Below are 56571 nucleotides of genomic sequence, written 5' to 3'. Positions count from 1 at the left end.
GAGCGTCGGCCGGGTCCTGGGAACCGGTGAGGCCGTCCACCTGGCGCACCGCGGCGGCGGTCAGCAGCTCGGCCACGGCGACCGTCCGCGCCGCACGGTCCGCGTCCGTGTCGAGACCGGCGACATGACCGGCCCGCAGCCGGTCCAGCAGGGCCAGCCCGCTGAGGAGTTCGGGCAGGGTGCCGGCGCCCGGGAGAACGGCGGCGGTGTCGCCGAGCCGCTCGTCCACCAGGCCGGGCAGACCGCAGTGGGCCGCCTGCTGCAGGCCGTCGAGCACCTGCGCCGCCGTGGGGCCGCCTGCCTCGCGTTCCTTGCGGCTCCGCTCGCGCAGCAGGCCCTCGGCCGCCTGGACGAGGGTGACCCCGCGGACCCCGGCCGCCGTCAACATCGCGGCGGTGGCCGGAGTCCAGCGCACCTCCCAGCGTGAGGCGAGGGCGTCGGCACCGCCGGTACCGGCCACCGGCCTGTGCTCGGCGTACGGCACCGAGCACAACGCCAGGCGGCGCAGCTGCAGTTCGCGGCGCCGGTCGAGGTCCGAGCGCAGGGGGTCGAGCCGCAGATCCCGGGCGGGGCCGCGGTCCGCCGCGCCGGGCAGGCCGAGGGCGGCCAACTCGGCCTCCACGGCGGGGACGAGGCCGCACCGGGGCGCCTTCGGCGCGGGACGGCCAACGCGGGTGCCGACCAGTACGGCCTCCATAGCCCGGGCGACGGCCCGGCCCCGGCCGTAGGGCTCGCCCTGTGCCAGCACGGTCTGGGTCGCCTCGACCAGTTCGCCGCGGCCCGCTGCGGGCAGACCGCGCAGGCGGGCGAGGTCTCCAGCCAGGCGGGTGATCTCCCTGGCGTCGGCAGGGCCCGAGGGGTGGCCCTGTTGCCGGAGTGCGGCGCAGATACCGACGGCCGCGCTGGTCAACGCGTGTTCCAGGGCAAGGGGATTGCCCGCTGCCTCCAGAACCATGTGCTGCCATTCGGGGTCGCGGATGCCGGCGGGGTAGCCGGAGCGCTCGTCCAGGAGGGCATAGGTGTAGGGGATGAGGGAGGTTGTCCATTCGGGCGCGGCTGGGCGGGGGCTGGTCGCGCCCACGCGGTGGTAGCCGCACATCGACTGCAGCCCCGCGCCCCTTGGGCCGGCTACCAAAGCCGGTGTGTGAAAGGCACCCACCACCATGGCGGCCCGTTCACCGTCTGCCGTCGCCTCTGCCAGCCTGGAACGCATCCACTCCTCCCGCCGCAGATCCACCTCCGACACGGCTGACTCCTCCCGCAGTGCCCACCCCGTCAGCAGCGCCGCCCGGCGCAGTGCCTCCGGTGTCGAACCGGGCGCGGCGGCCTCGACCAGCCGGTCCCAGAGGTCGTCGCCCGGGCGCCCGGTGAGCCGGGAACGCAGTGCGCCCGACAGCCGGCCCGGCCCCTGCGCCGCACGTTCCTCCTCCCGCCACCCCCGATCAGCCAGCGGCAGATCGCAGGCGACCACCGGCACCGCTCTCCGCGCCGCCCACCGCACCGCCGCCAGCTCCGGGGAGAAGTCCGCGAACGGATAGAACGCCGGGCCGGCGCTGCCGTCGGCCGGTGCCGCCGCGAGGGCCACCGGGGCGCGGGTGTCCTCGTGGGCCAGCCACGGCAGCCAGTCCTGCAGTTCGGCCGGCAGCTCGACGAGCAGCGCGTCCGGCTTCGCCGCGTCCAGCAGCGCGGGCACCGCCGCCGCCAGGGACGGCGCGTGGTGCCGTACACCGATGAGGTACGGCCCGGCGGGGTCGGTGAGGGCCGCCAGGGCCGCCTCGGGGGAGTCGGTCACGAGGTCACGCCTCCAGGACCGTGCGCAGGTCCCACAGGGTGCGCCAGGTCGCCGAGCCCTGTTCCGCGCGCCGTCGTACCGGACCGTCCCAGTAGCTGCGCAGCCGGGCCGCGTCGGCGGGATCGTCCTTGCGCACGACGCCCAGGAGATGCCCCGGGAGCAGGCCGAGGACGTCGCGGTCCCCGGGGAAGTAGGCGGCGGCCAGGGCCAGCGCGCCCGCCACCGACACCGCCTCCGCCGTGCTCATCACCGTGGACGGACGTTCCACCTCCCAGCCCTCCGCCGACCGTCCCTCACGCAGATCCCGGAACGCGGTGACCAGTGCCTCGAGCACCGCGTCGTCGACCTGGAAGGGCGCTCCGGCCCGCTCCACGGACGCCCGCGCCTGACCGCGTACCAGCGCGGTCTCGGCGTCCAGGTCCGGAATCGGGCCCACGGTCTCGAAGTTGAATCGGCGCTTGAGTGCGGCGGACATCTCCGAGACGCCCTTGTCCCGCAGGTTGGCCGTGGCGATGAGGGTGAAGCCGGGCGCGGCATGCGCCAACGCGTCGTCCGTGCCCGCCAGTTCGGGCACCGCGATGCGCCGTTCGGACAGCAGCGACACCAGGGAGTCCTGGACCTCGGGCAGACAGCGGGTCACCTCCTCCACCCGGGCGACGGCGCCCCGGGACATCGCGGTGAGCACCGGGGAGGGGACGAGTGCCTGTCGGCTGGGACCCTGGGCGAGCAACAGGGCGTAGTTCCAGCCGTACTTGAGCTGGTCCTCGGTCGTGCCCGCCGTGCCCTGCACGACCAGCCCGCTGGTGCCGCACACGGCGGCCGACAGCAGTTCGGACAGCATCGACTTGGCGGTACCGGGCTCGCCGACCAGCAGCAGACCCCGCTCACCCGCGAGCGTCACCACACAGCGCTCGACCAGGGCCCGGTCGCCGACGAACTTGTCCTCCACGACCAGCCGGCGCGGCACCCCCGCCGGCACCTCGGCGTCGTCGGGCAGCCGCAGTGCCTGGCCGCCGCTGCCCATGACGAAGGTGACGACGGCGCGGGGCGTGAGCCGCCAGGCGGGCGGCCGCGGCCCGGCGTCGTACGCGGAGAGGAAGGCCAGTTCGGTGACGTACCGGTCCTCGGGCGGCACGATCTGGCGGAGCGGAGCGGCACTGGCGGTCATCGGTGGTCGTCCTTCGCGGTGGTACGGGTGGTGGTGCCGGCGGCGGTACGGGTGCGGGTGGCGGCGCGGCGCTCGGTCATCGGCGGCGGCCGCCGCGGGTCGCTCGCGTGGTCAGCTGCTCGTACGCGGGCGCGTCCCCGGCCCGCACGCGCTCCCAGGCGTGGGCGAACAGCTCCGGCACCGGGACCAGCGGCAGGGTGCGGTCGCCGTCGGAGACCGGGTAGAGCGCTTCCTTCCAGGTCTCCACCGGCAGGGCCGGGGCCTTGAGGTCGCGCCAGCCGCCGGGCAGGAAGAGGGTGCGGCCGGCGCGCGGGCGCTTGGCCTCGACGACCAGACCGCTCGCCGTCAGTTCGGCGCGCGCCTTCTTCGTCCGGGCGGGCTTCCAGCCGGTCCAGCGCGCGCAGTTGCGGTCGGTCGGGTCGGGCAGGGCCAGCACCTGGAGGTAGAGTGCCGCCGCGTCCTCGCCGAGACCGTGGGCCGAAGCGACCTCGGTGACCAGGGCGGGCACACTGACCGTGGGGTCCTGGGCGTACCCCGCGGGTCCCTCGGCCGCGAGGGCGCGGTCCAGGTCGCCGCCGAGGATCGTCCGGACGGCGCGCAGCCAGGTCGTGCGCCCCTCGCCGAGCAGGCCCTCCAGGAGCCCGAAGACGGAGTCGTCCGGTCCGCTCAGCGTGGCCGGCCGGACCAGTACGTGCTCCGTGTCCGAGTACCAGGGACGCAGCACCAGCGTGTCACCGGCCCGGGTCACTCCGTCGGCGTCGGCGCCGCCGGACTCGGGCAGGCCGAAGGCCTTGCGCAGCTGGACAGAGGTCGGGCCGCCCTTCTCCGTCCAGTCCAGGCCCAGTTCGAGCAGCAGTTCGGGGTCGGCCAGGCGACGGCGCAGCGCGGTGAGTCCGTCCGTCAGCCCGGCCCGCAGCGGATGCCCGTACGGCAGCAGGTACGCGAGCGCCGCCAGGCTCTCCACGGCACCGGCCAGCGCATACGAACCGGGTACCGCCGACGGGTCGGCGGGCGTCAGGTCGCCGTCCTTGTCGGGCCGGAACACCGTGGTACGGGTGAGCCAGGGGGTGCGCGCGGGGTTGAGCACGGCCTCGGCATGACCGACGCCCATGCCGGCCAGATCGGTGCTGAGGTCCTCCGGCAGACGCACCAGGGTGCCGAGGCGCTCGGTCCAGAGCCGCGCCGCGGACGCTGTGTCGGGGCCGGTCGTCCACAGCTCGGCCGGGTCGTCCGGCAGCAGCGCGCCGAGGAGCGCCCGCTGCTCGTCCAGACCCAGCGACTTCAACAGCTCGGCACCGAAGCCGCGCTGACGAGGCTTGAGACCGATGGTGGCAAGGCCCTCGGCACCGGGTGCCTGCGGATGGCCGGCCAGCAGCACGGTGGCCTGGAGCGGACCGAGCCCGCCGTTCGTCGCGGCCGCCAGCGCCTCGGGAGCCCCGGGCCGCCAGGGCGCGGCGCCCTTCTCCCGGACCAGTCGGGTCAGGGCCGTGAGCCGGTCCGCCGGAATCCCGGTGGCATGCCGGGTCTCCCGGACCAGCGTGAAATGCCCGACGGCACCGAACGCCCCGGACGGATCGTGGTCCAGGGCCAGCCACTCGACCTGGCCCAGCCGGGCGTCCACGCTCTGGCAGCCGAGTATCACCACCGTACGGCCGTCCCGGCGCAGCACCTGGCCCGTCCGCTGCTGCTTGTCGTGCGGTTCGCTGAGCACGACCTCGCGCAGCGCGGTCCCGAGCCCGGGGAGCGGTCCCTCGGCCAGCGCCTCGAACAGCAGGAGCAGCGGCTCGCGCTGGGCGTCGGTGAGGGCCGGGGAAGCAGCGCGGTAGGCGAGCGGCCGCAGCACGCCCAGGACGGCCGGCCAGACCGCGCCGATGCCGGGGACGGTGTGCTCCTCGCTCAGCCAGCCGTCGCCGACGGCGGCGAGCCGCTCGGGTCCCGGCAGCGGCTTGCCGTCGGCGGGCCTGCCGGACAGCACGTGGTTCACCGAGCGGATCTGGCGCAGCGCGGCCCAGCCGCTCTGCCATGCGTTCTGCAGGGGCACGACTCCGGCGACGGCGTCGTGCAGCGTCCGGTCCCCGCCGTGCTCCGGGGAGTAGTCAGCGAACATGCCCTCGGTCCGCTGCCGGGGCTGTCGCGGCCGCTCCTTCGGCGGCGTGGCCAGGGACCCGGCCGACTCGGCGACCCGCAGCGCCGCCCGGACGAGGGAGGCGACACCGGTCAGCAGCCGTCGGTCGGCGAGTCCGGGCAGCGACCGTGCCACCGCCGCCAGTGCGACCTCGTCGGCGGCCGGCACCGCGGCCCTCGCCCTGTCGTCCTGCCCGGCCCGGGCCAGCGCCTGCCGGCGCTCGTCCAGCGCCGTCGCCGTCGCCCGCATCAGCGTCCCGGCCGCCTCGTCGGTCAGGGCGCGCAGCACGCCCGACCCGTGCTCGTCGCGGGGGCGCAGCGCGTGCCAGAACGCGACCGGCGGCACCAGCCGGGTACCGGCCGCGTACGCCCCGCCGGACTCGCCGAAGGACATCCGCCCGAGCTCGGTGCCGTCGCCCGCGTGCAGGGCGACGCTCTGGTACATCTGCGTGGCGATCGGCTCGGCCCCGCCCGGCAGCCGCAGCGCGCCCAGCGGCACCCCCGGAACCCGGCCGTTGCGGGCCGCCCGCAGGGTCGCCGTCCGTCCGTCCGGTGTGCCGGCGACGGTCCGGGCCTCGGCGCCCTCGCCCTCCGTGCGCACCCAGCGCCCCAGGACCGTGCCGTCGGTACCGAACGGGCTGTGCTCAAGACCGGGTTGCAACGGCAGCACCTCGCAGGAGCCGTGCAACAGCGAGGCGTCCTCGCGGACCGCCGACGCCAGCAGCGCCGGCAGCGAGGCACGTCCGTGCTCGCCGGTCGCCGGGTCGTACTCCAGCCACACCGACTGCCGTCCCTGCCTGCCCTGACGCCAGTACGTGGTGCCGTCGCCCAGCACCGGGCGGCTCGGCGGCAGGACCGTGTCCCCGGCGTGCAGGGTGCGGCCGCCCGTGGCCCGGCCGCCACCGGGCAGCGGGACCGAGGCGTTGGCCGCGTCCATGCCGGACCACCAGCCGGGTACCTGCTCACCGCCGAGCGGGAACACCTCGGACGGGCGGTTCGACCAGTAGCCGTGCTGCTTCGAGCCGTCCCGCCACACCACCAGCAACTCGCCGTCCACGTAACGGAACCGGGGCCGCTGCCAGCGGTCCAGGTCCGTCGGCAGCCGCAGGTCGTGCTTGAGCAGCACCCCCTCGGGGCCGACCACGATCGCCTTGTGACCGCGCGCCAGGATCAGCGCGGGCCATGCCTCGGTCACCGACAGCGCGTTGTCCCGGTCCTTGCGCACCTCGGAGTCGAGTAGCTGCAGCGCCTCCTCCAGCGCGGGCCAGCCCAGTTCGTCGAGGATTCCGGCGCGGAGCGTGCGGCCGAGGACCGGGACAACGTCGTACCCGGCGAGCCGGCCGACGGCGAGCGGGCTCTCCTGCACCACCGCCCGGAAGGGACGCAGCCGCTCCAGCTTGGAGGCGGCGCCGGGCAGTCCGGTCGCGGCGGCGAACTCCGAGGTCGCCTCCTGCAGCCACTCGCGCAGCACGTCGCCGAGGACCGGATGCGCGGCCACCCTGGGAAGATCCGCGGGACCCTGACCCCTCCCGAGCTCTTCGACGGCCTCGAACAGCATGGTTCGGTAACGGGGTTCGGCTGCCAGCGCCTTCAGATCCCGCTGCCCGGGCCGCTCGTCGCGCAGCCAGCTGCTCAGCGGCAGATGGACCTGCGCGTCCGCGTCCGGAACGGCCAGCGCGACGCCCTCCGCGACGCACAGGTCCAGCAGATCGAGGTCGGCCCCGGCCTGCCAGCGACCGGTGAAGAGGTCCACGGGCCGTCCGGATGCCCGCAGCCGGGACGCCATCCGCTCGACCAGCGCCAGCGTCGCGGGGGAGCGGTGCGAGTACGCAGCCCCGTGCTTGCGGTGCTGGGCCCAGCGGCTCAGCCAGTCCGCCGCGTCCATGTCCCCGTCGGCCCCGCCGTCGTCGGTGAGCAGCAGATCCGCTCCGCACTCGGCCAGCAGCGCCAGCCAGAACTCGTCGTCCGCCACCTCCCGGCCCAGCCCGGCCGGCATGATCTCCAGCAGCCGCACCCGGATCTCGGGCCGCTCCTCGGCGAGGACCGGCAGCACGCTGCGGTAGGCGTTCCAGAAGGAGGCCGGCGCCCGTACGGCGGCCGGGGAGGCGAGCAGGTCGGCGACCAGGGCACACTCCTCGGTGACCCGGCCAAGACCCGCTGCCTTGATCAGCCCGCGCGCGTCCTGCGGCAGCGAGGCGTACGGCGGCATCCCGGCCGCGCATCGCTCCACCGTCAGCTGCCGGAACTGCGCCCAGGCGGTGGCCGGTTCGAGCCGCCGGGCGAGGTCCTTCACGTACTCCTTGAGCGCCTTGACCGTGAGCGCCCCGGCGAAGGCGAACTCCAGGAACACCGCGCGCTGCCGCTCCTCGTCCACGGCCAGGGCGTGCACCCGCTCCGCCTCGCGGGCCTTGCCGAAGAAGGCCGCCGCGTAAGTGGTGTTCTCGTGCTGGAGGAAGACCCGTGCGGCCTGCTCGTAGAAGGTCGGCAGGAAGTGCGGGACCGCCCGGCCCAGCCGCTCACCGAGCGCCTCGAAGCCCTCCTTCGCGTTGCCCGGCTTGGACTTGGCCTGCCGGGCCAGCCGCTCGACGTCCTTGACCAGGGCGAGGGCGTGATGGCCGTTGGCCGGGTCGTGGACCAGCGCCCAGGCGGGGAAGCCCAGGGTCTCCCGGCGCACCTGGCCGACCTCGGGCGCCTCGGGGTCCCGGGCGAGGCCGAGGAACTCAAGGGCCAGGTCCTCGGCCTCGCCGAGGGTGCCCGGCACCAGGCGCACCACCGGGCGGTCGTCCAGGGCGGGGTGGGTGTAGGTGCGGGCCGTCAGGACATCGGCGTCCTCGCGCCGGGTGGTGCCCGACGGCAGGATCGCGCCGGCGTCGAGCAGCGTGGCCGTGGTGGTGTCGTCGTACGCGGTCATGCCGCCCGCTCCTCGTCCTCGATGTCCCGCCCGGCGTACAGCGCCGCCGCCATGCGCATGCCCTCCGACCAGGCGACCGGGCCGACCTGACCCAGCTTCAGCGCCCGGCCCGCCGGATCGGTCCACACCAGCGGGCCGGTCTCGGTCTCGTAGTAGGCGTCGAAGTCGCCGACCCAGACCCGGGCCTCGATCCCACGGCCCTCCTCCAGTACGGAGCACACCGCGTGGCCGCCGCGCACCCGGTACCCCAACTGCGTGGCCCTGCCGTGCAGGAAGCGCAGCTCCTTGAACACCCCGCCCGCGTACTCCTCGACCTGGGCGGCGTCCGCGTCCAGGGTGGCCGGGCGGTGCCAGACCTCGCGGAAGAGCTGCTGGGCCTTCTGCTCGACGCCCAGCTCGACAGCGAACTCCCGCAGCTCCTCGAGGTCTTCGAGGAGTACCGGGTGCGGCAGCCGGACCAGGTCGGGGGCGATGCGCACGGTGTCGCCGTCGAGATCCACCAGGCCGAGCCCGCGCTCGGCGTCGGCGTCCCGCAGGAAACCGGCGACCTGGCCGTCGGCGCCGGTGACCACGAGGTCGCGCAACGCAGCCTGCCAGGCCGGGTCCGGCCAGACGCGGGTGAGGACCTCCAACGGCACCGGCAGTGAACGGGTCAACCACCGCTCCACATCGGCCAGGCACTGCCGTTCGTGCCGCTCCAGCCACTCGGCGAGCTGCCGAAGTCCCACCACCGCCGGATCGTCCGCGAGCTTCGCGGGCACGGACTTCAGCCGCCGCCCCGCCGCGTTGCGGCAGACCACCTTCCCGTCGTCCAGGGCCACTTCGTAGTCCCCGGCCGTCACCCACCCCATGCGTGCCTCCCCGCACCGCAGTGATCAAGTGATGGCGACTGTAGGGGAGACCACTGACAACGCCCTCCACGGTCCCCGGCGCCGGAGGGAAACCGCCGCTCATCAGGGGCGACAAGGGCCGCCGAGAGGCGTGAGGCGGGATACGGGAACGGCCCCGGTCCGCAGGCGGAGACGCCTGGACCGGGGCCGTGCGGAAGTCAGTCGGGCGAGGACGTCAGCCCTGCCCCGCTTCCTTCTCGCGCTTCAGGTTCTTCAGCCGTGCGCCCTCCTTGCGGACCTCCGCCTGGGTGGCGCGCTCCTTCGCCAGCCACTCGGGCAGCTCGCGCTTGAGCTCCTCGATCTGCTCGGTGGTGAGCGGCTCGGTCACCCCGCCGCGCGCCAGCCCCGCGATGGACACGCCCAGCCGCTCCGCGACCACCGGACGCGGGTGCGGCCCGTTGGCCCGCAGTTCGCGCAGCCACTCGGGCGGGTCAGCCTGGAGTTCGGTCAGCTCGGCGCGCGAGACGACGCCCTCCTGGAAAGCGGCGGGCGTGGCGGGCAGGTACACACCCAGCTTCTTCGCCGCGGTCGCGGGCTTCATCGTCTGGGTGGTCTGGTGCGAACTCATGAGGTCAAGGGTATCCGCAGGGTAGGAAAGCGCCGACCACGGCCGACGCGGGGCCGCCGACCACGGCCGACGCGGGGCGCCACCACCGTCGATGGGGGCCGCCGTCTCCGGCCGATGCGGGGCCGCCGCCCCCGGCCGGTTAACCTGGCCAGGTGACAGGCTCGGAGGAAACACCGTCGTTCCGGCTCGCGTACGTCCCCGGCGTGACGCCCGCCAAGTGGGTACGGATCTGGCATGAGCGCCTGCCCGACGTCCCCCTCAGCCTCCACCAGGTCACGGCCGCCGAGGCGTCCGACATGCTGCGCGCGGGGGACGCGGACGCGGGTTTCGTACGGCTCCCGGTGGACCGTACGTTCTTCAGCGCGATCCCCCTCTACACCGAGGCCTCGGTGGTCGTCGTACCCAAGGACCATGTGATCACGGCGGCCGAGGAGGTCACCGTCGCCGACCTGGCCGACGAGGTCCTCTTCCACCCCCTGGACGACGTCTTCGACTGGGACGCACCGCCCGGCGAGGCCGCCTTCGAGCGCCCGGCCACCACCGAGGACGCCGTCGAACTGGTCGCCGCCGGCGTCGGCCTGCTGGTCGTCCCGCAGTCGCTGGCCAGGCTGTACCACCGCCGGGACCTCACCTACCGGACGCTCACCGACGCCCCCCAGTCGACCGTCGCCCTGTCCTGGCCCGAGGAGGCCACCACGGACCTGGTCGAGGACTTCATCGGCATCGTCCGCGGCCGCACGGTCAACAGCACGCGCGGCCGTCAGGCCGAACAGGCGCCGCAGGGATCCCAGGGCGGCCGGACGCAGCCGAAACGGCCACAGAAGGCGACCGCGGCGGGTCGTGGCGCACAGGGCAGGGCCGGGGTCGGGGGAGCCAAGCGCACCCAGTCCGCCAAGCCCGCGAAACGCGGAAAGCCCCGCCGCCGGTCGTGAGCCACGAGCCGGCCGGTGATGAGCAGCGCGCCGGCCGGTCATAGGCCTCGAGTCGGCCGGTCCGTAAGCCACCCGCCAGGAGCCGCTCACGAGCCGCATTCCGGCCGGTCACGAGTCACACGTCAGCCGGTCATAAGTCACGGGTCAGCCGGTCCACGCCACACGCGAGTCGGTCATAAGCCGCGTCAGCCGGTCACATGCGGCCGGTCGGCCGGTCACAAGCCGCGGGTCCCGGTCATGGGCCTCAGGCGATACGCCGTACGGGATCCGTCGGGGCGGGGCTTCGTGACCGCTCCCGGTCTGCTCCCGCGCGCCCCGATCACCCTCCCCGATCCAGGGCCCACGCGATGTCACGATGCCTCCGGACATCCCGGAGATCAGCGCTGGAGGCGCCCGTGAGCCCCGAAGTAGCCCCGGACGAACCCGTCGACCCCCGTACCTCGTCCGCGTTCCTCGTCAACGAATCGCTCGGCTACCTGTTCCCGGCCGCCCTGCGCGCCGCCGCGGTCGTCGGGGTGGCCGATCATCTGGCCGACGGCCCCCGTACCCCGGCCGAACTGGCCGCGGCCACCCGCACGGACGCGCGGAGCCTCTACCGGGTGCTCCGGCTGCTCGCCACGCGCGGCGTCTTCGAGGAGGACGCCGCCAGCCGCTTCCGGCTCACCTCCGCCGGTGACGCCCTGCGCAGCGACGCACCCTGCTCGGCACGCTCGGCCGTCCTGATGAACACCGACCGCAGCATGTGGCTGCCGACCGCCGACCTGAGCCGCTGTGTCAGTGAGGGCACATCCGCGTTCGAGCATCTCTTCGGACTGCCGTTCTGGGACTACTTCGCGCAGGACGAGGACACCGCGGACGTCTTCCACCGCGGTATGGCCGCGATGTCCGACGCCGAGAACGAGCCCATCGCCACCGCCTGTGACTTCCCGCCCGGCGGAACGGTCGTGGACGTGGGCGGCGGCCACGGTGGCTTCCTGCTGACGGTCCTCGACCGCCACCCCGGTCTGCACGGCGTCCTGTACGACCGGCCGCACGTCCTGGCCGGGCACCGCCTGGACACACCCGGGACCGTGGGGCGCTGGAGCACCGAGTCCGGCGACTTCTTCACCGCCGTACCCAAGGGCGACGTCCTCGTGCTCAAGCGATCCTGCACGACTGGGAGGACGAACAGTGCGTGGTCCTCCTCGACCGCTGCCGCGCCGCGCTGGCGCCGGGCGGGCGGGTCCTGGCGGTGGACGCGGTGGTCCCGCCGGGCAACGCATCCCATCAGGCCAAGGCGCTCGACCTGCTGCTGATGGCGGCCCTGGTCGGTCGGGAACGCACGGCACCGGAGTTCGCCAAACTGTTCGAGTCCGCCGGTCTGAAGCTGTCGAGGATCGTGCCGACCTCGACCGTGCTCTCGGTGATGGAGGCGGTGGCCGCCTAGTACTCCAGTGAGATAGGAGATCCCGGCCCGGGGCATCCTGGGCTCAGTCGTCCTCCGGCGCCCTCGACCGCTCGCGCATGTCGGCGACCGCCAGGCACAGCGCCACCAGGATCAACCCGACGGATGTGAGCAGGCCCAACTGGAGCGCCTCGGTGGCGGGGCCGCCGTTCGCGAGGTGGGCGAAGTAGACGGAGCCCACCACGGCGATCCCGGCCGCCGAGCCGACGCGCTGGCCGGTCTGCAGCACCCCGCCGGCCGCGCCGGCCCGTTTCACCGGGACGCGGGTGAGGGTGAGCGTCGTGTTGGGGGAGACCGCGAGACCGGAGCCGATCCCGCCGATGATCATCGGCACCGCCGCGGCCCACCCCAGGTCCTCCAACGGCACCAGCCACGCCACCGCGGCGATCCCGAGCAGCCCCACCGCCACCCCGCCGAGGCCGATGACGACCAGCTTGCGCCCGTGCCGCACCACCAGCCGGCCCCCGAGGGCGGCACCGACCGCCGAGGCGATCGCGAACGGCAGCACCGTGAGCCCGGAGGCCAGCGCGCTGTATCCGGCGGCGTTCTGCAGGAACAGGGCGAGGACGAAGAAGACCGTGGTGAAGCCCGCGAAGTAGCTCAGGCTGATCAGCGCGCCGAGGGTGAAGGACCGCAGTGAGAACAGGTCCAGATCCACCAGGGGCGCCCGTCCGAGCCGTCCCTGCCGCCGTTCCCACACCCAGAACAGGCCCAGCAGCACTCCGCCCACCGGCAGCAGCGCCCACTTCAGCCGCCCGGTCCACTGCTGCTCCTGCACCAGCGGCAGCATCAGCGCGAGCACCCCGGCACCGAGGAGCACCACCCCGACGGGGTCGAACTCCTCCCGTCGGCCGGGCGAGGCGGGGAACCGGGGCAGCAGCCGCAGTCCGGCGGCGAACGCGGCCACCCCGATGGGCAGATTGACGAAGAACACCCAGCGCCAGCCGTCGCCGGTACCGACCGCGCCGATGATCAGACCGCCCGCCAGCGGACCGACCGCCGTCGAGACGCCGATGACACTGCCGAGCAGCCCGAAGGCCTTGGCCCGCTCGGCGCCCTGGAACATCTGCTGGATCAGTCCCGAGGTCTGCGGGGCCACCATGCCCGCCGCCGCGCCCTGGATCAGCCGGAACACCACGAGCCGGTCGGGGCTCGCGGCGAGCCCGCAGGCCGCCGACGCCACCGTGAACGCGGCCAGCCCGAAGAGGAAGGCCTGGCGCCGCCCGCGCATGTCGCCGAGCCGGCCGGCCGGCACGAGCGCCAGCCCGAAGGTCAGGGCGTAACCGGAGACCACCCAGGACTGGGCGGCCTCGGTCGCGCCGAGCCCGTGCTCGATCGAGGGCAGTGCCACGTTCACGATGGAGGTGTCGAGCAGCGAGATGAATCCGGCCGCCAGACACACCCCGAGCGCCCGCCACCGCCGGTCCTCGGTGGCCGGTCGCTGCGGCTTTGCCCAGGTCGTGGTCATGCCGCCACGCTATGCAGTCATCACAGATGTCGCACGACCGGCGGAGCGAACGGCTGGCGGTACGGGTCCGTCCGGGTGGGTTTCAGTGGGCGCCCGCCGACGGTGAGCGTGCTGCCCTGCGGGGGGGGGGCGACAACGGTACGGACAGACGGACAGACGGACAGGCAGAAGGAGTTCAGGTCACGGATGCCGCTACGCGCGTGCCGTCCGGCCGATCGACTCCACCAGTGGCAACAGGCGGTACGGGACGCGTTCACGCAGGGCCACTTCCGTGCGGGTGCGTACCACGCCCGGCAGGCTGATCAGTTTCTGGATCACGTCCTCCAGGTGCGCGTTGTCCCGCGCCACCACCCGGGTCAGCAGGTCCCCGCCGCCCGTGATCGAGAACGCCTCCACGATCTCCGGCACGGCGGCCAGCGCGTCCCCCACGTCGTCGAGGTGGCCCTGGGTGACCTCGATGTGCACGAAGGCCAGCACCGGGTGGCCGAGAGCGGCGGGGGAGAGGGAGGGACCGCCGCCGGTGATCACACCGTTTCGCTCCAGCCGGTCCAGGCGGGCCTGGAGGGTGCCCCGGGCGACACCGAGGATCCGGGCGTACTCGCGCACGCTGGTGCGCGGCTGCTCCAGCAGCAGGCGCAGGATGCGGGTGTCGAGCTCGTCCACGGTCATGGTGTGCGACTGTACCAATGGCTCACAGCCGGTTCGGGCTGAGCTGGGCCATTGGTGCTCAGGCTGGCCGGCTTCGTGCGGTGAGAGTGGGCCGATGGCTCAGTGAAATCGGGAACACTTGAGCCGGTCGCCCCGACGATGCTCTCATGGGGGTGTCGATGGCGCTGCGGATCCCCGCGGCGCCATTTCTGTGTCGTCCACGCGGCGCCGTTTCTGTGCGGTCCATGGGAGGGAAAGCAGTGCTGAAGAGGGTGTTCACGGCTCCGGACCCGGGGCGGGTGCGGCTGCGCTTCGCCGCCCGGGCCGTGCTGGGCATCGGCCTCGCCGTCGTGCTCTGCGGGGCGGCCGGGCACTCCCTCACGGGCGCCGTCACCGGCGGGCTCGCCGCGCTGCTCACCCTGTTCACGGTCGCCGACGCCACCGTGCGCGGGCAGGCCGTCACCACCGCGCTGCTGCCCGTCGTGGGCCTCCCCGTGCTGGCCGCCGCGGCCGAACTGCACGACGTGCCCGTCGCACGGGACCTGGTCTTCCTCGCCGTGGTCGGCGCGGGCGTGTACGCGCGCCGCTGGGGGCCGCGGGGCCACAGCCTCGGCGTGTTCGCCTTCATGACCTACTTCGTGGCCCAGTTCCTGCACGCCACGCCCGGACAGCTGCCCGAGCTGTACGCCGCAGTGCTGCTCTCCGTGCTCGCCACGGCCGCCGTCCGCTTCGGCCTGTGGTGCTACGAGCGCCGCCTGCCCCCGCCGCCGGTACCCGCCCCGCCCGCCGGCAGCGGCCTGGCCCGGGTGACCACCCGGCAGGCGGTCCAGGCCACCGCGGGCGCGGGTTTCGCGCTGGTCGTCGGTCAGGCGGTGTCGGGCCAGCGCTGGTACTGGGCGGTCGGCGCCACCTGGTGGATCTTCGTCAACACCGCCTCGCGCGGCGAGACCCTGGTCCGGGGCTTCCGCCGGGTGCTCGGCACGGTCCTCGGCATCGCGCTCGGCCTGCTCGTCGCCGTCCCCGTGCACGGCGCCCCCGTCCCCACCGCCGTGCTGGTCGCGGTCGCCGTCTTCGGCATCTTCTACTCGGCCGCCGTCTCCTACACCTGGATGATGCTCTGGGTGACCTTGCTCGCCGAGCTCCTCTACGGCCTCCTCGGCGTCCTCACCCCCGGCCTGCTGGCGCTCCGGCTCACCGAGACCGCGGTGGGCGCCGTCGGCGCCGGGCTCGCCGTGCTGTTCGTGCTGCCGGTCACCACCCACGTCATCACCGACGCCTGGATCCAGCGCGCCCTGCGCTGCGTCCACGCCTGCACGGCCGAGGCCGCCGCCCGGCTCGCCGGATCCGCCACCGCCGATCCGGCACTCCGGGTGGCCGAACTGGAGCAGCTGCTCGGCCGGGTACGGCTCTCGGTCGCGCCCCTCGTCCATCCGCTCACCCCGATGCCCGGCCGCAGGCGCCGCGCCCGTCGGGTCCTCGCCCTGCTGGACGACTGCGCCCGGGAGATCCGCGGTCTGGTCGCCGTCGCCGCCGACCCCGAGGCCTCCCACGACGCCCGGCTGGCCGCCGCCTGCTGGCGCGTCGAGGCGGCCGTGGAGGCGCTCACCCGGGGCTCCGCACACAGCACCGGCCCCGCCGAACCGCCCACCGAGGCCGCCCTCGTCCATCTGCACGGCCTGGAGCGCGCACTGGCCGAACTCGCCGAGCCGTTGCGCGCCCCCTCGGGCTCACCCCTGGTCGGCGCCTGAGACGCGCCGCCCCGGACGTCTTGGTCTAGACCGCAAACTGCTACCGTCGGCCCGGGACTGGCTCGTACTGGCTCGTACCGGCTCGTATCGAGAACCGAGAGGGGACACCGGTGGCAGACGGCGGCAGGCGGCGGAGGGCGTTCATCGGGTCGTTCACGGCGGCCGGCGGGCCGGGGGTCGTCACGGCGGCGGTCCATCCGCACAGCGGTGCCCTGGCCCTCCTGGAAGGCGTCGACGGCGTCCCCGACCCGTCGTTTCTCGCGCTCGCACCCGGCGGGCACACCCTGTACGCGGTCAGCGAGACCGCCGACGGCGCGGTGGCCGCGTACCACGTCCACGACGACAAGCCACGGCTCGCCGGACCCCCGGTCCCGGTCGACGCCAGCGGCCCCACCCACCTCAGCGTCTTCGACGGTCACGTCCTGACCGCCAACTACGGCTCCGGCAGTGTCAGCGCCGTCCCCGTCCGCCCCGACGGCACCCTCGCCGGCGCCGCCTCCGGGGTGCTCCGGCACACCGGCTCGGGCCCGCACGAGCGCCGCCAGCGCGGCCCGCACGCCCACCAGGTGCAGCCGGACCCCAGCGGCCGCTGGGCGGTCAGCGTCGACCTCGGAACCGACTCGGTCCGGGTCTGCACCCTGAACGACGGCACCCTCGCCGTCCACCGCGAGTTCGCCCTGCGCCCCGGCTCCGGCCCGCGCCACCTGGCCTTCCACCCCGGCGGCCGGTACGCCTACGTGGTCAACGAACTCACCCCGACCGTCACGGTCTGCCGCTGGGACGCCGGTACCGGCGCCCTGAAGCCCCTGGCCGAGACCCCGGTACTGCCCGGCGCCCCGGCCGGCGACGCCTACCCGTCCGGCATCGTCGTATCACCCGACGGCCGCTTCGTCTGGACGGCGACCCGGGGCGAGGACGTCCTGACGACGTTCACGGTCGACGGGGACAGTCTGCACCTGACGGGGACGGTTCCCTGCGGCGGTCACTGGCCCCGGGCCCTCACCGAATCCGGGGGTTTCCTGTACTCGGCCAACGAACGTTCCGGGGACATCACCTGGTTCACCGTCGACCAGGAGACAGGCGTGCCGCGCTACGACGGCTCGGTGGAGATTCCGGCAGCGTCCTGCGTGATCTTCGACTAGGCCCGACCAGGCAGCGCACCGTAAAGGGCGCGGGGTGTGCCAAGGCGCGGCTCCGCCGCGTGCGCGGGCTCAGCCCCCACCCGGCGGCCGGTCGAAGAACCTCCGCACTACCCCGAAAAAGACCGACGGGCCCCTTCCAGGAAAGGACCCGTCAAGGCACACACGCCAACCTCAGCGCACCGGCGCACCCTGCGGCTGCTGCGGAGCGATCCCCAGCGCCGTCGTGTACTTGGCCAGCGCCAGCTTGCCGATCGCCGGGTACGGACCCAGCGGCTCGGCCGTGGCGCACCCCGCCTCCTCGGCGGCCGCCGTCAGCAGGCCCCCGTCGATCTCGGGGCCGATCAGATACGGCGCCAGCGCCAGCTGCTGCGAACCCGACGCCCGCAGCTGCTCGGCGATGGAGGAGATCGAACCCTCCTGGTCCAGCGCAGCTGCCATCACCGGCACGGCCAGGCGCGCGGCGAGCAGCATGCCGGTGATCCCGGCGGCCTGCACGGCCTCCTCGCCGCCCACGGAGGCGAGGATGATGCCGTCGGCGGCCGTGGCCACGGTGAACAGGCGGGCGCGGTCGGCGCGGGCCAGACCGGCCTCCGACAGACGCACGTGCAGCGCCTCCGCGAGCAGCGGGTGCGGGCCGAGGACGTCGGTCAGGTCGGCGGCGACCCGGCTCTCCATCACGGCCTGGCGGACCTGGCGCAGCAGCGCGCTGTCCGGGCCGGCCAGCAGCGGCACGACGACCGCGACCGGGCCGTCGGGCATCTTGACGCCCTCGACGCCGGCGGCGACGGCCTGCTCGTAGCGGGCGGCGCGCTCCTCGGCGCCGCGGGCGAGCACGGACTGGAGGGTGGGGAACTCCGCGTCGTCCCCGTCCAGGTACCCGATCCGGGCGTCCAGGCCGGGCAGCTCGGAGCGGGCGATGCTCACGACCTCCTCGGCGAGGGAGCGTGTGACCGCGCTGGGCGTACCCGGCACCGCGAGGACGAGCGCGGGCGCGTCCTCGGGAGCCACCAGCGGCTCGGGTCGGCGGTGCCGCCCGGGCTGGCGAGGTCGCGGCATTCGTACTGGCAGGCCGGACGCGGGCCCAGTGGGGGAGCTCATGGCGACGCATGTTACTGGCTTATTGGGCTCCCCTGTTCGGGGAGGGTGCAGGTGAGCGGTATCCGTCCGGTTTTGTCTGATGAGTTGCGCATGATTCGGAGGTGATCCCGTCAACTGTCGGACACTTCATGTCCCAGTGGGATCAATCCCTTTTTGTATGTACTACGGAGAGCAGCTTTTCATCACCCGGCAGAGTGAGCCGCCCGGTGATCAGGTCACTCGCGACGCGTACCGCTCCGTGCAGCGGACCGCCCTGCGCCGGAACCTGCCGGGCCCGCGGCAGCAGCCTCGTCAACTCCTCGGCCAGCGGTACCAGAAGCGGGTCGCCCAGCTTGGACAGGCCGCCGGTGAGCGCGACTCGGGGCGCACCGGCCGTGGGGCAGACGGCGGCGGCCGACTCCGCCATGTGCCGGGCCGCCGCGCGCAGGATCCCGGCGGCGACCGGGTCGTGGGCGGCGCAGTCGGCGACCAGCGGGGCGAAGGAGGCCAGTACGGCGGGCCGGTCGGCGCGCGGATAGAGCTGCCCGGGCAGCCCGGCCGGCGGCCCGAACCGCTCCTCGGCGCACGCCAGCAGCGCGGCCGAGCCGCCGTCCCGCCCGTCGAAGGCGCGCAGCGCCGCCTCCAGGCCCGCCCGGCCGATCCAGGCGCCACCGCCGCAGTCGCCCAGCAGATGCCCCCAGCCGTCCGCCCGGCGCCACCCGGTCAGATCCGTGCCGATCGCGATCAGCCCCGTACCGGCGGCGATCACCGCGCCCGGGTGCGGGCCCAGGGCGCCGACGTACGCCGTCACCGCGTCGGCGGCCAGGGCGACCGTCCGCACGCCGAGCTCTCGGGTCAGCGCGTCCGGCAGGTCGGCCCGCAGGGCGTCCCCGAGACTGGCCAGTCCGGCGGCGCCGACGACCACCGTCGTCACCCCGTCCAGGCCGTACTCGCCGATCAACGCCCTTGCCATGGGCAGGAGTTGCTCCAGCAGATGCCCGGGGTCGAGGCCTCGCGCGCCCGTCCGCACCGGTTCCCGGGACTCCCGCGGCGCCGACGGCTCCCGCCCCGGCACGCCTACGACGGCTCGCAGCCCGGAACCGCCGGAGTCGACGGCGAGAAAGCCGGGCCCGAGGCCCTCGGCGCCCCCGGAACCGACGGCGCGGCCCTCGACGCCGGGGACCCTGCCGCCGCCTGCGCTCACGGCAGACGCCAGTCCACCGGCTGTCCCCCCTGCTGGATCAGCAGGTCGTTGGCCCGGCTGAACGGGCGGGAGCCGAAGAAACCGCGGTCCGCCGACATGGGCGAGGGGTGCGCGGACTCCACCGCCGGCAACTGGCCGAGCAGCGGACGGAGGTTGCGGGCGTCGCGGCCCCACAGGACGGACACCAGCGGCTTGCCGCGTCCGGCCAGTGCCCGGATCGCCTGCTCGGTGACCTCCTCCCAGCCCTTGCCCCGGTGCGCGGCCGGGCTGCGCGGAGCCGTCGTGAGCGCCCTGTTGAGCAGCAGGACGCCCTGCCGGGTCCAGGGGGTGAGGTCGCCGTTGGACGGCTGGGGCAGGCCCAGGTCGGTGTTCAGCTCCCGGAAGATGTTGATCAGGCTGCCCGGCAGCGGGCGTACCTCGGGCGCGACCGAGAACGACAGGCCCACCGCGTGCCCCGGGGTGGGGTACGGATCCTGGCCGACGATCAGGACGCGAACGTCGTCGAAGGGCTGCTGGAAGGCCCGTAGGACGTTCGGCCCGGCCGGGAGGTAGGTGCGTCCCGCGGCGATCTCGGTGCGCAGGAAGTCGCCCATCGCCGCGATCTTCCCGGCCACGGGTTCCAGGGCCTTCGCCCAGCCCGGTTCGACGATTTCATGCAAGGGTCGTGGTGCCACGGCGTCACCCTACTGCCGTACACAGGTCGGTGATCAAGCCGCGGTCGCGGGACGACCGAGGATGACCGGACCGTCGGCTCGTATGACAGAAACCGCGGCCTCCGGACCCTTCGTCGGCACAGGTCGGAGCCGCGGTGCCGGTCCGCCCGAACAAGGTGCCGGGACTCGTTCCAGGAGACGCCTGCGCGAGCGGGCTCAGTCGTGCGACCGTCGACTCGGAGGTTCGCCGTGAGCAACGGGGCGGCCTCTCCCGTATGGGAGGGCGGTCCGGGCTGTCCGTGCGCGCGTGAGGAGGATGCCTTTGAAGGCGTTCCGTGGTCCGAAGGTCTGGTTGTGGCGCTGGCGGCGCAACCCGCTGAAGCGCCGCGCAGACACACTGGAGGCCTGGGTGCTGCTCGGCGCCTGGCTGTTCACCCTGCTGGCCGGGGTGCTCGGCGGGCTCGCGGCGGCCCGGTCGGTCGAGGACGGTCTGGCCCGTGAGCGCGCCGAATGGCACCCGGTCGTGGCCCATGTCATGGACAAGGCTCCAGGAGGTTCCGGGCCGAAGTCCGAGTCCTCCGGCGGCGAACGGGTCTGGGCAAGGGTGGGCTGGACCGTCGACGACGGCTCCGCGCACACCGGCCAGGCCCGGGTCCCGGCCGGCAGTAAGGTCGGCACCCCGGTCACCGTCTGGACGGACCCCCAGGGGCACTTGGTCACGCGGCCCGCCACCGCGTCCGAGGCGCACTTCCGGTCCGCGCTGATCGGCGGTCTGGTCGGGCTGAGCGCGGCCGCCGTCCCCTTCGTCGCCGGGCTCGTGGTGCGCGGCCGGCTGGAGCGGCGGCGGATGGACCGCTGGGACGCGGAGTGGTCGCGGCTCGGGCCGCAATGGGGCCGGACGATCGGCTGAACCGGCGCCCGCTCCGGGAGCTTCGGGGTCACTGACTCGCCAGCGCCGTGAGGCAGTTGGCGAGCAGTCGCTCGTCCCGGGCGATGTCGTGGCTGCCGTACCCGCCCGGCCGGGCCGTGTGCCGTCGGGCGGTGGCGAGTTCGGCCGTCAGCAGGTCGCGCAGCGGTGCGCCCGTCGGGCCCATCTCCGCCAGGCACGCGGCGATCGCACCGCGGGCGTACGGATTCTCCGCCCAGGCGGCGCGCAGCACCGGCAGTACCGGGTCCGGATCCCCGTCGATCCGCCACCAGGCCTGCGCCGCCGCGGTCCGTTCCCACACCCGGCCCGATCCGGCCAGCCCGCGCAGGGCCGGCAGCGCGTCCCGGGCTGCGGCCCCGAGCCGCCCCAGCTGCTCGGCCGCTGTCCGGGTGCTGCGGCTGCGACCGTGCGTCAACTCCCTGAGCAGTGTGGGGAGTACGGCGCCCGCGTCGCCCTCCGCCGCCCACAGGGCCCCCGCCGCCAGGGCCGCGTGCCGGGTGTCGAGGAGCCCGCGCAGGACCGGCGCCGCCGCCCGGGCCGCCGTACCCAGGGCGTCGAGTGCCCGCACCGCCTGCCCGACCAGGGCCTCCCGTGCCCCGAGTCCGTCCGGTGCGCCGCGCAGCAGCCGCAGTACCTCCGGCACCGCTGCCGGATCCCTGAGTGCGGTGATTGCCGCCAGCAGGGGAGCGGCCAGCTCGGCGGCCTCGGGCGAGTCCAGCGGTAGCCGGCCCAGCCGGTGCCGCAGCGCGGGGGCGAGCGGAGCCGCGGCCGGGCCCAGCCGGACCACCTCGAAGCCCAGCCCGACGGGAGCCGCCGGGCCCGCCAGCAACTGCGCCAGGACCGGGACCGCGCGCGGATCGCCGCTTCTGGCCAGTGCCTTGAGCGGTCCGCCCAGCGAGGGCCTGCCGCGCTCCCAGGTGCGCACCCACAGGTCGGGCCGCGCGATCACCAGCGCGTGCAACTCGTCGGCGGCGGGCGCGGCCAGCCCGAACAGCTCCGCGAGCACCGAGACGGCCGCATCACGCAACTGATCCTCCTGGCAGCCCAGTTGGGTACCGATCAACGAGACGGGCGCGCTGAAGTCCGCCCGCCACTCCCGGAACAGCCCGGCCGACATCCGCACCGCGTTGCACCGGTCCATCGCGTCCGGACTGCCCAACTGGCCCACGAGCAGGGCGATCCGGTCGGCCACCCGGTCGTCCAGCGCCCGGTGGAGGGTGCGCAGCAGATACGAACCCTCCTCGTCCGACGGTCGCAGCCGCCGTATCCGGCCGACCAGCGTGTCCGGCTCCATCCGGTCCGGATCCGTGGCGCGCCGCTCGGACCGCTCCCGCAGCAGCCGGACCGCCGTCGGTACCAGATCGGCGGGCAGCCGCTCCGGCGCGCCGAGGGCCAGCTGGCCGAGCGCGGCGAGCCGCATCCCCGCGGAGTGCGGCGGCCGGCTCTGCGCGGCCAGCAGCTCCACCGCCCCGGCCGCGTCGGCGGGATGGCGCCGTACGAACAGGCCGAGGGCCGCGGTCAGGGCGGGCAGCACCTGTTCGTCGCGCTCCACCGTGATCCGCCGGCGCAGCAGCTCCAGCACCCGCGCGGGTTCGTCCAGGAACCGGACCAGCGCAGCCGTGGCCGCCCGCCGTACCCCGGGGCACGGGTCGTCGGCCAGCGGCACGAAGGCCGCGGCGCCGGCGCGCACCGCGGCCTGGGCCGGCGGGCCGGCGCTCTCCGAGCCGATGCTGACCAGCAGTTCGACTATGGCACCCCGGTCCCGCACCTCCGCGCGGGAAGCGAGCGCGAAGAGGAACGGGACGCAGGCGAGCGTCGAGTCGTACACGTTCCCCTGGTGGTGCACCGAGCCGTACATCCCGTCGAGCGCGACCTCCCGTTCGGCCGCGTCCGGCGAGGCCAGTGCGCGCAGCAGACCGGGCACGTCCTCCGCGCTGCCGTACGCGTGCCGCAGCGCGGCCCAGTCGACCTCGTCGATCCCCGTGAACACGTTGTCCTCCCCGGGCGAGTACCACCTGATCAGGAGTCTGCACCACGGCACTGACAACAATGCGGGATCGGACGACGACTGTGTGCGATCCGTCGACGGTCACCGGCCAACGACACCCCGTGGAGGGATCAGTTCCCGCCAGGCAGTGCCCGCTCCAGGATCGCGTCGACCCCGGCCCCGGCGGGCAGCGTGCCGAACGCGTACCCCCAGTCGCCGCCGAGCCGGGTCGCGCAGAAGGCGTCCGCGACGGCGGTCGGGGCGTACCGGACCAGCAGGGAGGCCTGGAGGGCGAGCGCCATCCGCTCGACCAGCCGGCGGGCGCCCGCCTGATCGGTTTCCGCCAATTCCGTCTTCAGCCGGGTCACGGTGACATCCAGCCGGGCGTCCGCCCCGCGCGCGTGGGCGAGTTCCCCGAACAGGGCGTCGGCGGCGCCGGGTTCACGGGCGAGCGCCCGCAGCACGTCGAGCGCGTTGACGTTGCCGGAGCCCTCCCAGATCGACAGCAGGGGTGCCTCGCGGTAGTGGCGGGGCATCCCGGAGTCCTCGACGTAGCCGTTGCCGCCCAGGCACTCCAGGGCCTCCGCGGTGAAGGCCGGGCCGCGCTTGGTGACCCAGTACTTGCCGACGGCCGTCGCGATCCGCCGGAAGGCACGCTCCTGCTCGTCGCCGCGCACCGCGCGGTCGGCGGCGCCGGCCAGCCGCAGCGTGAGCGTGGTCGCGGCCTCCGACTCCAGCGCCAGGTCGGCCAGAACGTTGCGCATCAGCGGCTGGTCGACGAGCCGCGCGCCGAACGCGCTGCGGTGGCGCACATGATGACCGGCCTCCACGAGCGTCTTGCGCATCAGGGTCGCCGAGTTCATCACACAGTCCAGCCGGGTGCAGTTGACCATCTCGATGATGGTCTTCACGCCCCGCCCCTCGGGCCCGACGAGCCAGGCCACGGTTCCGTCGAACTCCGGCTCGGAGGACGCGTTCGACCGGTTGCCGAGCTTGTCCTTGAGCCGCTGGATGCGGAAGGTGTTACGGCTGCCGTCGGGCAGCACCCGCGGCACGAGGAAGCACGACAGCCCGCCCGGTGCCTGCGCCAGCACCAGGAAGACGTCGCACATCGGCGCCGAGGTGAACCACTTGTGCCCGCGCAGGGTGTAGACGCCCGGCTCGGCGGTAGGCGTGGCGGCCGTGGTGTTGGTCCGTACGTCCGAACCGCCCTGCTTCTCGGTCATCCCCATGCCGGCGAGCAGGCCCGGCTTCTCGGTCGGCACCCGTAGTTCCGGGTCGTACTCCCGGCTGGTCAGCAGCGGTTCGTACACCTTGGCCAGCTCGGGTGTGGCGCGCAGCGCGGGGACCGCCGCATAGGTCATCGAGGTGGGGCAACCGTGGCCGGATTCGGTGTGGCCCCACACCAGCCCGCCGGCCGTCCGCGCGACATGGGCGCCCGGCCGGTCGTCCGCCCAGGCCGCCCCCGCCAGTCCCTCGGCCACGGCCGTCCGCATGAGGTGGTGCCAGCTGGGGTGGAAGTCCACCTCGTCGATCCGGTTGCCGTACCGGTCGTGGCTGCGCAGCTCCGGCTCGTGCCGGTTGGCCAGCTCGCCCCACTCCTGAGCCTCCGCGCTCCCGGCCCGCACCCCGAGCCGCCGGATCCCCTGCTCGGCCCACTCGGCGCCCTCCCGGCGCAGCCCCTCGATGAGGGCCGGGTCGTCGGAGGCGTCGTACGGGGCGAGCGGCGGTGGCTGGTTGGTGACGTCGTGAGTGGCGTACTGCGGCTGCGGAAGCGCGGCGGTCGAGTCCATGGCTCCATGTTGCACTCTCGCTACGACTGTAGCAATGATGCAACAACAAGCCGGACGTACAGTACGTGACCATGCGCATGAACGTGTCCGCCGAGCCCGCCGGCGCCGACCTGCGGCCGCTGTCCGCCCGGTCGGTCGTGCTGAGCCTGCTGCTGGGCACGCATCCGCCGCGGCTGCCGGTGAAGGACCTGCTCCGCCTCGTGGAGCCGTTCGGGGTCGGCGGCTCCGCGCTCCGGGCAGCGCTCAGCCGGATGACGGCGGCCGGCGACCTGCGCCGCACCGACGACGCCGTCTACGGCCTCAGTGACCGGCTCCTTGCCCGCCAGCGGCGCCAGGACGAGGCGGTACGGCCCCGTACGCGCGCGTGGGACGGCGACTGGGAGATGCTGATCATCACGACCACGGGCCGCGGCCCCGCCGAACGCGCGGACCTGCGCACCCGCCTGACCGCCCTGCGCCTGGCCGAACTCCGAGAGGGCGTCTGGCTCCGCCCGGCGAACCTCACCAGACCCCTCCCCGACGAGGTGCTGGCGATCGCCGAGCCCTGCACGGCCCGCCCCTCCCGTGCCGCCCCCGAACTGGCCGCCCACCTCTGGCCGTTGACCACCTGGGCCGACACCGCCCGCGCCCTGCTGACCCGCGCGGCCGAATCCCCCCGTCCCCCCGACCGCCTGACGCTCTTCGCGGCGGCCGTACGCCACCTGCTGACGGACCCCGTCCTGCCGCCGGAACTCCTGCCCGCCGACTGGCCCGGCGACCGACTGCGCACCGCCTACGCGGCCTACCGTGCGGAACTGGGCGAGCCGACGGGGGATCTGGCCGACTGACGCCACCGGACGTCGGATCGGCCGCTGAAGAGCCTCGGGTTCCAGGGCTCCGAGGAGCTCCGGCCTGGGCGACCCTTGAAGATCATGGAAGAGTGGGCCCGTGACTGCATCACAGGCCACGACACTGGCGGTTGACGAAGTCGAGGGACTCGCGCTGGACGGGCTGCGCTGGCTGACCGAGTCCGCACGGGAGACCCCAGGAGGGGGACTCGCCTGGCCGAACCGCCGCTCCGACGACGAACTCAACCCCATGTTCTACAGCGGTACGGCCGCGCATGTCCCGGTGCTCCTGGAGGCGTGGCGGCACTTCGGCGACGACTCCTACGCCGACACCGCCCTGCGCACCGGCCGCAGCATCGCGGACGCCGTCGACGGCATCGACGACGACTCCCTGTACTTCGGCCGTACCGGAATGGCGCTCGTCCTGCGGGCACTTCAAGAAGAACTCGGCGACAAGGCGGCCGGTGCCGCAGCCGACCGCGCGTTGACGGTCGTGCGGTCACGATTCGACGGCACCCGCTGGGGCGCCCTGTTCGAGCTGATGGGCGGAAACGCGGGGATCGGCCTCGGGGCTCTCGTGGCCGGCGACCCCGAACTGGCCGTCCTGGCCGTGGAGCCGTATCTGCGCACGGCGGAGCCGACTCCGGCGGGCGTCCAGTGGCCGCATCGCACGGGTGTCGACTCCCGTCTGCACCACGTTTCCCACGGTGCGCTCGGTATCGTCCTGGCGCTGGCCCGGGTCGGCGGGGCCACCGGCCGTACGGACCTGGTCGAACTGGCGCTGGCCGGTGCCGCGGACGTCGTGGCGCGTGACCAGGCGGGGCCGGAGGGTTTCCTGGTCCCGCACTCCACCCCTCAGTACCGCCCCGACGCGGTCGATCGCGTCAGTTACGGCTGGTGCCACGGCCCGGCCGGCGACGCCCAGGCCTTCCGGCTGCTGCGGGACGTCACGGCCGACCCCGGCTGGACCGCTCTCGCCGACCGCTGCTGGCACACGGTCACGCACTCCGGCCTCCCCCAGCGGCTGCGCCCCGGCTTCTGGGACAACAACGGCCGCTGCTGCGGCACCGCGGGCGTCCTCGCCCTGGCCTGCGACCGGATCGCCGAACAGCAGGACCCGTACGACTTCGCCCGCGTCCTCGTCGCGGACCTCGCCGCCCGCGCGATCCGGGACGAGGACGGCGCTCGCTGGTCCAACGTCGAACACCGGGCCACCCCGAGCGACCTCGAACCGCGCACCGGCTGGGCGATGGGCAACGCGGGCATCGTCCGCGAACTCCTGCGCTTCGTACGGCTGAGCCGCGGCGGCGATCCCCGGTACGCGCTCGCCTGGCCGGACCAGCCTCCGGTACCCGCCCGGGCGACGACCAGCCACCACGCCACCGACACCGTGACGTGACGTGCCCGCCCGGGTGTGCGGGACCGGCCTGTCCGCGTACCCGCCGGGGCTCAACCCGTCTTCGGCCGGACGGGGGTCTGCTCCATGACGCTGTCCAGATGCGTGATGACGGCCGGGACGTCTGCGCTCTCGGTGCGCCGGATCAGCTCCAGGGCCGGCCGGACGAGGTCGCCCGGCCGTGCGGTCAACCGCGCGAGCACGGCGGCCCGGACGTCGAGCCGCTCGATGGTCGCCGCGCGCTCCGTCTCGCTCTGGCCGGCCAGCAGGACGGCGTTGTACCAGGCCTCCTCGCGGGACTGACGGATGCTGAAATCGAGGATTTGCTCGTCCGTGCGGCCGCCGACCCGGTCAAGCAGCGACAGGAACGGCGACAGCGCGTCGACCGAGTCCTGCACCGCCAGCACCACCCGCGCGAGGATGTCGTTGATCAGCAGGAAGTCGTGCCGCAGCTCCTGGATGGCCTCGCCCGGGCCGGTCCGCGCGGCGGCGACGGCCAGGTCCAGGTTGATGTGCGCGTTCACGCCGAGCACCAGGTGCTGGACGATGACGGTGTCGGCGTCGTCGAGCAGCCCGAACGCCTCGCGCCAGCAGCGCGGTCCGCTCCGGTCGCGACGCCAGGCGTCGTACGCCTCGAAGTAGCGGTTGCCGAAGTGGGTGTCGAAACGGTCCATCCGCGGGCCGTCGTCGAACAGCCCGTCGTGGACGGCCGTCCGGACCTCGACGGTCACCTGCCGGTACAGCGCCGCGAAGTATCCGACCCGGTCACCGGCGCGGGTGGCCTCCCGGACGATCCCGGCAAGTCCGTCCACGACATCGTCGATGTTCTCTGCCGTCATCCCCGACTCCCTCTCCGGGTCCCCTCGTTCGGCCCGCACACCGGTGAGGGTCCCCGCCCCGGAGCAGACACGAACCCGCTGCGGTGGAGCCGCCGCCCGGTAATGGGCGACGACCCCACCGCCCGGGCTCACTTGTAGGTGATGTCCGAGCTCGCGTACTTGCAGTACGTCCCGTCCGGCCCGCTTCCGTTCGTCGGAGGCTCCGCGCCCGTGTTGTTGCCGATGTACTTCTGGCACGGCACGATCTTCTTGCTGCTGTCCCCGACGATCGTGATGTTCTTCAGCGTCGCGCTGTCGCCGTAGTTGGTGTTGATCCCTACGAGCGCGCTGCCCTTGTAGGTCGCCTCGATGGTGTTGAGGTTGATCGTGCGCTTGTACTGCGTGGAGCAGTTGCCGCACGAGCGGACCAGCTTGCCGAAGTTCTGCACGGCGAAGCCCGACACGTTGAGCGTCCCGGCGCCGTTGAACTGGAACACCTTGTCGCTGGCCTCCTTCGCGCCGCCGCCGGAGACGGTGTAGACGTTGGACGAGGAGGAGCCGCGGAAGGTCGCCGCGTCCTCGCCGACGTCCTCCCACCACACGTTCTGCAGGGTGCAACTGCCCTCGCAGTGGATGCCGTCCGCGGCGGGCGCGCCGATGATGACGTTCTTCAGGACCGTGCCGGCCGCCAGGTCGAGGATCGGGTCCTGGTCCTCGCTCTGGCCACCGCTGCCCAGGTCGCCGCTGCCGTACAGGCGCAGCATCCCGTAGTCCTTCGTGCCAGACAGCTTGATGGTCGCGGTGACGGCCTGGCTGCCGCTCGCGGTCGGCCAGGTGGCCGCGTTCGCCCGGGCGCCGTTAGCCATGATCATGCCAAGCGAGAGTCCGAAAGCGGCCAGCCCGCCCGCCAGCGCCCGCGCACTGGTTCGTGCTCGTGAAGTCATGTCCCGTATGCCTTCTGTCGAGTGGGGGGTCCTTCTGGGGGTTCGACGGATGGATGTGTATGTGAACGTCGTCCATCTCGCGGAACCGGAAGTGCAGACACCTGCCCGTTGAGGACCATCGCTGGGCTCGGTGGTCACAGTGCTGAACGGAACGTAGGATGCAAGCGCTTTCTAGTCAACGCCTCGCGCAGCATCAGTTCCTGTCCGGGACCCCGCCTCGCCAAGTCGCGTGGGAGCGCTTCCATGGAGGCCATGTCCATGCCACGATGCCCGGGGATCCCCGCACGACGCCGCACCGAGCCGCGATCAGAAAGGGACAACGACGTGCCCCGCCCCCGGCGCCACCCACCGCGCACCGCGCCCCCGGCGGCGTCCGGCCGCCCTCCGCACCCTGTTGCGTCCCTGCTGTTGCTGGCGCTGCTCGCGCTGACCGCCGTTCTCGGGGCCGCCGCCTCGGCCCGCACCGCCGCCGTCCCCGCGGCGGTCCTCACCGAGGCCGCCGGCTTCGGCGAGAACCCCGGCAATCTGCGGATGGTCACACCGGCAACAGCGCGGCCCCCACCGCGTACACCCTCGGCGGCATCACCTGCACGGTCAGTTGACGACGGCGCCGTCGCCGTCCCTCGTCAGGAAGGCTCCCGTGAAGCCGCAGCCCAGCAGAACACCGCTCGTCACGCTCCTCAGCGCCTGCGTCCTGGCTCTCGCCCTGGTCGTGACCGCGACGGCCGTCACCGCACTGGTCCGCGGACCCCGGCCGGCCGGCGCACAGCAGGACCGGGGCAGCCACTGGGTGAACACCTGGACCGGCATGCCGCAGCTCACCGAGGCCGGCAATCTGCCGCCCGCGCCCTTCACGGGGGAGAGGACGGTGCTGGTCGACACCACCCTGCGCCAGACCGTCCGCGTCACCACCGGCGGCCATCGGCTGCGGCTGCGCTTCTCCAACGCCTACGGCGACACCTCGCTCCCGCTCACCTCGGTGACGGTGGCGCTCCCGCAGGACGGGCGGGCGGGGGCCGGCGCGATCGTGCCGGGCAGCCTCCACCCGGTCACGTTCTCGGGCCGCACCGCGACCGTGGTCCCGGTCGGCGCCCAGGTCGTCTCCGATCCCGTCGCCTTCGAGTTGGCGCCCGGATCCAACCTCTCCGTCACCGCCTACACCGCGCAGGGCCAGCCCGATCTGGCGCTCACTTCGCATCCGGGGTCACGCACCACGTCGTACCTCGTCAACGGCGACCACACCCGGTCCTGGCGGGGGCGGTGCCGACGGAACTGTTCCTCCGTGGCTGACGATTCACGGGCGTCCGGCACCGCTGCCGAGCGGCGCCACCAGGGTCCGCCGAGGCCCGACGGCCGGTGCCTCCTGGCCGCGGCGGCCGGTGGTCAGGCCGCGTCTTCACCCCGTGCCGAAGCCGCGGTCCGCGCGCTGATCACGGCCCGTCCTCGCGCCGATTCCGAGAAGTGGTCGAGCATCGCGCGCAGTTCTGAGGCGCCGACGTCGGCGCCGAAGGGCTCGGTGCCCGGTTCGAGTCGTACCCCTCCGGCGAGCGGGCCTGCGATGACAGGAGTGAATCCGAACGCGTCGACGAGACCGGCCACGGTGGCGAGGTCGTCCGGATCGTCGCCGGCGATCGCGATCGCCTTGCGATCCGGGGTTCCCTCGGGCCGGGCCCCGTCCTCCAGGTCGTGGTAGCCCATGTGGTTGAACGCCTTGACCACACGTGCTTCGGCCAGGTAGGCCTGCACGGTCTCGCTCGAAGAGGTGAGCGGGTCGGTGAGGTCCTCGCGGCCGCCGTCGACCTCCCACCAGTAGTTCATCGCGTCGATGACGAGTTTGCCGCGCAGGGCGTCGGCGGGCACGCTGCGGTACTTGCCGAGCGGAAGGGCCAGGATGACGGCATCCGCCCCCGCCGCGGCCTCGGCCGCGGTCACCGGGACCGCGCCGGGGGTGAGGACTTCGACGGTGAGGGCGATTTTGCCGGGGTCGCCCGATCCCGCGATGAACACGCGGTAGCCGGCGGCCAGGGCCAGGCGGGCCAGCACGGTGCCGACCTTTCCGGCACCCAGGATGCCGACGGTGCGGACGGTGGTGGCGGGCATCTCTTCTCCGTTCCTGGTGTCAGCGTGTCAGCCCGCGAGGAGGTCGCGGACCATGGGGATGACCTTGGTGCCGTACAACTCGACGGCGCGCAGGCGAGCGCTGATCGACTGCGCGCCGTTGGTGTAAATGAGGTCGAAACGGCCGACACCGAGGGCTTTGATCGCGCGGGCCATCTTGCGGGCGACCGTCTCCGGCGACCCGATGTAGAGGGAGCCGCGCTCGATCTCGGCCTCGTACTCCTCCTTGCGGACCGGCGGCCAGCCCCGCAGTGCGCCGATGCGGTCCCGGATGACCTTGTAGTGCCGCCAGTGCGCTTCCTTGGCCTCCTCGTCCGTGTCGGCGATGAAGCCGGGCGAGTGCATGCCGACCGGGTGAGCGGTCGTGCCGAACTGCTCGGTGGCGCGCTGGTAGAGGTCGATGTACGGCGTGAAGCGCTCCGGGGCGCCGCCGATGATGGCGATCATCAGCGGGAAACCGTAGCGGGCGGTGCGGACGACCGACTGGGGCGAACCTCCGACACCGACCCAGGTGCTCAGGTGCCCGGACTCGGTCTTGGGGAAGACGTCGGCGTCCTTGAGCGGTGCGCGCTTGGTGCCGCTCCAGGTGACCGGCTTCTCCTCCAGCAGCTTGGCGAAGAGCGCGATCTTCTCCTCGAACAGCACGTCGTAGTCGGCGAGGTCGTAGCCGAAGAGCGGGAACGACTCGGTGAAGGAGCCGCGGCCCAGGATGACCTCGGCCCGGCCGTTCGAGAGGGCGTCCACGGTTGCGAACCGCTGGAACACCCGGACCGGGTCGTCGGAACTCAGCACGGTCACGCCGGAGGACAGACGGATGCGGCTGGTGCGGGTCGCGATGCCGGCGAGGACGGTCTCCGGGGTCGAGATCGCGAACTCCGGGCGGTGGTGTTCACCGAGGGCGATGACGTCGACGCCGGTCTCCTCTGCGAGTACGGCCTCGTCGAGGACCTGCCGGATGGCGCGGGCGTCGGAGACCGGGTTGCCGGAGTCGTCTTCCGGCACGTCGCCGAACGTGTCCAGGCCGAAGACGAGATCAGACATGGGTGGACTCCTTCGTGAGTGGTCGGTTCACCCGCGGGGTGTTTTCCATCCCCGGGGAACGTACGTGATATGTCAACCAAGTGGCGGGTGTCGTGCCTGCGGCACGGTGCACGGCATGTCCCGCCGGCCGATGCTCGCGACCGAGTCCGGCCTCGGCCGCGGTCCTGTGTGCCGTCGGGCTGTCTTCATGGCATGATAGTTGATACGACAACCAAAGTGTGCGGGAGGTGCTCCCCATGAGCAACGTGGAAATCCGGCCTGCGGAAGTGCGGTGTGGTGCCCCGGTCGACGGGAACCGGCCGGCCGGAGCGCCCCGGGTCGATGTGCTGTCGGCGCGAGAAGTGCCCCTGGGCGGCCCGCGTGCGCTGCTCGTGCGTCGGACGCTGCCTCAGCGGGCCCGGACGCTGATCGGGGCCTGGTGCTTCGCCGACCATTACGGTCCCGTCGACGTGACCGCCACGGGCGGCATGGACGTCGCCCCGCATCCGCACACCGGACTGCAGACGGTGAGCTGGCTGTTCAGCGGCGAGATCGAGCACCGAGACAGCCTCGGCACCCATGCCCTGATCCGTCCCGGAGAGATGAACCTCATGACCGGCGGTCACGGCATCGCCCACTCGGAGGTCTCCACCCCGGGCACCACCGTCCTCCACGGCGTGCAACTGTGGGTGGCGCTGCCTGGGCGGCACCGTGCCGCCGACCGGGACTTCCAGCACTACGTGCCGGAACCCGCGCGTGTCGACGGGGCGGAGATCAGGGTCTTCCTGGGCTCGCTCGCCGGCAGCGCCTCTCCGGTACGAAGCTTCACCCCACTCCTCGGAGCAGAGGTCGTTCTCGAACCGCGTGCGACGGTCACCCTCGCCGTGGCGCCCGACTTCGAGCACGGCCTCCTCGTGGACAGCGGGGACGTCCGCTTGGTCGACACCGTGATGAAGCCGGCCGAACTGGGGTACGTCCCCTGCGGCGCGGACACCCTGACGCTGGTGAACGAGTCGGACGGCCCGGCGCGGACGATCCTGCTCGGAGGGCCTCCTTTCGAGGAGGAGATCGTCATGTGGTGGAACTTCATCGGCCGGAGCCATGACGACATCGTCCGGGCCCGAGCGGACTGGGAGGCGTCCTCCGACCGCTTCGGAACCGTCGAGGGCTACCCCGGGCGCCGTCTTCCCGCCCCCGCCCTGCCGAACGCCGTCATCACTCCGCGCGGGAATCCGCCACGCCGCTGAAATCCCGGCGCGGACGGTAACCGGCTGTCTGACTGGCCCGATGCGCCCGCCCGCACGCCCCTGCGCACAGGGCGCGCGGCAGCACCCGCAGTAAGGGGAACGGCTTCTACGGCAAGGGGGACCGAGGAGCGGTGATCGACACCATCGGGTTGAGCACTGCGCCCACCGGCTGCTGGGCGCCTCCTCAAGGCGGCACAAGGGGTCCTTGGGGCATGATGACACATCAACCATACGTGGATGTCAACCACGGGACGAGCTCGAGGCGACAGGGGATCGGTGAAATGTCAACCACGCCTACACTCGAATCATGGGCGAGAGGGTGCGTTGGTTGACGGCGGACGAGCAGCACGCGTGGCGGAGCTTCCTCCGGCTGAACGACAGGCTGCGGGGCCGGTTGTCGCGCCTGATGGTGGCGGAGTCGAATGTGTCGGCCGCGGACTTCGGGGTGCTGGTCGAGCTGACGGACGCACCGGACGGGCGGCGGAGGATCCTGGATCTCGCCCGGGCGCTGGAATGGGAGAAGAGCCGGATGTCCCATCACATCGCCCGCATGGTGAAGCGCGGGCTGGTGGTTCGGGACGAGTGTGCCGAGGACGGCCGCGGCGCCTTCGTGGTGATCACGGAGGAAGGGCGCGCGGCGATCGAGGCGGCCGCGCCGCGACATGTGGAGGCGGTGCGCGAACTGTTCCTCGACCATGTCACGCCGGCGGAGCTGCGGATGCTGGCTCGGCTCTCCGACCGCGTGGTGGAGAAGCTGGACGAGGAGCCGACCTGATCGGGCGCCCCGGGGTGGGCGGCGAGGCGCGAAGGCGTACCCGGGCCTGAGGGGCATGGGTGCGCGGTCGGGTGCGTTCCTCCGGCGAGCGTCCCGCCGCCGGGTGAACGTGGCCGAATCCCCATCGATGAAGTTGATGCATCAACTCGTACCTAGACTAGAATCCGATCGTTGACGCATCAACCAGATGCTTTCCTCTCGGAGAGGAACTGCTGACATGAGTGCAAAGAAGATCATCGCCGTGACCGGTGCGACGGGCTCGCAGGGCGGCGGTGCCGCACGGTCGATCCTCGCCGACCAGGATTCGGCGTTCGCGGTGCGCGCGATCACCCGGGACCCTGCCTCGCCCGCCGCCCGGGAACTCGCCGCGCTCGGTGCCGAGGTGGTCCGCGCGGACTTCCATGACGAGCCGACTGTGCACAAGGCGTTCGGGGCGCCTACGGCGCCTTCCTCGTCACGAACTTCTGGGCGCACGGCTCGGCGGCGAAGGAGACGGAGGAGATCGGTGTCCTGGTCCGGGCGGCCGACGCGGCGGGCCTGCGGCATGTGATCTGGTCGACCCTGGAGGACACCCGCGAGCTGCTGCCGCTGGACGACGACCGGATGCCGGTCCTCCAGGGCGAGTACAACGTGCCGCACTTCGACGCCAAGGGTGAAGGCAACCGGCTGTTCACGGAGGCCGGTGTTCCGGTGACCTTCCTGAACACCACCTTCTTCTTCCAGGGCTTCCTGGACGTCTTCCTCCCCAAGCGCGCCGAGGACGGCGTACTCACGGTGACCATGCCGTTCGAGGACGGCAAGCTCCTGTCCGGGGTGGACGTGGCGGACATCGGCCGCACGGCACACGCTCTCCTCAAGGGCGGCGAGCAGTTCATCGGCAAGACCGTCAGCCTGGCCGGGGACCACCTGACCGGTGCGCAGTACGCGGAGAAACTCGGGGCCGTGATCGGCGAGCCGGTGCGCTTCCGGTCCGTGCCGTACGACGTCTTCCGCGCCCTCGACGTTCCGGCCGCCGACGAGATCGCCGACATGTTCCAGTACTACGGGGACTTCGACAGGGAGTTCACCGGAGCCAGGGACCTGAAGCGGCTGCGCGAGATCAACCCGGAGCTCAGGAGCTTCGACGACTGGCTGGCCGAGAACGCCTCCAAGATCGAGCTGGGCTGACCGAGCCCGGCAGGTACGGCGGCCCGCGAGGGAGCGACGGGCGCGGGCCGCGCGGCGCTACCGACCGACGCCGCGGACGGGGAGGCCGTCCGCGGCGTCGGTGAGCGGTCGGTCCGGACCGGACCCAGGCGATCTCTTACGCAGCCTTCACCGCCTGCGAGCCCGAACCCGCCTTCGCCGGCAGGTGGTTGAAGAGCAGGTTCAGGACGATCGCCGTCAGACAGCCCGCGCTGATACCGCTGTTCATCACCGTCTGGAACCAGTCGGGGAACTTCTCGTAGACCGTCGGCACCCCCACCGGCAGCACCCCGACCGCCACCGAGACGGCCACCACGGTCAGGTTGTTGTTGCCCTTGAAGTCGACGGTCGCGAGCGTGCGCAGGCCGCTCGCCGCGACCGTCCCGAACATCACCAGTCCCGCACCGCCGAGCACCGGAGCCGGTACGGCCGCGACCACCGCGCCCAGCTTGGGCAGCAGACCGAGCAGCACCAGGATGCCGCCGGCCGCCGCGACCACCCAGCGGCTGCGCACCCGGGTCATGCCGACCAGGCCCACGTTCTGCGCGAACGCCGTGTACGGGAACGTGTTGAAGACACCGCCCAGGACGGTCGAGAGACCGTCGGCGCGCAGACCGTCGGAGAGGGAGCGCGGCTCGACCTTCCGGCCGGTCATCTCGCCGACCGCGATCAGGTCACCGGTGGTCTCCGTCATGGTGACCAGGGCCACCACCAGCATGGAGACGATCGCGGACGCCTTGAAGGTCGGCGTGCCGAAGTGGAACGGCGTGCTGATGCCCAGCCAGTCCGCGTCGCCGACCCCGCTGAAGTCCGTGAACCCGAAGGGCACCGCCGCCGCCAGGCCGACCGCTATGCCGATCAGGACCGCGATCCGGGCGAGGTAGGCCGGGGCGAACCGCTGGACGCCTATCACCACCGCGAGCACGAAGGCCGCCAGCGCCAGGTTCTTCGGCTCCCCGAAGTCCTTGGCACCGGCGCCGCCGGCTGCCCAGTTGCCCGCGACCGGCAGCAGCGAGACCCCGATGATCAGGATCACCGTGCCGGTGACCAGTGGCGGGAAGAAGCGCAGCAGCTTTCCGAAGACCGGGGCCAGGAGCATGATCGCCAGACCCGCGACGATCACCGAGCCGTAGATCGCGGGCAGTCCGCCGCCCGTCGTGCCGATGAGGACCATCGGCGACACCGCGGCGAAGGTGCAGCCCTGCATGATCGGCAGCCGGACGCCGAAGCGCCAGAAGCCGACGCACTGGATGAGCGTCGCGACCCCGCACACCAGCAGGTCGGCGGTGATCAGGTACGCCAGGTCGGCGGGCGACAGCTTCATCGCACCGCCCACGATCAGCGGGACGGCGACGGCACCCGCGTACATCGCGAGCACGTGCTGCAGGCCGAAGGCGGCCAGTTGCCGTACGGGTGGGACCTCGTCGACGGGATGGACGGAGGAGGGGGCGGGGGCGGCGGTGGTGGACACGGGGGACTCCAGAGCGGCGGCGGGGACGACATCCGGTCAGGACCAGACCGTAAGCGGATTGAACAGTTTGTTGATTTCCGCGGTGTTGCCGATACGTGTCCTGCCCACCTGGTCGCGGTCGACTCCGCTAAGCCCCCGACCGCGCCGCCGTCAGCAGGGCGTCCCAGTCCGCCAGCTTGACCACGCTGCGGCCGAGCCGGGCGCCGAGCGCCGCCTCGGCCCGCTCGATCGCCTGCCAGCCCGACCACGCGACCGGCTCGATACCGAGCGCGCGCAGCGCCGTGACCGGATCCTCCGGCACCGCCTTCCCGAGCAGCACGGGCGCGTCCGCCAGGAGTGACGTCACCGTCTCCTTGGCGTCCGGCCGGTTGGTGCCGATGACGCCGGTCGGACCGCGTTTGATCCAGCCGGCCACGTAGTCGCCGCCCGGTACTCCGGCAGGGCCGTGCAGGACACGGCCCGCCGTGTGCGGCACGGTGCCGGTCGCCGGGTCGAACGGGAGCCCGTCCAGCGGTACCCCGCGATAGCCCACCGAACGCAGCACCAGCTGCGCGTCGACGGTCTCGTACCGCCCGGTGCCCCGCACCCCGCCGTGCTCGTCCGGCTCCGTCCGCTCGAAGCGCACCGCGCTCACCCGCCCGCCGTCCGCGAGCAGTTCGACCGGGCGCAGGAAGAACCGCAGCCAGATACGGCGCTCCGCACCACGAGTGCCGGCCGCGCCCCAGCCGCGCAGCACCTCCACGTTGCGGCGCTGCGCGGCGGGCAGCGCGGACGGGTCGTCGTAGGCCGGGTCGAGGGCCAACTCGTCCGGATCCACGCGGACTTCGGTGTCCGGCAGGGTGCCGAGCTCGCGCAGTTCCTTGGTGGTGAAGCGGGCCTGGGACGGGCCGCGCCGGCCCATCACGTGGACCTCTCTTATCCGGCTCGCCGCCAGCGCGGTCAGCGCCGCCTGCGGCATGTCGGTCGGGCTCAGTTCCGCCACGCCACGGGCCAGCATCCGGGCCACGTCCACCGCGACATTGCCGACGCCGATGACCACCGCCGAGCGGGCGGCGCGCACGAAACCGGCGTCGATCGCGTCCGGGTGCGCGCTGTACCAGGACACGAACTCGGTCGCCGACCAGCTGCCGGGCAGCTCCTCGCCCGGGATGCCGAGCCGCCGGTCGCCGGCGGCGCCCACGCAGTACACCACCGCGTGGTACAGCTCGCGGAGCCGATCCACCGGGAGTTCGCCGGGACCGCCGCCGATCCGGACCCCGCCGAGGAACCGGACCCGCTCGTGTTCGAGGACCGTGCGCAGATTGCCCTGCAGAGACTTGATCTTCTCGTGGTCCGGGGCGACTCCGTACCGCACCAGTCCGTACGGGCACGGCAGCCGGTCCAGGACGTCCACGACCACCGTGGGGTCGAGCTGGACGAGGTTCTGGGCGGTGTAGCACCCGCTCGGCCCGGAGCCGACGACGGCGACACGCAACACGGGGGGACTCCTTGCCCGAGGGGCTGGTTATTCCAGCATCCCACCGGCGTGGCCGCCTCGACAGGGGCCGCTGGGGTGAAGCGGGCGCGTGTCCGGTCGTATGGAGTGTGATCATGCGGTTACGTTTCGTGTGTGCTAGAAGCATCCTTTCTTAATCTTTCTGATCGGCGTGCGGAGGACGGCACGGTGTCCGTGTCGCCGGCCTGGGAGGTGCAGGAGGACACGGGGGCCACGTCCTGGTTCCAGGTCAGGCTGGCCTTCGGCGACGGCGCACAGGTCGACGCGCTCGCCGTGGTGGCCGGGGGGCGGGTGTCGATCGAGGACGTCAAGGCGCGGCCCGCGCTGTCCCTGGCCGATCTGACGGTGCTCGCCGACTGGATCGAGGAGCCGCTGTTCAGGGCGTGCGGGATGGAGTCGTACGCGGACGAGGAGCCTGTCGAGGAGGACCTCGAAGACGGCGCGGACGGCGCGGCGGGCGTGGAGGGCGCGGAAGGTGTGGAGGGCACGGAGGGCACGGTCGGTCCGCGGCGCGCCCGGCCTGCCTGGCCGCGGGGTATCGAGGGGCGGTGGCTGGTCGCCCAGAAGTACCGGGCCGCTCAGGAGGAGGGCGTCGACCCCGTCCTCGCCGTGATGTCGGCGACCGGGCACAGCCGTCGACGCTCGCTCCGGCTCATCGCGCAGGCGCGCGACGCGGGCTTTCTGACACCGCGTCACGCACGCCGCTGACGAGGCTGTTCACTCGGACCCGGTCCGGTCCTCCGTGGCGAAGAACCGGGACAGGTCCTGCGGCTCCGTCGCGCGCGCGGACTCCGGGGGAACGCCCAGCTCCCAGTCGAGCCCGTAGCGCTCGAACAACTCCGCCCGCAGCACCGGGATCGGCATCGGCACCCCCGGCACCAGCGCCGCGTACACCGCCCCCATCAGCAGGGCGCGCAGCATCGGGTAGTCGGCCGTGACGTCCTGCGAGCCGTACCGGGCGACGGTGTCGCCGAGCAGCTCCGACAGGCGGCGCTGCTCCGGGCACTGCACGAAGCCCTCCGCCTGGAGCAGGCCCGCCATGTGCTGGCGCATCAGCACCGGCCGGTCGCGGGTGAGACCCAGAATGGCGTCGATGGCCCGGGCCAGCCGCTCCCGGCCGTCCTCCGTGTGCGGCTCGCACTCCAGTCCCTCCTCCAGCGTGCGGTGCATCAGCCGGTGCACGGCGGACTGGACCAGCTGGCGCTTGCCGGGGAAGTAGTACGACACCAGTCCGCGCGCCGACCCGGCCCGATCGGCGATGGCGCCCAGGGTGGTGGCCTCGAAACCGTGCTCGTCGACCAGCTCGACCGCGGCCTGCAGAAGCCGCTCCCGGGAACGCCTCCGCAACTCTTCATTGACCGAGGCGCTGCGAGGGGACATGCTGGAACTCCTGCGTTGACTGGCTGCCAGCCAACTATAATCGACGCAGCGGGCACCGCTCTGCGCGGGGCCTGTTCAGGGCTGCCGTCCGTCCGGGGCGACACGGGGGAGCGTCTCGGGCGGACGGCGCCAACAGGTCAGGCCTGCGTGGGCGTGGCCGGTCGGCGGGCCACGCCCACCAGGCCGAGCACCGGCAGCAGCGCGTCCGGCCGTTCGGCCACCGGCAGATGGTCCACGAAGTGCACCCGGCAGCCCAGCGCCGCCGCCCCGCCGTCGGCCGGCCTGCTGTCCCCGACCATCAGCGTCTCGGCGGGCGTGGCCCCGAGCGCCTCCAGGGCGACCGTGAAGAGCCGCGCGTCCGGCTTCTGCACTCCGTGTTCGTACGACAGGACATAGGCGTCCACGTACGCGTCGAGCCCGTGGGCACGGAAGACCGGGCGCAGGTCCCAGCCGATGTTGCTGACCACACCGACCGCGATCCCCTGCCGGCGCAGCGTCCGCAGCACCTCGGCGGCGTCCGGGTACGGCGTCCAGGCGTCCGGGGTCATGTGCCGCTCGTACAGCGCCTCGTGCAGGGCCGGGTCCGGCAGCGGCACCCGGCGGGACAGCCCGGTGTACGCGGCCCGGTGCTGCTCCGCGCTCTCGTCGCGCACCGCCCACACCCCGGCCAGTTCCGCGGGCAGTTCCACCGGGTTCGCCCCGCCGGGCTGCGCCCCGGCCACCTCCAGCGCCCGCGCGGCGGCGGCCAACTCCGGGCCGGCGAGCTGCGCTCGGGACTCCGCTCCGGACTCGGCGAGCACTGCCCGCAGCCAGGATTCGGTGGACTCGACACGGAAGAGGGTCCCGGAGAAGTCGAAGAGCACGGCAGTCATGCGCCGGACTTTACCCGGGCCGCTGTCCGGCGCCTGCTGCCGCCGGGGGAGCTCGGTTCCGTACTCGGGTCCGCGCCCGGTGCGGCGGGAGTGCGTGCATGGCATCGCGAGGCCGACGGGAATGGTCGGACAGGCCCTAGCGAGGGTGTCCCCGGCCGTCGCGCTCCCACTCGTACGCCACCACCGCCAGTGCCACCACCAGCGCCCCGAGCAGCCAGCCGCCCAGTACGTCCGAGGGCCAGTGGACGCCGAGCCACACCCGGGTCAGGCCGACGCCGAGGACCGAGACACCGGCCGCGACCAGCGCCGTACGCCACAGCGCGCCGCCGGTGCCGCAGCGGTGCAGCAGCCACAGCAACAGGCCGCAGACCACGGTGGCCGTCATGGTGTGCCCGGAGGGGAAGGTCGCGTAGTGGGCGGAGTCGACCGGGTCGGGCCACTGTGGCCGCGGACGGCCGACGGCGACCTTGAGGGACTGCTGGGCGACCGTGCCGAGCGCGCAGGTCACGGCCAGCCACAGGGCGGTCCACCACGCCGAGTGCCGCCACACCAGCCACACCGCGACCCCCGCGCACAGCAGGCGCATGGTCAGCGGGTCCCAGACCCAGTCCGTCAGGATGCGCAGTACATGGGTGGTGCCGTGGTCCGCGGCGGCCCAGCGATGGGTGGTGTCGGCGATGTCCTCGTCCAGCGCGACCAGCGGAGGCCACTCGCCGGCGACGAGGGCGAGCAGCAGCGCCGAGGAGAGGGCGAGGACGGCGGTCGCGAGAAGCGGGGCAGGACGGTCGCTGGGCAGGGGGCGCATGGCGTGATCTTTGCCGAATCATTGCTCGAAGGGCAATTCCCCTGCTGGAGACTGCTTTACCCGAGCGCACGCAGTCCGGGGACGAGCGCCACCAGCACCGGGATCACGGGGACCAGGGCGGCGGTCGCGGTCAGCCGCAGCCGGTGCCGCGCGGGGAGCCGGTCCGGGGCGGTCAGCAACCGGTCGACGCGCTGCGGGACATGGGCATGCGGGGCCGGGCCGGGGCCGAACACGCCGCGGTCCTCGTTGAGTTCGACCAGGGCGAGCGCGGTGGTGAGACGGCCGTGACGCCGGGACGCCATGTCGTCGGCGGCCAGTTCGACCAGCCGGTGCATCTCGTCGCGGAACGCGGCGAACACCGGGATCTGCGGGAACCCGCCGGCCAGCGCGGCCGAGCAGTGCAGCAGCCAGTCGTGCCGGGCCTGGGCGTGCCCCTGCTCGTGGGCGAGGACCGCGTCCAGCTGACGCCCCTCCAGCCGACGCAACGCGGCCGTGGTCACGACGAGTCGGGGCGGAGTGCCGGGCAGCCACCAGGCGTCGGAGCGCTCGCCCTCAAGAACCACGAGGCGGTCGGCGGACCTCTCCTCGCCGGGCAACAGTGGTGCCCGGAGCAGGAGTTCGGCCCGTCGCTGCCGGCGTCGGGCCCTGGCCCCCGCGATCTCGCGCACCAGCATCGCCCCGCTCCACAGTCCGGCGCAGGCCAGTGTCACCGCGGTCGTCGCCGCCCAGGGACCGGTCGCGGCGAGCGGATAGGCGTCCGCCACCCCGCGCGGGGCGGTCGCGAACAGCTGTCCCCGCGCTGCCTGCCAGGCCGCCGCCGCGCTCAGTGTCATCGACAGCGCACAGCACAGCAGTACCGCCGCCACCACGCACTGCCACACCCACAGCGCGACCACCGGCTCCCGGTCCGTCCAGTCGGCCCGGGCGAGCAGCCGGGGACCGGCCACGGCCGTCAGGGTGCCGAGCAGCAGCAGTGCCACGGGGACCATCATGGCCAGCACCCTATGAGCGGGGGACCGCCCAGGGGTACAGCCCATTGCGCCAAAGTGACGCAAGCAACGTGTGCGCCCCGAGTGCCGTCACCTGCTCACAGCCCCAGCAGCATCGCCACCATCCCGATGCCCATCGACAGCCGGCACGCCCGCGCCAGCTCGGGCCGGTCGCCCCATCCGGCCGTCCCGCTCCCGGCCGCCGCCACCGCGACCGGAACCAGACGTGCCCCGGACAGCAGGACGTAGCCGGTGAAGTAGAGGAGCAACACCCCGGTCACCGCCGGCACTCCGGCGCCGCCGTGGTGGTGGGCGCCGGGGGAGGCCGCCATGACCACCGCCATGTAGACCATCGCGGCCGTTCCCACGAGGTGGTGCAGATGGTGCATGCTGCCGCGGGCGCTCCACAGGGCACGCAGCGCGGCCGCGCCGAACACCGCCGCGTACAGCGGCCATGCCCAGACCGGCGGGGTGAAGACGGTCGCGGGCACGGCCATCGCGGCCATGCCGAACCCCATCAGCGCCTCGCCGCCCGCGGCGCGCCGCTGTTCCTCGACGCTGCTGCGCATCCGCAGCAGGCAGTAGGCCCCGGTCGCCGCGCACAGCGCGACCAGCAGCCAGCCGGGCGAAGCCGGTCCGTGCACGCGCACCTCCCCGCTCGACGTCGCATCGAGGAATGCGATGCCCCGCCCGCACGGCGCGCACGCGAGCGCAAGGATGTACACGGGGAGCACTCGGCGGAGCACAGCAGGTGAGGGTGGCCTGTTCGAAAGTCAGCCGACGACCGGGCGTGCGGCATGTTCGAGATTGTTTTACGAGTAAAACACATGCTAAATTGATGGGTATGAGCACCACGACCCCGACCACCCGCCGTCTGACCCTCGCCGGTGCGCTGCGCCTCGGCCGGCCCTCCGACATCTGGTTCAAACCCGCCCTCAGCGTGGTCGCCGCGGTCGCCCCGCCCAACCTGACCCTGCTGGCCCTGGGCCGCCTCGACCTGGCGATGTACACGATGGCCGGGTCGCTGTGCGCCCTCTACGGCCACAACCGCCCCTACCCCGCCCGCGCCCGCACCCTGGCCCGGGTTGTCCTCGGCATGAGCGGCGGTCTCGCCGTCGCCCTGCTCGCCGCCTCGCTCACCACGAACGCGGTCGCCCTGGTCACCGTCGGCGCCCTGCTCGCGGCCGCGCAGAAGGTGCTGTGCGACGCCACCCGGGTCGGTCCGCCCGGGAACGTGGTCCTCACCTTCATCAGCTCCGCCTCCCTGTTCGCCCCGGGGACCCCCGGCCAGGTGCCCGGCCATGTCGGACTCGCTCTGCTCGCGGGCGCCTGGGCCTGGCTGGTCGGCATGGCACCCGGGCTGCTGCGCCCGCACGGCCCGGAGCGCCGGGCCACCGCCCACGCCCTGAACGCCACCGCCGCCTACGCCGCCACCGGCGGCACCGGGGCGGAGCACGCCCGGACCCGGGTCGCCGCGGCCGCCGCCGTGCAGGCCGCCTGGCAGTCCCTGCTTGCCACCGGCGCCCGCACCGACCGCACCCGCCGTGCCCTCGAACACCTCGTCGTCCGCGCCGAGGTCGCCCTCGCCGCGCCCGCCGACGCCGACCCCGAGCGGCTGCGCGGCTGGGCCCGCGAACTGCGCGGCACCGGACGCGTCCCGCGGGTGGCCGGCGCCGACGACGAACTCCTCGGCGTCGACGCCGAACGCGCCGTACCGCACCGCCCGCTGTGGCGCCGGCTGGGCCCGCTCGCCCCGCTCGCCGCCCGTACCGCCCTCGGCTGCGCCCTCGCCGGATACGCCTCCCTGGCCCTCGGCGTCGGCCGCCCCTACTGGGCGCTGGTCACCGCCGCCTCCCTGTACCAGGCCAACGTCACCCTCACCTGGAACCGCGGCGTCCAGCGTGTCGTCGGCAACCTGCTGGGCGTCCTGGTCTTCGCCGCCGTCGTGCCCCTGGCCCATCTGCACCCGGCCGTCCTGGTGCTGAGCTGCCTCGCCTTCAACTTCGGCGCCGAGGCGCTGATCGGCCGCAACTACTGGCTCGGCAGCGTCTGCGTCACCCCGATGGCGCTGCTCATCACCGAGTTCGCCCGCACCCAGGACTCCGGGCAGCTGATCACCGAGCGGGTCCTGGACACCCTGGTCGGCGCGCTCGTCGGCTTCGTCGCCGCCGTCGTGGTCACCAACCGGCGGGCCGGCGACCGCATCGAACACGCCCTGACCTCCGTCGAGCGGGCCCGGGAGGAGGCCGCCCGGCTGCTGGCCGAGCCGCACCCGGCCCAGCGCGCCCTGGGGACCGCCCGCCGCACCCTGTCCGCCGCCCTGGCCGAGCTGCGGGCCACGGCCGACGCCGCGTCCGGCGAGTGGTGGCAGCGCGCACTGCCCCAGGAGCGGGTCGTGCTCGCCGAGCAGTCCGGACACCGTACGCTCGCCGCGACGGTACGACGCCAGGGACCGCACTCCTGGGACGGCACGAGGACTACGGAGGACGTACGGCCATGACGGCGACCAACGGACGACCGGCGGCCGGCGGCGACGCGGACGGGGGTACGGGCAGAGACGACACGGTCGCCGCCGTCGTCCGGCAGTGGCAGGCCGTCCATCCCCAGCTGGACACCGGACCCATGGAGGTCATCGGCCGGATCAACCGCTGTGCCGCGCTCCTCCAGCAGGCCGAGGACGCCCCGCTGCGCCGGGCGGGCCTCAGCCGCCCCGAGTTCGACCTGCTCGGCGCGTTGCGCCGCACCGGCCACGAACTGACCCCCAGCGAGCTGGCCAAGGAGACCTTCTCCTCCGGCGCCGCCGTCACCAAACGCCTCAAGCAGCTCACCGAAAGGGGCCTGGTCGAGCGGCGCGGCGACGCCCGGGACCGGCGGGTGGCCCACCTCCGCCTCACCGACGCGGGGCGCGACCTGGTCGACGGCATCCTGCCCGAGCAACTCGCCTACGAGACGGCCGTGCTGTCCGTCCTCGCCCCCGACGGGCAGGGCGAACTGGCCGGTCTGCTCGCCGAGTTGCTGGGGCGACTGGAGGGCCGGGCAGGCGTGTTGCGGGCCTGACCGTAGGATGCGACGGACGGCACGGCGACGGTTGGAGCGCCGGCCGCCGACCGGCTTCCGGCGGCCGCCGTACGCAGCACGGGTGATCCCCGGCTCAGCTCTTCTCCTCCGCCCGGAAGACGCCGAACGCCGCACCCCGCGGATCGGCCAGTACGGCGATGCGCGGGCCGTCCGGCACCGTCGTCGGCGCCGCCTGCACGGTTCCGTTCGCCGCCACCGCCACCTCGGCCGTGGCGTCCACGTCCTCGACCGCGAAGTACGGCAGCCAGTGCGGCGGCACCTCGGGCGGGAACCGGTCGCCCATCTCGGCCATCCCGCCGAACTGCTGCCCGCCGACGGCGAACTCCGTGTACCACTCGGAGGGCTCTGCGCTCCAGCCGAAGACGGTGGTGTAGAAGCCGCCGGCCCGGCCGGTGTCCCGGGTCGCCAGCTCCACCCAGCCCAGCGCACCGGGCGCGTTGAGCAGCCCGGCACCGGGGAAGGTCCGGGCCTCCCACAGCTGGAAGGCCGCGCCGGTGGGGTCGAGGGCGACCGCGAAGCGGCCCACGTCGAAGATGTCCATCGGTCCGACCACCACCGTGCCGCCGGCCTCCTCCACCAGCCGCGCGGCCGCGTCCGCCTCGGTCACCGCGAACGACACGTTCCACGCGACCGGTTGGGACTCCTGGTACAGCGGGCTGATGGCCGCGACCGCCGCGTCCCCGAGATGCGCCACGGTGTAGCCGCCGGCCTCCTGCCGGGGATCCGTCTCCGGACGCCAGCCGAACAGCTCCGCGTAGAACCGCTTGGCGCCCTCCAGGTCGTCGGTCCCCAGCTCCGTCCAGCAGGGGCCGCCCGTCACCGGCTTGTCGAACTCCATGGCCACTCCTCCAGGGGGATCTCTCCTCCGAACGCTAGACCCCGCCACTGACAGCGGCCATCGGACTCCTGCGCAGCGTCAGATCCCCGGGCGGTACCGCATCGGATGGTCGGCCGGCACCTCCACCAGCACGATCCTGATGCCGTCCGGATCCGCGATCCACATCTCGACCAGGCCCCACGGCTCCTTCACCGGCGGACGTACGATCCCGACGCCCTTGGCCACCAGTTCCTCGTGTGCCGCGCCGGCGTCCGCGACCTGCAGCCACAGCTGCACGGCGGGGGAGGCGGGGGCGTCCGCGCGCCCGGAGACCTCCAGGAAGCCGCCGCCCAGGAAGTACACCGTGCCCCGCTCGGGGCCCGTGCCGAACTCGCGGTAGACGGGGAGGCCGAGCTGCTCGCCGTAGAAGGCCCGGGAGCGCTCGGGGTCGGTGGGGTGGACAAGGGTACGACTGCTCAGTACGTGCACCATGCGACCGGAGCGTAGTGCCGGCCGATGCCGGCACCCCGCATCCGGGGGCCGCCTCCGGGACCACCGGTCCGTCGGCCGCCGAACGGCGGCGTTAGGCTCGTGGCCGGCTCAGCCTGCCCGAGATCGGAGAAACCGCCCATGGAGAACGCCGCCGCCGGACTGATCTTCCGCGACGCCACCGACGCCGACGTGGACGCGCTGGTCGCGCTGATCGAGTCGGCGTACCGGGGCGACGCCAGCCGGGCCGGCTGGACCACCGAGGCGGACATCCTGGAGGGACAGCGGACCGACCCGGAGGGCGTCCTCGAGGTCATCAAGGCGTCGGACGGCAAGCTGCTCACGGTCGAGCGGGACGGCCGGGTCGTCGCCTGCTGCCAGCTGGAACACCGCGGCACCCACGCCTACTTCGGCATGTTCGCGGTCAGCCCTGCCCTCCAGGGCGCCGGCCTCGGCAAGGTCGTCATCGCCGAGGCGGAGCGCCGGGCCCGGCAGGACTGGGGCGCCACGGAGATGCACATGACGGTGATCTCCGTGCGCGACGACCTGATCGCCTGGTACGAGCGGCGCGGCTACCGCCGTACGGGAAAGATGACGCCGTTCCCGTACGGCGACGAGCGCTTCGGTATCCCACAGCGCGCCGACCTGCAGTTCGAGCTGCTGGTCAAGCCCCTGGTGTGACGGCTCACGCGGTGAAGCGGGCGGTGCGTTTGATCTCCGGATAGTCGGTCGTCGCGCCGTCCAGCTGGAGGGCGCGCACCAGCCGCAGGTCGTCCTGGGTGTTCACCACCCAGCCGATCACCCTGAGGTCCGCCTTGCGGGCGTGTTCGACCACTTCCAGGGTCAGCCGCCGGATGTTGAGGCAGAGGGTCGCCGCCCCCGCCTCCCGGGCCCGCTCCACCACGTCGGGGCCGTATCGGCTGGCGATCAGCGCGGTGCGCACGCCCGGCACCAGCCGGCCGATCTCGGCGACGGCCTCGTCGTGGAACGACGACACCTCCACCCTGGACACCAGATCCCGCCGCTGCATCAGCTCGGCCAGCGCGCGGGCCGCCGCCACGTCCTTGATCTCGGCCTGCAACGGTGTCCGTACCGCGTCCAGGACCTCTTCGAACACCGGCACTCGCTCACCGCGGCCCGCGTCCAGGGTGCGCAGTTCCTCCAGGGTCTTCTCGGCGATCGGGCCGGTTCCGTCGGTCGTGCGGTCGACCTCCGCGTCGTGCATGACGACCAGGGCGCCGTCCTTGCTGAGGTGCAGATCGAGTTCGATCAGGTCGAGGCCGGCCTGCTGGGCGGCGACGAAGGAACGGAGGGTGTTCTCGGGCTCGACGCCCATGACTCCGCGGTGACCGATGGTAAGGAAGTTCAAGATTCAACTCGCTTCCGTCGACGGCGGCGGGGGACGCGCGCGGACCGTACGACGGGACGTCGCTGTCCACGCGGCTGGGCGCAGCCTAATGGCCGCCCGTCGCGATGAACCCGTACGTACACGGGGGATTGGTGCGCCGGGCGCGTGGTGCCTGGCTCGTGCCCCTGTCGGCGGTCACCCGGGGGTGGGCGCGTCCCGCCGTGTATTGACCGGCCGGATCCATGCGGTGCCCGGGAGCTGACACCTCGTCACCAGTCGTAGTGAATGTGAGCGCCTTCACGGTTTCAGACAGGAAAAAGCGCGGTGAAGATGGAGTGTGGCAGGATAATCTCCCGAGGGGCCCCTTGCTGGGAGAAAGCTCGTATGCATACGGTGTCCTAACGCGAGGTGCTCCCGTGGAGGATGGGTCATGACGGAAATTCTTGTGCAGGTGGGTTCGGAGGAGCGGGTTCCTCCCGTGGTCAGGGTGGTCGAGCACCCGGCGTGGCCCGTGCTCAAGGATGGTGTGGAGCGGATCCGGCCATGGCAGGCCAAGGACGGTTCCATCGACTTCGACGCCGAGGGCGCCCCCGCCCGCGCCGACGTGGAGCGGGCCGTCGACACGGTGATCGCCGCCGTCGAGGAGCTGTCCCCGCTGCTCCCGCACGACGCCGACTACCACCGCACCCTGGTGACCGACCTGCGGCGATGGGCCGTCGGCGGCTTCCAGGTGCCCGACTTCCTCGACTCGCTGCTGGCCTTCCAGCCGGCCGCGGGCCGCGCACACGGCCTCCAGCACCTGGTCGTCTTCCCGATGTACACCCAGAACGGCAACCCGGACCGCAACCTGGAGGCGGTCGTGCTGCGCATGGTCTGGCCCGACTGGCTGGCCGAGCTGGAGCGCACCCGGTACGACAACCCGCTGTTCTGCGGCATCACCTTCGAGGACTTCACGGCCGGCTACGACACCAACTCGGCCGTCCTCTTCCCCGAGACCATCGCCGTGCGCCAGGCGCCGGAACGATTCTCCTGGGGCGGTATCTTCTGCGACCGCGAGGCGGCCCGCTTCCGCCGGGTCACCGACGCGGCCGTGGACCTCCTCGGGCTGGAACTCCCCGAGGACATCGCTGCCATGGTCCACGACCAGAAGCGCTGCGAGGAGGCCTTCGTGCTGTGGGACATGGTCCATGACCGCACCCACAGCCACGGCGACCTGCCGTTCGACCCGTTCATGATCAAGCAGCGCCAGCCGTTCTGGATGTACGGCCTGGAGGAGCTGCGCTGTGACCTCACCGCCTTCAAGGAGGCCGTGAAGCTGGCGGCCGACGGCGTTCCGCAGGCCCGTGACGTGCAGTACGCGGTGCTCTTCGACCGGATGTTCCGCTTCCCGGTCACCGGCGACCGCGTCCGCAACTACGACGGGCTCGGCGGCCAGCTGCTCTTCGCGTACCTGCACAAGCACGACGTGGTCCGCTGGACCGACAACAAGCTCGCCATCGACTGGGAGCGCGCCCCGCAGGTCACCAACCAGCTGTGCGCCGAGATCGAGAAGCTCTACCGGGACGGCATCGACCGCCCGAAGCTGGTCCACTGGTTCGCCGGCTACGAACTGGTCGCCACCTACCTCGCCCCGCACCCCGGCTCCAAGTGGGCCAAGGGCCCGGACGCCCTCGACCTGACACTGCCGCCGCGCAAGCTCGTGGACGACGTGCTTCCGGACGAGTTTCCGCTGAGCATGTTCTACGAGGCCCTGTCCAAGAAACTGAAGAACGTGATCGCCGAGACCAAGGGCATCACGGCGGACAGCGCCGAGCCGGTCGCCGCGTGAGCGACCGCCTCCGGAACACGGCTCAAGAGGGGAAGCACATGGCGGGCAACGGGTCTCTCAGTGGTGCGGTGATCGCGGTGGCCGGGGCGGGCGGACCCGCCGGGCACGCGACCCTGGTCAGGCTGGCGGAGGCGGGCGCAACCGTCGTCGGCGCCGACAACAACCCCGAGCGCCTGGCCGAGGCCGTGGACGCGGCCCGCTACGCGGGCGGCGGCGCCGTGGTCACCGGTGAGACGGTCGACCTGCTCAACCTGGACTCGACCCGGGCGTGGGCAGACCGGATCGAGAAGGACCACGGCCGTGTCGACGGCCTGGTCCACCTGGTCGGCGGCTGGCGCGGCAGCGCCAACTTCGCCGAGACCGACCTGGCCGACTGGGACCTGCTGGAGAAGCTGCTGATCCGCACGGTCCAGCACACCTCCCTGGCCTTCTACGACGGCCTGCAGCGCAGCGACCGGGGGCGGTATGTGCTGATCAGCGCCGCCGGTGCGTCCAAGCCCACCGCCGGGAACGCCGCGTACTCCGCCGCCAAGGCCGCCGCCGAGGCCTGGACGCTCGCCATGGCCGACGGCTTCCGCAAGGCCGGGGGCGAGGAAGGCCCGACCTCCGCTGCTGCCATCCTGGTGGTGAAGGCGTTGGTGCACGACGCGATGCGCGCCGAGCGGCCCAACGCGAAGTTCGCGGGCTTCACGGACGTCACGGACCTGGCCAAGGCCGTCGAGGGCGTCTGGAGCAAGTCCGCACCCGAAGTGAACGGAAACCGTCTGTGGCTGACCGAGCAGCCGTGAACCCTCCGAAGACCGACGCGCGTCGCCACCACGACCCGGAGGTCCGCGGTTTCGCCAGTGACAACTACGCCGGAACCCACCCCGAGGTACTGGCCGCCCTGGCTCTCGCCAACGGCGGCCACCAGGTGGCCTACGGCGAGGACGAGTACACCGAGAACCTCCAGCGGATCGTCCGCGGCCACTTCGGCGCGACCGCGGAGGCCTTCCCGGTCTTCAACGGCACCGGTGCGAACGTCGTCGCGCTCCAGGCGGTCACCGACCGCTGGGGCGCGGTGATCTGCGCCGAGAGCGCGCACATCAACGTCGACGAGGGCGGCGCCCCCGAGCGGATGGGCGGCCTCAAGCTGCTCACCGTGCCCACGCCCGACGGCAAGCTCACCCCGGAGCTCATCGACCGGCAGGCGTACGGCTGGGAGGACGAGCACCGCGCGATGCCGCAGGTCGTCTCGATCACCCAGAGCACCGAGCTGGGCACCCTCTACACGCCGGACGAGATCCGCGCGATCTGCGAGCACGCCCACGCGCACGGCATGAAGGTGCACCTGGACGGCTCCCGGATAGCCAACGCGGCGGCCTCCCTGGACGTCCCGATGCGCACGTTCACCAATGCCGTGGGCGTCGACATCCTCTCCCTGGGCGGCACCAAGAACGGTGCCGTGTTCGGCGAGGCGGTCGTGGTGATCAACCAGGACGCCGTCAGCCACATGAAGCACCTGCGCAAGATGTCCATGCAGCTCGCCTCCAAGATGCGCTTCGTGTCGGTGCAGCTGGAGGCGCTGCTCGCCAAGGACCTGTGGCTGCGCAACGCCCGGCACGCCAACGAGATGGCCCAGCGGCTCGCCGAGGGCGTCCGCGCCGTGCACGGTGTGGAGATCCTCTACCCGGTGCAGGCCAACGGCGTCTTCGCCCGGCTCCCGCACGACGTCAGCCTGCGCCTCCAGAAGCGCTTCCGGTTCTACTTCTGGGACGAGGCCGCCGGAGACGTGCGCTGGATGTGCGCCTTCGACACGACCGAGGAGGACGTGGACGCTTTCGTTGCGGCGCTCAAGGAGGAGATGGCGCGCTGACCGGGAGATGATGCATAGATATGTGACCACCTGAAAAGTCATTGACGCTCGGGTGGTCGCATTTCTATGCTCTGCGCCCATGGAGCTGATCCAGAACACCGCCGACCTGTCCGCCTACCTGGCCGCTGACGAGGTCATCGACCACCACCATCCGCTGGTCCGGGAGGCGGCGGACCGGCTGGCGTCGGATGCCGTGGACTCGTATGCCTATGCACGGGCCGCGTACGAGTTCGTACGGGACGCCATCCCGCACTCCGCCGATTCCGGTGATCTTCGTGTCACCTGGCGTGCGTCGGACGTACTGGAGAAGCGCACCGGCATCTGCTACGCCAAGGCCCACGCCCTCGCCGCCCTGCTGCGCGCCGAGGACATCCCCACGGCCCTGTGCTACCAGCGGCTGGCGGACGGCGACGGTACCGGCCACGCCGTGCACGGACTGGTCGCCGTCCGCTTCAACGGTGGCTGGCACCGGCAGGACCCGCGCGGCAACAAACCCGGCGTCGACGCCCGGTTCTCCCTCGACGGCGAGCGGCTTGCCTGGATCCCCGATCCGGAGTCCAGTGAGATGGACTATCCGGTCCTGTACGCTGAACCTCACCCGGCCGTGCTCGGCGCGTTGAAAGCGGCGCCCGACCGTCCGCACCTGTGGAAGACGCTCCCCACCGCACTCTGAGGCAAGGCAGATGACTCTCACGCTCACCGTGTCCGACGAGGTGCGGGCGCTCGCGCCCGGCTTCACGCACCTCGCGATCGAGGCCCGCGGTCTGGTCAACGGGCCCAGCACCGAGGCGAGTTCGGCCCTCCTCGACGACGCGGCCCGGCGGCTCGCGGCACGCCTGGACGGGCGCGCCCCACACGAGGATCCGCACATGGTGGCCTGGCGCGCGGCGTACACGGCGTTCGGCTCCAAGCCGTCCCGTACCCGGAACTCCGCCGAGGCGCTGGCCAAGCGGGCTCTCGCGGACGGCGGTCTGCCCCGCATCAACCTGCTCGTGGACCTCTACAACGCAATCAGCGTCGCCCACCTGATCCCCGTCGGCGGCGAGGACCTCGAGCTCATCCAGGGCGGGATGCGCCTCGTGCGCGCCACGGGCGGCGAGGACTTCGTGACGGTCGCGGGCGGTGAGGAGGTCGTCGAGCACCCGGACGCCGGCGAGGTCGTGTGGTGTGACGAAGCAGGCGTCACCTGCCGCCGCTGGAACTGGCGCCAGGGCCCCCGCACCCGCCTGACCGAGCGGACCTCCTCGGCCCTCTTCCTTCTGGAGAGTCTCGCCCCGATGCCGGTCGCCGACGTCGAGTCGGCGGGAGCCGAACTCGCCGAGCTGCTGGAGAAGTTCAGCCCGGGTGCGCGTATCGAGGTGCGGGCGCCCGAGTCGGCGGCCTGAGACTCAGATCGCCTCGGCCGCCTTCAACTGCTCCAGCGTGGGCGCCGTACCCCCCAGGTGGGTCGGGAGCCACCAGGTGTCGGACGTGTCCTTCGGGCGGGCCGGGTAGGCGCGCTGGGCCGCGTCCAGCAGGTCCTGGACGCGGTCGCGCAGGCGGCGGGTGATGGCGCCCGCGTACTGGTCGCGCGGGGCCTCGACCGGCTCGCCCACCCGGATGGTGACGGGGAGGTGGTTGCGCTTGAAGTTGCGCGGCTGCCCCTTGGTCCACAGCCGCTGCGTGCCCCACAGCGCCATCGGGATCAGCGGGACGCCGGCCTCCTGGGCCATGCGCGCCGCGCCCGACTTGAAGCTCTTCAGCGTGAACGACTGGGAGATCGTGGCCTCCGGGAAGACCCCCACGATCTCACCGGACTTGAGCGAGTCCAGCGCGTGCTGGTACGCCGTCTCGCCCTGCTTGCGGTCCACCGGGATGTGCTTCATCCCGCGCATCAGCGGACCGGAGATCCGGTGCCGGAAGACCGACTCCTTCGCCATGAAACGCACCAGGCGCTTCTGCGGGAGAGCGGCCAGACCGTCGAAGACGAAGTCCAGATAGCTGATGTGATTGCTCACCAGCACGGCCCCGCCCGAGCGCGGGATGTTCTCGGAACCCTGGCAGTCGATCTTGAGGTCCCAGACCTTGAACAGCGTCTTGGCGAAACCGATGACGGGACGGTAGACCAGCTCGGCCATGGGCGGGGCGGACCCTTTCTGCTCTGCCTGGGAAAGGGGCTCCCGGCGGGAAAGTTACGGAGCCGTAGGTTTACGGCGTATCGCAGATCGTGCCCGAAGAACGGACGGGGAGCCAGCCCTGGTGCCCCGGAGTGGCGAGATCCTCGTCACGTCGGCCTATGATCCACCTCGTATTTTTAACCCGCCTTTACTCTGCGCGTACCCCTACTCGGCGGACGAGCAGGAACATCTCGCACCCCAGGCAGTACCCGAACGCCGCGTTCAGGAAAGCCGCGGCGAGCGCGATCCCGGTCGCCGCGAGACCCAGCCAGCCGGGACCCAGTGCGAAGCCGACCAGACCGAGTCCCGCGAACACCAGACCCACCGCCTGCGCGAATCGCGGGGGTTCGGGTGGTTCGAACTCCGTAGGGGGAGCGAGCCGGGGGCGTACCGCCGTCCGGAACGCCCAGCCGTACGGTGAACGGCTCACGCCCGCGGCCGCGCCGAGCGCGAACACCAGCGTCTGCCAGGCGAGGATCCACGGGCTCCGGGTGATCAGCGCGGCGGCCAGTACGACCGTCGTCACGGCCGCCGCGAAACGCGGTCCACGTGCGTCGATGTCCATGAACCAAGGATTCCGCCCCGAAGGCCGATACGGGAGCCGGGAATCTTTGCAGTCTCGTGAACGCTGGTCGGAATGGCGGGCGGCGTCGTGAAAGCTGGTGCGCGTGACGACCGGACTGATGGTGTGCGTGGCGGTGCTCGCGGCGGCGAGCGTCTACGGAGTGCTGCACAAGCGGCGGAGCGGGAGGGTACGAGTGCGCGGGCGGGACGACGGCAAGCGGCTGGGAGCGGCCGAACTCGGCGGCGAACTGGGCGGGCGGGCAACGCTGGTGCAGTTCTCCAGCGCCTTCTGCGCCCCCTGCCGAGCCACCCGGCGAGTGCTCGGCGAGGTCGCCGCGATGGTCCCCGGGGTCACCCATGTCGAGATCGACGCCGAGGCGCGCCTGGACCTGGTGCGCGAACTGGAGATCCTCAAGACGCCCACCGTGCTGGTGCTCGACGCGGACGGCCGGGTGGTGCGCCGGGCCACCGGACAGCCCCGGAAAGCGGACGTCATCGCCGCGCTGGGAGAGGCGGTCTGACGGACGTGCCGATGACGGAGGGGCAGCTCCCATATCGCAGAACGTACTTGACTGGGCGTACCACCTATCGTCAGCCTGACCGTATGTGCCATGAACTCCTTCTCTTCGGGCGGGTCCACGTCGACCTGGCCCGCACCGCGAGCGCGCGCTGTCCGGGTCGCTGAACAACCCCGGACCCGAACGCCGCCTCCCCCAGAAGGAAAACTCCATGACGGCCACGCCCGACCTCGGCACCTCCCGGCTCGCCTCTCCCGACCTGCTCCGCTCCGCCTTCCGGCGACACGCCGCCGGAGTCGCGGTGATCACCGCGCGCGGGGCCGGCGGCCCGGTCGGCTTCACCGCCACCTCCCTCACCTCCGTCTCCGCCGAGCCGCCGATGCTCTCCTTCGGCGTCGGCACGGGCGCCTCCAGCTGGCCCGCGATCTCCACCGCCGAGCACATAGGCGTCCATATCCTCGGCGAGCACCAGGCCGAGCTCGCGGCCACCTTCGCGCGCAGCGGCGCCGACCGTTTCGGGGCGCCCACCAGTTGGCGCGCGGGACATGCGGGGGTTCCGGTCCTCGACGACGTGCTGGTCTGGCTGGTGTGCCGGGTCGTCGCACGGGTACCGGCCGGCGACCATCGCATCGTGCTGGCCGAGGTGGTCGTCGGAGATCCCTCCCGGGCCGGCCGACCGCTCCTGTATCACCAGGGCGGTTTCAACGGATTGCGTGATTGATCACGCGCCCCTCGTTCTGCGGAGGCGTCGAGTTCCGGTTACGCTGCGTTGCGAAGGTCACAGTTCAAAGCGCTTGCTTAGCGGGCACGAACTGGGTGTACTGACGAGTAATATTTCGTTCGGAGCGCGCGGCCGCCCCGACCGGGATGAGCCGCTTGAGGCGCCTATGCTGCCTTCAAGAGGCAGGCCAGAAAAGACGATGCAGTAGGAGAGCCGGCGTGAGCCTGAGGATCGTTGTCACTGTGAAGTACGTGCCCGACGCCACTGGCGACCGGCACTTCGCCGATGACCTGACCGTCGACCGTGACGACGTGGACGGTCTGCTCTCCGAGCTGGACGAGTATGCGGTCGAGCAGGCGCTGCAGATCGCCGAGAACTCCGACGACGACGTCGAGGTCACCGTCCTGACGGTCGGTCCGGAGGACGCCAAGGACGCGCTGCGCAAGGCGCTGTCGATGGGCGCGGACAAGGCGATCCACGTCGAGGACGACGACCTGCACGGCAGCGACGTGATCGGCACCTCGCTGGTTTTGGCCAAGGCGATCGAGAAGGCCGGCTTCGACCTGGTGGTCTCCGGCATGGCCTCCACCGACGGCACGGCCGGTGTGGTGCCGGCCCTGCTGGCCGAGCGGCTGGGCGTCCCGCAGGTCACCCTGCTCTCCGAGGTCTCCGTCGAGGACGGCACCGTGAAGGGCCGCCGGGACGGGGACGCCGCGAGCGAGCAGCTGGAGGCTTCTCTTCCGGCGGTCGTGTCGGTGACCGACCAGTCGGGTGAGGCGCGGTACCCGTCCTTCAAGGGCATCATGGCCGCGAAGAAGAAGCCGGTTGAGTCCTGGGACCTGTCCGACCTGGACATCGAGGCCGAGGAAGTCGGTCTGGAGGGTGCCTGGAGCGCGGTGGAGACCGCCACCGCGCGTCCGGCCCGCACGGCCGGCACGATCGTCAAGGACGAGGGCGAGGGCGGCAAGCAGCTCGCCGAGTTCCTCGCGGGCCAGAAGTTCATCTGAGCCCCGCAGTCGCCGACCGCCCCTCAACTGATCCAAGCAGGAGAGCATTCCCATGGCTGAAGTCCTCGTCTACGTCGACCACGTGGACGGTGCCGTCCGCAAGCCCACCCTGGAGCTTCTGACCCTGGCCCGCCGGATCGGCGAGCCCGTCGCCGTAGCCCTCGGCAACGGCGCCGCCGACACCGCCGCCGTCCTCGCCGAGCACGGCGCGGTGAAGGTCCTCACCCACGACGCGTCCGAGTACGCCGACTACCTGGTCGTCCCGAAGGTGGACGCCCTCCAGGCCGCCGTCGAGCAGGTGTCCCCGGCCGCCGTCCTGATCCCCTCCTCCGCGGAGGGCAAGGAGATCGCCGCGCGTCTCGCGCTGCGGA

48 protein-coding genes and 4 pseudogenes (1 of these 52 only partly in view) are annotated in these 56571 nt (G+C 72.6%); 24 read left to right on the top strand and 28 right to left on the bottom strand.

Annotated elements, in window-relative coordinates; genetic code table 11:
• The 5 genes from ACWGJB_RS31800 to ACWGJB_RS31780 all read right to left on the bottom strand — a co-directional run.
• A protein-coding gene (locus ACWGJB_RS31800; protein ID WP_453383501.1) for a vWA domain-containing protein crosses the window boundary here: on the bottom strand, positions 1-1792 show its 5' portion. It extends 1688 nt beyond the left edge of the window; only the first 1792 of its 3480 coding nucleotides appear in the window; its start codon is at positions 1790-1792; the stop codon falls past the left edge of the window.
• Between the two features lie 4 nt (positions 1793-1796).
• Positions 1797-2960, bottom strand: a complete 1164-nt coding sequence (locus ACWGJB_RS31795) for an ATP-binding protein (RefSeq protein ID WP_453383500.1) — start codon at positions 2958-2960, stop codon at positions 1797-1799.
• A gap of 76 nt (positions 2961-3036) precedes the next feature.
• Positions 3037-7995 (bottom strand): hypothetical protein, encoded by a 4959-nt coding sequence (locus ACWGJB_RS31790; RefSeq protein ID WP_453383499.1) that lies wholly within the window; start codon positions 7993-7995, stop codon positions 3037-3039.
• Positions 7992-8846 (bottom strand): DUF4132 domain-containing protein, encoded by an 855-nt coding sequence (locus tag ACWGJB_RS31785; protein ID WP_453383498.1) that lies wholly within the window; start codon positions 8844-8846, stop codon positions 7992-7994. Before ACWGJB_RS31785 ends, ACWGJB_RS31790 begins: the two co-directional genes overlap by 4 nt.
• Positions 8847-9060: 214 nt before the next feature.
• Positions 9061-9453: a DUF5997 family protein gene (locus ACWGJB_RS31780; RefSeq protein WP_450764179.1), complete on the bottom strand. Its 393-nt coding sequence runs from the start codon at positions 9451-9453 to the stop codon at positions 9061-9063.
• 152 nt (positions 9454-9605) lie between these two features.
• On the opposite strand from ACWGJB_RS31780, the gene ACWGJB_RS31775 reads away from it, so the two are divergent.
• Together ACWGJB_RS31775 and ACWGJB_RS31770 are read left to right on the top strand one after the other, a co-directional pair.
• Positions 9606-10385 (top strand): LysR family substrate-binding domain-containing protein, encoded by a 780-nt coding sequence (locus tag ACWGJB_RS31775; RefSeq protein WP_453383497.1) that lies wholly within the window; start codon positions 9606-9608, stop codon positions 10383-10385.
• A 197-nt stretch (positions 10386-10582) separates the two neighbouring features.
• Positions 10583-11811 (top strand): annotated as a pseudogene (locus ACWGJB_RS31770) (methyltransferase).
• A gap of 43 nt (positions 11812-11854) precedes the next feature.
• Here the strand turns inward: ACWGJB_RS31770 and ACWGJB_RS31765 are convergent.
• Both ACWGJB_RS31765 and ACWGJB_RS31760 read right to left on the bottom strand, forming a co-directional pair.
• Positions 11855-13297 (bottom strand): MFS transporter, encoded by a 1443-nt coding sequence (locus ACWGJB_RS31765; protein ID WP_453383496.1) that lies wholly within the window; start codon positions 13295-13297, stop codon positions 11855-11857.
• Positions 13298-13489: 192 nt separating this feature from the next.
• The gene (locus ACWGJB_RS31760; RefSeq protein ID WP_453383495.1) at positions 13490-13966 is read right to left on the bottom strand and encodes an Lrp/AsnC family transcriptional regulator; all 477 of its coding nucleotides are present in this window, start codon (positions 13964-13966) and stop codon (positions 13490-13492) included.
• A gap of 239 nt (positions 13967-14205) precedes the next feature.
• On the opposite strand from ACWGJB_RS31760, the gene ACWGJB_RS31755 reads away from it, so the two are divergent.
• Positions 14206-15693, top strand: a complete 1488-nt coding sequence (locus tag ACWGJB_RS31755; protein WP_453383632.1) for an FUSC family protein — start codon at positions 14206-14208, stop codon at positions 15691-15693.
• 110 nt (positions 15694-15803) lie between these two features.
• The gene (locus tag ACWGJB_RS31750; protein WP_453383494.1) at positions 15804-16835 is read left to right on the top strand and encodes a lactonase family protein; all 1032 of its coding nucleotides are present in this window, start codon (positions 15804-15806) and stop codon (positions 16833-16835) included.
• Positions 16836-17006: 171 nt separating this feature from the next.
• Here ACWGJB_RS31750 and ACWGJB_RS31745 read toward each other — a convergent pair whose 3' ends face one another.
• From ACWGJB_RS31745 to ACWGJB_RS31735, 3 genes are all read right to left on the bottom strand, one after another.
• Positions 17007-17933 carry a sirohydrochlorin chelatase gene (locus ACWGJB_RS31745; RefSeq protein ID WP_450764167.1) on the bottom strand — a complete coding sequence of 309 codons (927 nt, stop codon included), beginning with the start codon at positions 17931-17933 and terminating at the stop codon, positions 17007-17009.
• Between the two features lie 142 nt (positions 17934-18075).
• Positions 18076-19005: an N-acetylglucosamine kinase gene (locus tag ACWGJB_RS31740; RefSeq protein WP_453383631.1), complete on the bottom strand. Its 930-nt coding sequence runs from the start codon at positions 19003-19005 to the stop codon at positions 18076-18078.
• A 107-nt stretch (positions 19006-19112) separates the two neighbouring features.
• A complete protein-coding gene (locus ACWGJB_RS31735; RefSeq protein ID WP_450764165.1) occupies positions 19113-19790 on the bottom strand; it encodes a uracil-DNA glycosylase in 678 nt (225 codons plus the stop codon).
• 295 nt (positions 19791-20085) lie between these two features.
• Between ACWGJB_RS31735 and ACWGJB_RS31730 the strand changes: the two genes are divergently transcribed.
• The gene (locus tag ACWGJB_RS31730; RefSeq protein WP_453383493.1) at positions 20086-20679 is read left to right on the top strand and encodes an Rv1733c family protein; all 594 of its coding nucleotides are present in this window, start codon (positions 20086-20088) and stop codon (positions 20677-20679) included.
• A gap of 28 nt (positions 20680-20707) precedes the next feature.
• On the opposite strand, the gene ACWGJB_RS31725 is transcribed toward ACWGJB_RS31730, so the two are convergent.
• Together ACWGJB_RS31725 and ACWGJB_RS31720 are read right to left on the bottom strand one after the other, a co-directional pair.
• The gene (locus tag ACWGJB_RS31725) at positions 20708-22687 is read right to left on the bottom strand and encodes a HEAT repeat domain-containing protein (protein ID WP_453383492.1); all 1980 of its coding nucleotides are present in this window, start codon (positions 22685-22687) and stop codon (positions 20708-20710) included.
• Between the two features lie 128 nt (positions 22688-22815).
• Positions 22816-24477 carry an acyl-CoA dehydrogenase family protein gene (locus ACWGJB_RS31720; protein ID WP_453383491.1) on the bottom strand — a complete coding sequence of 554 codons (1662 nt, stop codon included), beginning with the start codon at positions 24475-24477 and terminating at the stop codon, positions 22816-22818.
• A gap of 71 nt (positions 24478-24548) precedes the next feature.
• On the opposite strand from ACWGJB_RS31720, the gene ACWGJB_RS31715 reads away from it, so the two are divergent.
• Both ACWGJB_RS31715 and ACWGJB_RS31710 read left to right on the top strand, forming a co-directional pair.
• Positions 24549-25304 (top strand): PaaX family transcriptional regulator C-terminal domain-containing protein, encoded by a 756-nt coding sequence (locus ACWGJB_RS31715; RefSeq protein WP_453383490.1) that lies wholly within the window; start codon positions 24549-24551, stop codon positions 25302-25304.
• 100 nt (positions 25305-25404) lie between these two features.
• Positions 25405-26703 carry a lanthionine synthetase LanC family protein gene (locus ACWGJB_RS31710; protein WP_453383489.1) on the top strand — a complete coding sequence of 433 codons (1299 nt, stop codon included), beginning with the start codon at positions 25405-25407 and terminating at the stop codon, positions 26701-26703.
• Positions 26704-26753: 50 nt separating this feature from the next.
• Here the strand turns inward: ACWGJB_RS31710 and ACWGJB_RS31705 are convergent, their stop codons facing one another.
• Both ACWGJB_RS31705 and ACWGJB_RS31700 read right to left on the bottom strand, forming a co-directional pair.
• The gene (locus ACWGJB_RS31705; protein ID WP_453383488.1) at positions 26754-27539 is read right to left on the bottom strand and encodes a DUF5995 family protein; all 786 of its coding nucleotides are present in this window, start codon (positions 27537-27539) and stop codon (positions 26754-26756) included.
• Between the two features lie 128 nt (positions 27540-27667).
• Positions 27668-28462, bottom strand: a complete 795-nt coding sequence (locus tag ACWGJB_RS31700; RefSeq protein ID WP_453383487.1) for a pectate lyase — start codon at positions 28460-28462, stop codon at positions 27668-27670.
• Between the two features lie 640 nt (positions 28463-29102).
• On the opposite strand from ACWGJB_RS31700, the pseudogene ACWGJB_RS31695 reads away from it, so the two are divergent.
• A pseudogene (locus tag ACWGJB_RS31695) lies at positions 29103-29708 on the top strand (SGNH/GDSL hydrolase family protein); the annotation flags it as partial.
• A 137-nt stretch (positions 29709-29845) separates the two neighbouring features.
• Here ACWGJB_RS31695 and ACWGJB_RS31690 read toward each other — a convergent pair.
• Positions 29846-30562, bottom strand: a complete 717-nt coding sequence (locus ACWGJB_RS31690) for an NADPH-dependent F420 reductase (RefSeq protein WP_453383486.1) — start codon at positions 30560-30562, stop codon at positions 29846-29848.
• Between the two features lie 27 nt (positions 30563-30589).
• A complete protein-coding gene (locus tag ACWGJB_RS31685) occupies positions 30590-31621 on the bottom strand; it encodes an LLM class flavin-dependent oxidoreductase (RefSeq protein WP_453383485.1) in 1032 nt (343 codons plus the stop codon).
• 236 nt (positions 31622-31857) lie between these two features.
• Between ACWGJB_RS31685 and ACWGJB_RS31680 the strand changes: the two genes are divergently transcribed.
• The 3 genes and pseudogenes from ACWGJB_RS31680 to ACWGJB_RS31670 all read left to right on the top strand — a co-directional run bounded on the left by ACWGJB_RS31680 (position 31858) and on the right by ACWGJB_RS31670 (position 34789).
• Positions 31858-32847, top strand: coding sequence for a pirin family protein (locus ACWGJB_RS31680; RefSeq protein ID WP_453383484.1), 990 nt, complete (start codon positions 31858-31860; stop codon positions 32845-32847).
• Between the two features lie 307 nt (positions 32848-33154).
• The gene (locus tag ACWGJB_RS31675; RefSeq protein ID WP_453383483.1) at positions 33155-33622 is read left to right on the top strand and encodes a MarR family winged helix-turn-helix transcriptional regulator; all 468 of its coding nucleotides are present in this window, start codon (positions 33155-33157) and stop codon (positions 33620-33622) included.
• Between the two features lie 187 nt (positions 33623-33809).
• A pseudogene (locus tag ACWGJB_RS31670) lies at positions 33810-34789 on the top strand (NmrA/HSCARG family protein).
• Between the two features lie 136 nt (positions 34790-34925).
• Here the strand turns inward: ACWGJB_RS31670 and ACWGJB_RS31665 are convergent.
• Together ACWGJB_RS31665 and ACWGJB_RS31660 are read right to left on the bottom strand one after the other, a co-directional pair.
• Positions 34926-36278: a nucleobase:cation symporter-2 family protein gene (locus ACWGJB_RS31665; protein WP_453383482.1), complete on the bottom strand. Its 1353-nt coding sequence runs from the start codon at positions 36276-36278 to the stop codon at positions 34926-34928.
• Positions 36279-36405: 127 nt separating this feature from the next.
• Entirely contained in the window at positions 36406-37755 is a 1350-nt protein-coding gene (locus tag ACWGJB_RS31660; RefSeq protein ID WP_453383481.1) for an FAD-dependent oxidoreductase, read from the bottom strand.
• A 186-nt stretch (positions 37756-37941) separates the two neighbouring features.
• Here ACWGJB_RS31660 and ACWGJB_RS31655 point away from each other — a divergent pair, with 186 nt between their 5' ends.
• Positions 37942-38481, top strand: a complete 540-nt coding sequence (locus tag ACWGJB_RS31655; RefSeq protein ID WP_453383480.1) for a DUF6214 family protein — start codon at positions 37942-37944, stop codon at positions 38479-38481.
• A 9-nt stretch (positions 38482-38490) separates the two neighbouring features.
• Here ACWGJB_RS31655 and ACWGJB_RS31650 read toward each other — a convergent pair whose 3' ends face one another.
• From ACWGJB_RS31650 to ACWGJB_RS31630, 5 genes are all read right to left on the bottom strand, one after another.
• Positions 38491-39153 (bottom strand): TetR/AcrR family transcriptional regulator, encoded by a 663-nt coding sequence (locus ACWGJB_RS31650; RefSeq protein ID WP_453383479.1) that lies wholly within the window; start codon positions 39151-39153, stop codon positions 38491-38493.
• Positions 39154-39290: 137 nt separating this feature from the next.
• A complete protein-coding gene (locus tag ACWGJB_RS31645) occupies positions 39291-40025 on the bottom strand; it encodes an HAD family hydrolase (protein ID WP_453383478.1) in 735 nt (244 codons plus the stop codon).
• A gap of 136 nt (positions 40026-40161) precedes the next feature.
• Positions 40162-40830, bottom strand: a complete 669-nt coding sequence (locus ACWGJB_RS31640) for a phosphatase PAP2 family protein (RefSeq protein WP_453383477.1) — start codon at positions 40828-40830, stop codon at positions 40162-40164.
• 56 nt (positions 40831-40886) lie between these two features.
• Complete coding sequence (locus tag ACWGJB_RS31635) at positions 40887-41822, bottom strand: M56 family metallopeptidase (RefSeq protein ID WP_453383476.1); 936 nt, start codon at positions 41820-41822, stop codon at positions 40887-40889.
• Between the two features lie 95 nt (positions 41823-41917).
• Positions 41918-42463: a DUF5134 domain-containing protein gene (locus tag ACWGJB_RS31630; protein WP_453383475.1), complete on the bottom strand. Its 546-nt coding sequence runs from the start codon at positions 42461-42463 to the stop codon at positions 41918-41920.
• A 200-nt stretch (positions 42464-42663) separates the two neighbouring features.
• Here ACWGJB_RS31630 and ACWGJB_RS31625 point away from each other — a divergent pair, with 200 nt between their 5' ends.
• Together ACWGJB_RS31625 and ACWGJB_RS31620 are read left to right on the top strand one after the other, a co-directional pair.
• Positions 42664-44319: an FUSC family protein gene (locus ACWGJB_RS31625; RefSeq protein WP_453383474.1), complete on the top strand. Its 1656-nt coding sequence runs from the start codon at positions 42664-42666 to the stop codon at positions 44317-44319.
• The gene (locus tag ACWGJB_RS31620) at positions 44316-44876 is read left to right on the top strand and encodes a MarR family winged helix-turn-helix transcriptional regulator (protein WP_453383473.1); all 561 of its coding nucleotides are present in this window, start codon (positions 44316-44318) and stop codon (positions 44874-44876) included. The genes ACWGJB_RS31625 and ACWGJB_RS31620 overlap by 4 nt, the downstream gene beginning before the upstream one ends.
• A 94-nt stretch (positions 44877-44970) precedes the next feature.
• On the opposite strand, the gene ACWGJB_RS31615 is transcribed toward ACWGJB_RS31620, so the two are convergent.
• Positions 44971-45735, bottom strand: coding sequence for a VOC family protein (locus tag ACWGJB_RS31615; RefSeq protein WP_453383472.1), 765 nt, complete (start codon positions 45733-45735; stop codon positions 44971-44973).
• A gap of 78 nt (positions 45736-45813) precedes the next feature.
• Complete coding sequence (locus ACWGJB_RS31610) at positions 45814-46206, bottom strand: VOC family protein (protein ID WP_453383471.1); 393 nt, start codon at positions 46204-46206, stop codon at positions 45814-45816.
• 138 nt (positions 46207-46344) lie between these two features.
• Between ACWGJB_RS31610 and ACWGJB_RS31605 the strand changes: the two genes are divergently transcribed.
• Complete coding sequence (locus ACWGJB_RS31605) at positions 46345-46884, top strand: GNAT family N-acetyltransferase (protein WP_453383470.1); 540 nt, start codon at positions 46345-46347, stop codon at positions 46882-46884.
• Positions 46885-46888: 4 nt separating this feature from the next.
• Here the strand turns inward: ACWGJB_RS31605 and ACWGJB_RS31600 are convergent, their stop codons facing one another.
• The gene (locus tag ACWGJB_RS31600; protein ID WP_360491354.1) at positions 46889-47572 is read right to left on the bottom strand and encodes a glycerophosphodiester phosphodiesterase; all 684 of its coding nucleotides are present in this window, start codon (positions 47570-47572) and stop codon (positions 46889-46891) included.
• Positions 47573-47981: 409 nt separating this feature from the next.
• Between ACWGJB_RS31600 and ACWGJB_RS31595 the strand changes: the two genes are divergently transcribed.
• From ACWGJB_RS31595 to ACWGJB_RS31575, 5 genes are all read left to right on the top strand, one after another.
• Complete coding sequence (locus tag ACWGJB_RS31595) at positions 47982-49379, top strand: DUF6421 family protein (RefSeq protein ID WP_453383469.1); 1398 nt, start codon at positions 47982-47984, stop codon at positions 49377-49379.
• A 38-nt stretch (positions 49380-49417) separates the two neighbouring features.
• Positions 49418-50167: an SDR family NAD(P)-dependent oxidoreductase gene (locus tag ACWGJB_RS31590; protein WP_453383468.1), complete on the top strand. Its 750-nt coding sequence runs from the start codon at positions 49418-49420 to the stop codon at positions 50165-50167.
• On the top strand, positions 50164-51234 hold the full coding sequence (locus ACWGJB_RS31585; RefSeq protein WP_453383467.1) for a threonine aldolase family protein: 1071 nt from the start codon (positions 50164-50166) through the stop codon (positions 51232-51234). The genes ACWGJB_RS31590 and ACWGJB_RS31585 overlap by 4 nt, the downstream gene beginning before the upstream one ends.
• Before the next feature lie 79 nt (positions 51235-51313).
• Positions 51314-51907: a transglutaminase domain-containing protein gene (locus ACWGJB_RS31580; RefSeq protein ID WP_453383466.1), complete on the top strand. Its 594-nt coding sequence runs from the start codon at positions 51314-51316 to the stop codon at positions 51905-51907.
• 10 nt (positions 51908-51917) lie between these two features.
• On the top strand, positions 51918-52619 hold the full coding sequence (locus tag ACWGJB_RS31575; RefSeq protein ID WP_453383465.1) for a B3/B4 domain-containing protein: 702 nt from the start codon (positions 51918-51920) through the stop codon (positions 52617-52619).
• A 3-nt stretch (positions 52620-52622) separates the two neighbouring features.
• Here the strand turns inward: ACWGJB_RS31575 and ACWGJB_RS31570 are convergent, their stop codons facing one another.
• Both ACWGJB_RS31570 and ACWGJB_RS31565 read right to left on the bottom strand, forming a co-directional pair.
• Positions 52623-53351, bottom strand: coding sequence for a lysophospholipid acyltransferase family protein (locus tag ACWGJB_RS31570; RefSeq protein ID WP_453383464.1), 729 nt, complete (start codon positions 53349-53351; stop codon positions 52623-52625).
• 187 nt (positions 53352-53538) lie between these two features.
• On the bottom strand, positions 53539-53955 hold the full coding sequence (locus tag ACWGJB_RS31565; protein ID WP_453383463.1) for a DUF4395 domain-containing protein: 417 nt from the start codon (positions 53953-53955) through the stop codon (positions 53539-53541).
• A gap of 118 nt (positions 53956-54073) precedes the next feature.
• Here ACWGJB_RS31565 and ACWGJB_RS31560 point away from each other — a divergent pair, with 118 nt between their 5' ends.
• From ACWGJB_RS31560 to ACWGJB_RS31545, 4 genes and pseudogenes are all read left to right on the top strand, one after another.
• A complete protein-coding gene (locus tag ACWGJB_RS31560; RefSeq protein ID WP_453383630.1) occupies positions 54074-54475 on the top strand; it encodes a TlpA family protein disulfide reductase in 402 nt (133 codons plus the stop codon).
• Between the two features lie 208 nt (positions 54476-54683).
• Positions 54684-55193: a flavin reductase family protein gene (locus ACWGJB_RS31555; RefSeq protein WP_453383462.1), complete on the top strand. Its 510-nt coding sequence runs from the start codon at positions 54684-54686 to the stop codon at positions 55191-55193.
• Positions 55194-55411: 218 nt separating this feature from the next.
• Positions 55412-56200, top strand: coding sequence for an electron transfer flavoprotein subunit beta/FixA family protein (locus ACWGJB_RS31550; RefSeq protein ID WP_453383461.1), 789 nt, complete (start codon positions 55412-55414; stop codon positions 56198-56200).
• Positions 56201-56252: 52 nt separating this feature from the next.
• Positions 56253-56571, top strand: a pseudogene (locus ACWGJB_RS31545) (electron transfer flavoprotein subunit alpha/FixB family protein); the annotation flags it as partial.

Source organism: Streptomyces sp. NPDC054813 (assembly GCF_053611365.1).
Note: the sequence above shows the minus strand (reverse complement) of the source record. Positions and strands in the feature narration are given on the sequence as shown.

What these genes read in the sequence shown, in the direction of transcription:
- ACWGJB_RS31795 (WP_453383500.1), bottom strand. Translation starts at nt 2,960, where the DNA reads ATGACCGCCAGTGCCGCTCCGCTCCGCCAGATCGTGCCGCCCGAGGAC.
- ACWGJB_RS31790 (WP_453383499.1), bottom strand. Translation starts at nt 7,995, where the DNA reads ATGACCGCGTACGACGACACCACCACGGCCACGCTGCTCGACGCCGGC.
- ACWGJB_RS31785 (WP_453383498.1), bottom strand. Translation starts at nt 8,846, where the DNA reads ATGGGGTGGGTGACGGCCGGGGACTACGAAGTGGCCCTGGACGACGGG.
- ACWGJB_RS31780 (WP_450764179.1), bottom strand. Translation starts at nt 9,453, where the DNA reads ATGAGTTCGCACCAGACCACCCAGACGATGAAGCCCGCGACCGCGGCG.
- ACWGJB_RS31765 (WP_453383496.1), bottom strand. Translation starts at nt 13,297, where the DNA reads ATGACCACGACCTGGGCAAAGCCGCAGCGACCGGCCACCGAGGACCGG.
- ACWGJB_RS31760 (WP_453383495.1), bottom strand. Translation starts at nt 13,966, where the DNA reads ATGACCGTGGACGAGCTCGACACCCGCATCCTGCGCCTGCTGCTGGAG.
- ACWGJB_RS31745 (WP_450764167.1), bottom strand. Translation starts at nt 17,933, where the DNA reads ATGAGCTCCCCCACTGGGCCCGCGTCCGGCCTGCCAGTACGAATGCCG.
- ACWGJB_RS31730 (WP_453383493.1), top strand. Translation starts at nt 20,086, where the DNA reads ATGCCTTTGAAGGCGTTCCGTGGTCCGAAGGTCTGGTTGTGGCGCTGG.
- ACWGJB_RS31720 (WP_453383491.1), bottom strand. Translation starts at nt 24,477, where the DNA reads ATGGACTCGACCGCCGCGCTTCCGCAGCCGCAGTACGCCACTCACGAC.
- ACWGJB_RS31715 (WP_453383490.1), top strand. Translation starts at nt 24,549, where the DNA reads ATGCGCATGAACGTGTCCGCCGAGCCCGCCGGCGCCGACCTGCGGCCG.
- ACWGJB_RS31705 (WP_453383488.1), bottom strand. Translation starts at nt 27,539, where the DNA reads ATGACGGCAGAGAACATCGACGATGTCGTGGACGGACTTGCCGGGATC.
- ACWGJB_RS31700 (WP_453383487.1), bottom strand. Translation starts at nt 28,462, where the DNA reads ATGACTTCACGAGCACGAACCAGTGCGCGGGCGCTGGCGGGCGGGCTG.
- ACWGJB_RS31690 (WP_453383486.1), bottom strand. Translation starts at nt 30,562, where the DNA reads ATGCCCGCCACCACCGTCCGCACCGTCGGCATCCTGGGTGCCGGAAAG.
- ACWGJB_RS31685 (WP_453383485.1), bottom strand. Translation starts at nt 31,621, where the DNA reads ATGTCTGATCTCGTCTTCGGCCTGGACACGTTCGGCGACGTGCCGGAA.
- ACWGJB_RS31680 (WP_453383484.1), top strand. Translation starts at nt 31,858, where the DNA reads ATGAGCAACGTGGAAATCCGGCCTGCGGAAGTGCGGTGTGGTGCCCCG.
- ACWGJB_RS31675 (WP_453383483.1), top strand. Translation starts at nt 33,155, where the DNA reads ATGGGCGAGAGGGTGCGTTGGTTGACGGCGGACGAGCAGCACGCGTGG.
- ACWGJB_RS31650 (WP_453383479.1), bottom strand. Translation starts at nt 39,153, where the DNA reads ATGTCCCCTCGCAGCGCCTCGGTCAATGAAGAGTTGCGGAGGCGTTCC.
- ACWGJB_RS31645 (WP_453383478.1), bottom strand. Translation starts at nt 40,025, where the DNA reads ATGACTGCCGTGCTCTTCGACTTCTCCGGGACCCTCTTCCGTGTCGAG.
- ACWGJB_RS31640 (WP_453383477.1), bottom strand. Translation starts at nt 40,830, where the DNA reads ATGCGCCCCCTGCCCAGCGACCGTCCTGCCCCGCTTCTCGCGACCGCC.
- ACWGJB_RS31635 (WP_453383476.1), bottom strand. Translation starts at nt 41,822, where the DNA reads ATGATGGTCCCCGTGGCACTGCTGCTGCTCGGCACCCTGACGGCCGTG.
- ACWGJB_RS31625 (WP_453383474.1), top strand. Translation starts at nt 42,664, where the DNA reads ATGAGCACCACGACCCCGACCACCCGCCGTCTGACCCTCGCCGGTGCG.
- ACWGJB_RS31620 (WP_453383473.1), top strand. Translation starts at nt 44,316, where the DNA reads ATGACGGCGACCAACGGACGACCGGCGGCCGGCGGCGACGCGGACGGG.
- ACWGJB_RS31615 (WP_453383472.1), bottom strand. Translation starts at nt 45,735, where the DNA reads ATGGAGTTCGACAAGCCGGTGACGGGCGGCCCCTGCTGGACGGAGCTG.
- ACWGJB_RS31610 (WP_453383471.1), bottom strand. Translation starts at nt 46,206, where the DNA reads ATGGTGCACGTACTGAGCAGTCGTACCCTTGTCCACCCCACCGACCCC.
- ACWGJB_RS31605 (WP_453383470.1), top strand. Translation starts at nt 46,345, where the DNA reads ATGGAGAACGCCGCCGCCGGACTGATCTTCCGCGACGCCACCGACGCC.
- ACWGJB_RS31595 (WP_453383469.1), top strand. Translation starts at nt 47,982, where the DNA reads ATGACGGAAATTCTTGTGCAGGTGGGTTCGGAGGAGCGGGTTCCTCCC.
- ACWGJB_RS31590 (WP_453383468.1), top strand. Translation starts at nt 49,418, where the DNA reads ATGGCGGGCAACGGGTCTCTCAGTGGTGCGGTGATCGCGGTGGCCGGG.
- ACWGJB_RS31580 (WP_453383466.1), top strand. Translation starts at nt 51,314, where the DNA reads ATGGAGCTGATCCAGAACACCGCCGACCTGTCCGCCTACCTGGCCGCT.
- ACWGJB_RS31575 (WP_453383465.1), top strand. Translation starts at nt 51,918, where the DNA reads ATGACTCTCACGCTCACCGTGTCCGACGAGGTGCGGGCGCTCGCGCCC.
- ACWGJB_RS31570 (WP_453383464.1), bottom strand. Translation starts at nt 53,351, where the DNA reads ATGGCCGAGCTGGTCTACCGTCCCGTCATCGGTTTCGCCAAGACGCTG.
- ACWGJB_RS31565 (WP_453383463.1), bottom strand. Translation starts at nt 53,955, where the DNA reads ATGGACATCGACGCACGTGGACCGCGTTTCGCGGCGGCCGTGACGACG.
- ACWGJB_RS31560 (WP_453383630.1), top strand. Translation starts at nt 54,074, where the DNA reads ATGGTGTGCGTGGCGGTGCTCGCGGCGGCGAGCGTCTACGGAGTGCTG.
- ACWGJB_RS31555 (WP_453383462.1), top strand. Translation starts at nt 54,684, where the DNA reads ATGACGGCCACGCCCGACCTCGGCACCTCCCGGCTCGCCTCTCCCGAC.